General features: G+C 66.7%; 52 protein-coding genes and 2 tRNA genes (1 of these 54 only partly in view). 42 read left to right on the forward strand and 12 right to left on the reverse strand.

Going from position 1 to position 56,502, the window contains the following annotated elements; translation table 11 throughout:
- Positions 1-268: 268 nt before the first annotated feature.
- A complete protein-coding gene (gene tsaD, locus D4Q52_RS07200; protein WP_119855880.1) occupies positions 269-1,342 on the reverse strand; it encodes a tRNA (adenosine(37)-N6)-threonylcarbamoyltransferase complex transferase subunit TsaD in 1,074 nt (357 codons plus the stop codon).
- 206 nt (positions 1,343-1,548) lie between these two features.
- Between tsaD and D4Q52_RS07205 the strand changes: the two genes are divergently transcribed.
- The 6 genes from D4Q52_RS07205 (at position 1,549) to D4Q52_RS07230 (ending at position 8,373) form a co-directional block, all read left to right on the forward strand.
- A complete protein-coding gene (locus tag D4Q52_RS07205) occupies positions 1,549-2,292 on the forward strand; it encodes a uroporphyrinogen-III synthase (RefSeq protein WP_119855881.1) in 744 nt (247 codons plus the stop codon).
- Positions 2,293-2,344: 52 nt separating this feature from the next.
- Positions 2,345-3,745: a COG4223 family protein gene (locus D4Q52_RS07210; RefSeq protein ID WP_119855882.1), complete on the forward strand. Its 1,401-nt coding sequence runs from the start codon at positions 2,345-2,347 to the stop codon at positions 3,743-3,745.
- 7 nt (positions 3,746-3,752) lie between these two features.
- Positions 3,753-5,486, forward strand: coding sequence for a heme biosynthesis HemY N-terminal domain-containing protein (locus tag D4Q52_RS07215; RefSeq protein WP_119855883.1), 1,734 nt, complete (start codon positions 3,753-3,755; stop codon positions 5,484-5,486).
- Between the two features lie 116 nt (positions 5,487-5,602).
- A tRNA-Thr gene (locus D4Q52_RS07220) sits at positions 5,603-5,678 on the forward strand.
- 92 nt (positions 5,679-5,770) lie between these two features.
- Positions 5,771-7,243 (forward strand): MBOAT family O-acyltransferase, encoded by a 1,473-nt coding sequence (locus tag D4Q52_RS07225; RefSeq protein ID WP_119855884.1) that lies wholly within the window; start codon positions 5,771-5,773, stop codon positions 7,241-7,243.
- Between the two features lie 2 nt (positions 7,244-7,245).
- Positions 7,246-8,373: an alginate O-acetyltransferase AlgX-related protein gene (locus D4Q52_RS07230; protein WP_119855885.1), complete on the forward strand. Its 1,128-nt coding sequence runs from the start codon at positions 7,246-7,248 to the stop codon at positions 8,371-8,373.
- Positions 8,374-8,553: 180 nt separating this feature from the next.
- Here D4Q52_RS07230 and D4Q52_RS07235 read toward each other — a convergent pair whose 3' ends face one another.
- From D4Q52_RS07235 to D4Q52_RS07245, 3 genes are all read right to left on the reverse strand, one after another.
- Positions 8,554-9,435, reverse strand: a complete 882-nt coding sequence (locus tag D4Q52_RS07235) for a sulfurtransferase (RefSeq protein WP_119855886.1) — start codon at positions 9,433-9,435, stop codon at positions 8,554-8,556.
- 110 nt (positions 9,436-9,545) lie between these two features.
- Complete coding sequence (locus D4Q52_RS07240; protein ID WP_119855887.1) at positions 9,546-10,676, reverse strand: acyl-CoA dehydrogenase family protein; 1,131 nt, start codon at positions 10,674-10,676, stop codon at positions 9,546-9,548.
- Between the two features lie 30 nt (positions 10,677-10,706).
- Positions 10,707-11,279 carry an OsmC family protein gene (locus tag D4Q52_RS07245; protein ID WP_182915258.1) on the reverse strand — a complete coding sequence of 191 codons (573 nt, stop codon included), beginning with the start codon at positions 11,277-11,279 and terminating at the stop codon, positions 10,707-10,709.
- A gap of 321 nt (positions 11,280-11,600) precedes the next feature.
- Here D4Q52_RS07245 and D4Q52_RS07250 point away from each other — a divergent pair, with 321 nt between their 5' ends.
- A complete protein-coding gene (locus D4Q52_RS07250) occupies positions 11,601-12,128 on the forward strand; it encodes a TetR/AcrR family transcriptional regulator (RefSeq protein ID WP_234831115.1) in 528 nt (175 codons plus the stop codon).
- Between the two features lie 3 nt (positions 12,129-12,131).
- Here D4Q52_RS07250 and D4Q52_RS07255 read toward each other — a convergent pair whose 3' ends face one another.
- On the reverse strand, positions 12,132-14,111 hold the full coding sequence (locus D4Q52_RS07255) for an acyltransferase family protein (RefSeq protein ID WP_119855889.1): 1,980 nt from the start codon (positions 14,109-14,111) through the stop codon (positions 12,132-12,134).
- Positions 14,112-14,322: 211 nt separating this feature from the next.
- On the opposite strand from D4Q52_RS07255, the gene D4Q52_RS07260 reads away from it, so the two are divergent.
- The gene (locus D4Q52_RS07260) at positions 14,323-14,784 is read left to right on the forward strand and encodes a secondary thiamine-phosphate synthase enzyme YjbQ (protein ID WP_119856043.1); all 462 of its coding nucleotides are present in this window, start codon (positions 14,323-14,325) and stop codon (positions 14,782-14,784) included.
- Complete coding sequence (locus D4Q52_RS07265; protein ID WP_119855890.1) at positions 14,781-16,079, forward strand: RuBisCO large subunit C-terminal-like domain-containing protein; 1,299 nt, start codon at positions 14,781-14,783, stop codon at positions 16,077-16,079. Before D4Q52_RS07260 ends, D4Q52_RS07265 begins: the two co-directional genes overlap by 4 nt.
- A 21-nt stretch (positions 16,080-16,100) precedes the next feature.
- Here the strand turns inward: D4Q52_RS07265 and D4Q52_RS07270 are convergent, their stop codons facing one another.
- Together D4Q52_RS07270 and D4Q52_RS07275 are read right to left on the reverse strand one after the other, a co-directional pair.
- Positions 16,101-17,186 (reverse strand): hypothetical protein, encoded by a 1,086-nt coding sequence (locus tag D4Q52_RS07270; protein WP_119855891.1) that lies wholly within the window; start codon positions 17,184-17,186, stop codon positions 16,101-16,103.
- Positions 17,187-17,375: 189 nt separating this feature from the next.
- A complete protein-coding gene (locus D4Q52_RS07275) occupies positions 17,376-18,161 on the reverse strand; it encodes a cobalamin B12-binding domain-containing protein (RefSeq protein WP_119856044.1) in 786 nt (261 codons plus the stop codon).
- Positions 18,162-19,016: 855 nt separating this feature from the next.
- On the opposite strand from D4Q52_RS07275, the gene D4Q52_RS07280 reads away from it, so the two are divergent.
- A complete protein-coding gene (locus D4Q52_RS07280; protein WP_119855892.1) occupies positions 19,017-19,799 on the forward strand; it encodes a HAMP domain-containing protein in 783 nt (260 codons plus the stop codon).
- A gap of 259 nt (positions 19,800-20,058) precedes the next feature.
- Here D4Q52_RS07280 and D4Q52_RS07285 read toward each other — a convergent pair.
- Positions 20,059-20,133, reverse strand: a tRNA-Gly gene (locus D4Q52_RS07285).
- A 357-nt stretch (positions 20,134-20,490) separates the two neighbouring features.
- Here D4Q52_RS07285 and trxA point away from each other — a divergent pair.
- The 4 genes from trxA to D4Q52_RS07305 all read left to right on the forward strand — a co-directional run bounded on the left by trxA (position 20,491) and on the right by D4Q52_RS07305 (position 23,235).
- A complete protein-coding gene (gene trxA, locus D4Q52_RS07290) occupies positions 20,491-21,408 on the forward strand; it encodes a thioredoxin (protein ID WP_119855893.1) in 918 nt (305 codons plus the stop codon).
- A gap of 25 nt (positions 21,409-21,433) precedes the next feature.
- Complete coding sequence (locus D4Q52_RS07295) at positions 21,434-22,108, forward strand: LON peptidase substrate-binding domain-containing protein (RefSeq protein ID WP_119855894.1); 675 nt, start codon at positions 21,434-21,436, stop codon at positions 22,106-22,108.
- A gap of 104 nt (positions 22,109-22,212) precedes the next feature.
- Positions 22,213-22,410: a Trm112 family protein gene (locus D4Q52_RS07300; protein WP_119855895.1), complete on the forward strand. Its 198-nt coding sequence runs from the start codon at positions 22,213-22,215 to the stop codon at positions 22,408-22,410.
- Positions 22,411-22,482: 72 nt separating this feature from the next.
- Positions 22,483-23,235 (forward strand): DUF3800 domain-containing protein, encoded by a 753-nt coding sequence (locus D4Q52_RS07305; protein WP_182915259.1) that lies wholly within the window; start codon positions 22,483-22,485, stop codon positions 23,233-23,235.
- A gap of 150 nt (positions 23,236-23,385) precedes the next feature.
- On the opposite strand, the gene D4Q52_RS07310 is transcribed toward D4Q52_RS07305, so the two are convergent.
- On the reverse strand, positions 23,386-24,606 hold the full coding sequence (locus D4Q52_RS07310) for a ubiquinone biosynthesis hydroxylase (protein ID WP_119855897.1): 1,221 nt from the start codon (positions 24,604-24,606) through the stop codon (positions 23,386-23,388).
- Positions 24,607-24,737: 131 nt separating this feature from the next.
- Here D4Q52_RS07310 and tesB point away from each other — a divergent pair, with 131 nt between their 5' ends.
- The 10 genes from tesB (at position 24,738) to D4Q52_RS07360 (ending at position 35,252) form a co-directional block, all read left to right on the forward strand.
- The gene (tesB, locus tag D4Q52_RS07315; RefSeq protein ID WP_182915260.1) at positions 24,738-25,613 is read left to right on the forward strand and encodes an acyl-CoA thioesterase II; all 876 of its coding nucleotides are present in this window, start codon (positions 24,738-24,740) and stop codon (positions 25,611-25,613) included.
- Between the two features lie 307 nt (positions 25,614-25,920).
- Positions 25,921-26,259 (forward strand): P-II family nitrogen regulator, encoded by a 339-nt coding sequence (locus D4Q52_RS07320; protein WP_119855899.1) that lies wholly within the window; start codon positions 25,921-25,923, stop codon positions 26,257-26,259.
- Between the two features lie 431 nt (positions 26,260-26,690).
- Positions 26,691-27,029, forward strand: a complete 339-nt coding sequence (locus tag D4Q52_RS07325) for a P-II family nitrogen regulator (RefSeq protein ID WP_031337443.1) — start codon at positions 26,691-26,693, stop codon at positions 27,027-27,029.
- Positions 27,030-27,069: 40 nt separating this feature from the next.
- Positions 27,070-28,512 (forward strand): ammonium transporter, encoded by a 1,443-nt coding sequence (locus D4Q52_RS07330; protein ID WP_182915261.1) that lies wholly within the window; start codon positions 27,070-27,072, stop codon positions 28,510-28,512.
- A gap of 175 nt (positions 28,513-28,687) precedes the next feature.
- Positions 28,688-28,984, forward strand: coding sequence for a nucleotidyltransferase family protein (locus D4Q52_RS07335; RefSeq protein ID WP_119855901.1), 297 nt, complete (start codon positions 28,688-28,690; stop codon positions 28,982-28,984).
- Entirely contained in the window at positions 28,974-29,330 is a 357-nt protein-coding gene (locus D4Q52_RS07340; protein ID WP_119855902.1) for a HepT-like ribonuclease domain-containing protein, read from the forward strand. The genes D4Q52_RS07335 and D4Q52_RS07340 overlap by 11 nt, the downstream gene beginning before the upstream one ends.
- Positions 29,331-29,454: 124 nt before the next feature.
- Positions 29,455-30,681, forward strand: a complete 1,227-nt coding sequence (locus tag D4Q52_RS07345; RefSeq protein WP_119855903.1) for an aminotransferase class I/II-fold pyridoxal phosphate-dependent enzyme — start codon at positions 29,455-29,457, stop codon at positions 30,679-30,681.
- A gap of 16 nt (positions 30,682-30,697) precedes the next feature.
- Complete coding sequence (locus D4Q52_RS07350) at positions 30,698-33,181, forward strand: DNA translocase FtsK (protein WP_119855904.1); 2,484 nt, start codon at positions 30,698-30,700, stop codon at positions 33,179-33,181.
- Positions 33,182-33,405: 224 nt separating this feature from the next.
- Complete coding sequence (locus tag D4Q52_RS07355) at positions 33,406-34,140, forward strand: outer membrane lipoprotein carrier protein LolA (RefSeq protein WP_425328459.1); 735 nt, start codon at positions 33,406-33,408, stop codon at positions 34,138-34,140.
- 299 nt (positions 34,141-34,439) lie between these two features.
- Positions 34,440-35,252: an exodeoxyribonuclease III gene (locus D4Q52_RS07360; protein ID WP_119855906.1), complete on the forward strand. Its 813-nt coding sequence runs from the start codon at positions 34,440-34,442 to the stop codon at positions 35,250-35,252.
- A 75-nt stretch (positions 35,253-35,327) separates the two neighbouring features.
- Here D4Q52_RS07360 and D4Q52_RS07365 read toward each other — a convergent pair whose 3' ends face one another.
- Together D4Q52_RS07365 and D4Q52_RS07370 are read right to left on the reverse strand one after the other, a co-directional pair.
- Positions 35,328-35,777: a cyclic nucleotide-binding domain-containing protein gene (locus D4Q52_RS07365; protein ID WP_119855907.1), complete on the reverse strand. Its 450-nt coding sequence runs from the start codon at positions 35,775-35,777 to the stop codon at positions 35,328-35,330.
- 75 nt (positions 35,778-35,852) lie between these two features.
- Positions 35,853-36,539 carry a response regulator transcription factor gene (locus D4Q52_RS07370; protein ID WP_054162166.1) on the reverse strand — a complete coding sequence of 229 codons (687 nt, stop codon included), beginning with the start codon at positions 36,537-36,539 and terminating at the stop codon, positions 35,853-35,855.
- A 183-nt stretch (positions 36,540-36,722) separates the two neighbouring features.
- On the opposite strand from D4Q52_RS07370, the gene D4Q52_RS07375 reads away from it, so the two are divergent.
- Complete coding sequence (locus D4Q52_RS07375; protein ID WP_119856045.1) at positions 36,723-37,271, forward strand: L,D-transpeptidase family protein; 549 nt, start codon at positions 36,723-36,725, stop codon at positions 37,269-37,271.
- A gap of 161 nt (positions 37,272-37,432) precedes the next feature.
- Here D4Q52_RS07375 and D4Q52_RS07380 read toward each other — a convergent pair whose 3' ends face one another.
- Entirely contained in the window at positions 37,433-38,101 is a 669-nt protein-coding gene (locus D4Q52_RS07380) for a YggS family pyridoxal phosphate-dependent enzyme (protein WP_119855908.1), read from the reverse strand.
- A gap of 172 nt (positions 38,102-38,273) precedes the next feature.
- Between D4Q52_RS07380 and D4Q52_RS07385 the strand changes: the two genes are divergently transcribed.
- The 17 genes from D4Q52_RS07385 to lnt form a co-directional block, all read left to right on the forward strand.
- Complete coding sequence (locus D4Q52_RS07385) at positions 38,274-39,950, forward strand: diguanylate cyclase domain-containing protein (RefSeq protein WP_119855909.1); 1,677 nt, start codon at positions 38,274-38,276, stop codon at positions 39,948-39,950.
- 201 nt (positions 39,951-40,151) lie between these two features.
- Positions 40,152-42,776: a leucine--tRNA ligase gene (leuS, locus tag D4Q52_RS07390; RefSeq protein ID WP_119855910.1), complete on the forward strand. Its 2,625-nt coding sequence runs from the start codon at positions 40,152-40,154 to the stop codon at positions 42,774-42,776.
- The gene (gene lptE, locus D4Q52_RS07395) at positions 42,763-43,323 is read left to right on the forward strand and encodes an LPS assembly lipoprotein LptE (RefSeq protein ID WP_119855911.1); all 561 of its coding nucleotides are present in this window, start codon (positions 42,763-42,765) and stop codon (positions 43,321-43,323) included. The genes leuS and lptE overlap by 14 nt, the downstream gene beginning before the upstream one ends.
- Before the next feature lie 33 nt (positions 43,324-43,356).
- The gene (gene holA / locus D4Q52_RS07400; RefSeq protein WP_119855912.1) at positions 43,357-44,385 is read left to right on the forward strand and encodes a DNA polymerase III subunit delta; all 1,029 of its coding nucleotides are present in this window, start codon (positions 43,357-43,359) and stop codon (positions 44,383-44,385) included.
- A gap of 229 nt (positions 44,386-44,614) precedes the next feature.
- Positions 44,615-46,171 carry a murein biosynthesis integral membrane protein MurJ gene (murJ, locus tag D4Q52_RS07405; RefSeq protein ID WP_119855913.1) on the forward strand — a complete coding sequence of 519 codons (1,557 nt, stop codon included), beginning with the start codon at positions 44,615-44,617 and terminating at the stop codon, positions 46,169-46,171.
- Positions 46,172-46,248: 77 nt separating this feature from the next.
- The gene (trpS, locus tag D4Q52_RS07410; RefSeq protein WP_119855914.1) at positions 46,249-47,298 is read left to right on the forward strand and encodes a tryptophan--tRNA ligase; all 1,050 of its coding nucleotides are present in this window, start codon (positions 46,249-46,251) and stop codon (positions 47,296-47,298) included.
- Positions 47,299-47,533: 235 nt separating this feature from the next.
- Positions 47,534-48,028, forward strand: coding sequence for a universal stress protein (locus tag D4Q52_RS07415; RefSeq protein ID WP_119855915.1), 495 nt, complete (start codon positions 47,534-47,536; stop codon positions 48,026-48,028).
- Positions 48,029-48,201: 173 nt separating this feature from the next.
- Positions 48,202-48,765 carry a NifU family protein gene (locus tag D4Q52_RS07420; RefSeq protein ID WP_119855916.1) on the forward strand — a complete coding sequence of 188 codons (564 nt, stop codon included), beginning with the start codon at positions 48,202-48,204 and terminating at the stop codon, positions 48,763-48,765.
- A 280-nt stretch (positions 48,766-49,045) separates the two neighbouring features.
- Positions 49,046-49,741, forward strand: coding sequence for a tRNA (adenosine(37)-N6)-threonylcarbamoyltransferase complex dimerization subunit type 1 TsaB (gene tsaB / locus D4Q52_RS07425; protein ID WP_119855917.1), 696 nt, complete (start codon positions 49,046-49,048; stop codon positions 49,739-49,741).
- Between the two features lie 88 nt (positions 49,742-49,829).
- Positions 49,830-50,315, forward strand: coding sequence for a ribosomal protein S18-alanine N-acetyltransferase (gene rimI / locus D4Q52_RS07430; RefSeq protein WP_119856046.1), 486 nt, complete (start codon positions 49,830-49,832; stop codon positions 50,313-50,315).
- Positions 50,316-50,374: 59 nt separating this feature from the next.
- Positions 50,375-50,806, forward strand: coding sequence for a Fur family transcriptional regulator (locus tag D4Q52_RS07435; protein ID WP_119855918.1), 432 nt, complete (start codon positions 50,375-50,377; stop codon positions 50,804-50,806).
- 258 nt (positions 50,807-51,064) lie between these two features.
- Positions 51,065-51,715, forward strand: coding sequence for an HAD family hydrolase (locus D4Q52_RS07440; RefSeq protein ID WP_119855919.1), 651 nt, complete (start codon positions 51,065-51,067; stop codon positions 51,713-51,715).
- 100 nt (positions 51,716-51,815) lie between these two features.
- Positions 51,816-53,222 (forward strand): tRNA (N6-isopentenyl adenosine(37)-C2)-methylthiotransferase MiaB, encoded by a 1,407-nt coding sequence (gene miaB / locus D4Q52_RS07445; RefSeq protein WP_119855920.1) that lies wholly within the window; start codon positions 51,816-51,818, stop codon positions 53,220-53,222.
- A 5-nt stretch (positions 53,223-53,227) separates the two neighbouring features.
- Positions 53,228-54,280 (forward strand): PhoH family protein, encoded by a 1,053-nt coding sequence (locus D4Q52_RS07450; protein ID WP_119855921.1) that lies wholly within the window; start codon positions 53,228-53,230, stop codon positions 54,278-54,280.
- Between the two features lie 65 nt (positions 54,281-54,345).
- Positions 54,346-54,852, forward strand: a complete 507-nt coding sequence (gene ybeY, locus D4Q52_RS07455; protein WP_182915263.1) for an rRNA maturation RNase YbeY — start codon at positions 54,346-54,348, stop codon at positions 54,850-54,852.
- A gap of 1 nt (position 54,853) precedes the next feature.
- Positions 54,854-55,984 (forward strand): hemolysin family protein, encoded by a 1,131-nt coding sequence (locus D4Q52_RS07460; RefSeq protein ID WP_119855923.1) that lies wholly within the window; start codon positions 54,854-54,856, stop codon positions 55,982-55,984.
- 16 nt (positions 55,985-56,000) lie between these two features.
- Positions 56,001-56,502, forward strand: partial view of an apolipoprotein N-acyltransferase gene (lnt, locus tag D4Q52_RS07465; RefSeq protein ID WP_119855924.1) — the 5' portion only. Its footprint extends 1,103 nt past the window's final position; 502 of the gene's 1,605 nt are visible here — the first part of the coding sequence; the start codon lies at positions 56,001-56,003; its stop codon lies off the right edge, out of view.

Consider the following 56,502-nt stretch of genomic DNA (forward strand, 5'->3'; position numbering starts at 1 on the left):
CCCCCCCCCCCCCCCCCGGGGGGGGGGGCGGGGCGCGCGCGCCGGGGGGGGGGGGGGGCGGCGAAGAGTTTATCCGCTGTGCCCGCGGCCCACCCCACCCCGTCACGCATCCCGCTCCGCGGGCTGCGAGCCGACCCTCCCCCTCCAGGGGAGGGTGAAGAGGGCTCCGGAATTGTGGGCTGCAGGACTCCATGGGCGATGCCCCTGCGGCACGCGGGGAGAGGTGAGGAAGCGCTGCGGCCCGTGAAGCAGCCAAGTCGGTGCTCCCTCAGTATCCCGCTCGCGTCTTGGCGAATTTGCCGGGCGCCGTCGCATTGGCGTCGAGCAGCCAGCGGGCGCGGGGGGCGGCGTCGAGGGTGTTGGTGAGGCCGAGCGCGAGGCGTTCGGCGCCGGCCCAGGCGATCATCGCGCCGTTGTCGGTGCACAGCGCCGGCGGCGGCACCATCAGGGTGGTCTGCGCCTTGGCGGCAACGTCGCGCAGCGCGCGGCGGATCGCCTGGTTGGCGGCGACGCCGCCGGCCGCGACCAGCGCCTTGGGCGGGCCGAACCGTTCCTTGAACAGCCGCAGCCCGGCGCCGAGCCGGTCGGCGACGGAGTCCAGCACGGCGGCCTGAAAGCCGGCGCACAGATCGTTGATGTCCTGCGGCTCCAGCGGAGTCAGCCGGCTGGCCTCGTTGCGCACCGCGGTTTTCAACCCCGACAGCGAGAAATTGGCGTCGGGCCGCCCCAGCATCGGCCGCGGAAATGCAAACCGGGCAGGATCGCCGACGGCTGCGGCGCGCTCGACCTGCGGGCCGCCCGGATAGGGCAGGCCGAGCAGCTTGGCGATCTTGTCGAACGCCTCGCCGATCGCATCGTCGACCGTGGTGCCGAGCCGGACGTAGTCGCCGACGCCGAGCACCGCGACGATCTGGGTGTGGCCGCCCGAGGCCAGAAACAGGCAGTAGGGAAATTCGGTCGCATCCGTCAGCCGCGGCGTCAGCGCGTGCGCTTCGAGATGGTTGACGGCGATCAGCGGCGTGTTGTGCACCAGCGCGATCGCCTTGGCGGTCGTCAGCCCGACGATGACGCCGCCGATCAGCCCGGGGCCGGCCGCGGCCGCGACACCGGACAGGCTCGCGAAGCTGGTTCCGGCCTCGCGCATCGCGCTTGCGATCAGGCCATCGAGCAGGTCGACATGCGCGCGTGCCGCAATCTCTGGTACTACGCCACCAAATGGCGCGTGCTCTTCGGTTTGCGAGCGCACCACGTTGGAGAGGATCCGGCCGCTGCCGTCGGCACGGCGCTCGACCACCGCCGCCGCGGTTTCGTCGCAGGTGGTCTCGATTCCAAGCACCAGCAAGGTTTGGTCACTAGTCAAATTGAGCCCTTGCGTTTGCGGCCGAACCGGCGTTCTCCTTGCCTCGCGTAGCATTGCGGGGTCGCGGAATGCAATCATCCGGTCGGCGCCCCGCAGCTCCGGTCAAGTCCGACGGTCCGCCGCTCTCGGTGATGATGGTGACGGCCGCAATGACACCTGTTTGCCTCTCGCATGCGAGGACGTCAGGCGTGGCACTGCTCGTCACCCGCCCACAACCCGATAACGACGCGACCGCCGCGGCCCTCCGTGCCAGGGGCTACGACGTGCTGCTGGCGCCGATGCTGCGGTTCGAGCCGCTGCCGTTTCCGGACGATCCGGACGCTGGCTATCGCGGCGTGCTGGTCACCAGCGCCAACGCGCTGCGCGCGATCGCCGATCAGCCCGGCTTTACCCGCTTGCTGAAGCTGCCGCTGTTGGCGGTCGGCAAGCACACCGCGCGCGCCGCCCGCGAGGCCGGCTTCACCGAGGTGATCGTCGCCGATGGCGATGCCGCCAAGCTGCGGCTGAAAGTCGCCGACAGCCTGCGCGGGAAAAAGAAGGCCGCCGGCGCGTTGCTGTATCTGGCCGGGGCCGACCTGTCGCGTGATCTCGCCGGCGAACTCCGCGAGGATGGTTTCGACGTGGTGATGCAGACAACCTACCGGATGGTGCCGGTGCCGAGCTTGCCGACCAGCGTCTGCGACGACTTCGCGGCCAACCGGATCGAGGCCGTGCTGCATTATTCGCGGCGCAGCGCGCGCGCCTTCGTTGATGCGACGCGTGCCTCCGGTATTGAAATTTCGGCGCTGGCAATCCCGCAATGCTGCCTGTCGGTGCAGGTCTCCGACGTGGTGCGCGAAGCCGGCGCCACTCAGGTCATGGTGGCGCGAACCCCCGACGAGCCGGCGCTGTTCGAGGCGCTGGGGCGCGCGTTCGCAGCGCCGGCGCGCTAACAACAGAGCCGGGCCGCGACGACGGATCCGGCGGACAGGTAACGAGGAACGGATGGTCGAGAACAGACCCGGACACGACGCGCAGCCGAAGGAGGACGAACGGGACCAGCCCGTGTCCGACGCAACGCCCGACACGGATCGTCTGCAGAGCGATGCCGCCGCCCATGAGGCGCAAGCCGCGGCGCCGTCCGAGCCGGAGCTTCACACCGCCGACAGCCGGGAGCCAACGGCCGAGCCCGAGCCGCTGCCCGAAGCTTCTGCCGCGCGTTCCGAAACCCGGTTCGCCGACGAGCCGGGCCCGCGCGTCTCGTCCGCCGAACCGCACCGTCCCGGTATCGCCGCCATGATGCTGCCGCCGATCCTGGCGGTGGCGATCGCCGCCGCGGTGGTGGTCGGCGCCGCCAAGACCGGGCTGCTGCCGCAGTTCCTGTCCTCCAGCAGCGTCAGTGCACCGGCCGAGAACGACGCCGCGATCGACGCCCTCAAGGCGCGGATCGCGGAACTGGAAGCGCGCCCCGCGGCCAACCGGCCGGTTGTGGACGCCACCGCCCTCGATGCGCTGGCGGCGCGGATCGCCAGCCTGGAAGCGCGGCCCGCTCCCGAAGGATCGGCCACACCGGCTGCCGCCGATCCGGCGCTGGCCGGCAAGGTCGACGCGCTGGAGCAGAGCGTCGCGACGCTGCGCGACGACCTCGCGGCGCTGCGCGGCCGGGCCGACCAGCTCGCCGGCACCGTCAAGGAGCTGAAAGCCGGCGGATCCGAGCCCGCGAGCGCCTCCGGCGAGCCGCCGGCCGACAAGCCCGCGGCCGCAGAAGCCGCCTCCACGTCGGAGGCCGCCGCGCTTGCCGCCATCAACGCGCGGCTCGCCGAGCTCGAACAGGCCGCCAGGGCGCCGGCCGCTGCCCCGACGCCACCTGCCGCCGCCGCAGCCGACGACGCGCCGCTGCGCCGGCTGGTCGCCGCCACCATGCTCGACCTCACCGTCAAGCAGGGCGCGCCCTATGCGGCGGTTCTGAAGGCGGCGCAGCCGCTCGCAGCCGATCCGGCCGCCCTGAAGCCGCTGCAGCCGTTCGCGGACACCGGCGTGCCAAGTGCCGCGGCGCTCGGGCGCGAGCTGACCGCGCTGCTGCCGAAGCTGCTCAGCAGCGACGAGGCCGGCGCCAATCCGAACTTCATCGACCGCTTCCAGGCCAATGCCGAGCGGCTGGTGCGGATCCAGCGCTCCGACGCGACGCCGGGACCGGATCGCACCGCGATCATCGGCCGCCTCACCGCCGCCGCACAGCGCGGCGACCTTGCCGAGGCGCGGCGTGAACTGAAAGCGCTTGCGCCGGCCGACCGCGCTCCTGTTCAATCCTGGATCGACAAGTCCGAGGCCCGTGATCAGGCGCTCGCCGCTTCGCAATCCTTCGCCACCGCGGCGCTCGCCGCGCTGGCAAAACCGTCGCCATAGGATTCCCATGCTGCGCATCATCCTGTTTCTCGTGATCATCGCGCTCGCGGCGGCGGGCGCCGCCTGGGTGGCCGAACAGCCCGGCGACGTGGTGCTGTCGTGGAACGCCTGGCGCGCCGAGATGCGGCTGCCGGTGTTCATCCTCGGGCTCGGGGGCGCGCTGGTGGCGCTCGGCCTGGTGTGGTGGATTCTCAGCGCGGTGTTGCGCGCGCCGGGACGCATGAAGCGCGGTCGGGTCGAGCGCCGCAGCGGACGCGCCCGCAACGCCATCACCCAGGGTCTGCTCGCGGTCGGCCACGGCGATGCCGCCGCGGCCCGGCAGCACGCCACCGCGGCACGGCGCCATGCGCCGCACGATCCGCTGGCGCTGCTGCTGCAGGCGCAGTCCGCCCAGCTCGAAGGCGATCGCGACGGCGCCCGCCGGGCGTTTCTGGCGATGGCCGGGCGCGACGACACCAAGTCGCTCGGCATGCGCGGCCTCTACATCGAGGCGCAGCGCTCGGACGACCCCTATGCGGCGCTGGCGATCGCCGAAGAGGCGCTGCGGCTGCAGCCGAATTCGGCCTGGGCGTCGCATGCGGTGCTCGGCTTCCGCTGCGCCCGCGGGGATTGGACGGGTGCCCTGGAGATTCTCGAGACCAATCTGTCGGCCGGGCTGATCGACAAGAAGACATTCCGGCGCCAGCGCGCGGTGCTGCTGACGGCGCGGGCGCTCGACCTCGAGGACAGCGACGAGAGCCTGTCGCGCGACAGTGCGCTCGAGGCCAACAAGCTGGCGCCGAACCTGGTGCCGGCCGCAGTGCTGGCGGCCAAGCATCTCGCCCAGACCCATCAGGTCCGCCGCGCCATGAAGGTGATCGAAGCCGCCTGGCAGGCCGGCCCGCATCCCGACCTGGCCGAGGCCTATGCGCACATCAAGCCGGGCGATGCGCCGAACCTGCGTCTGGCGCGGGTCGAGAATCTGATCGCCAAGAACGCCGAGGATTTCGAAAGCGCGCTGGCGGTCGCCCGCGCCGGCATCGACGCCGGCGCCTATGCGCGGGCGCGGCGGGCGCTGGAGCCGTTCATCGATAATCCGACCCAGCGGGTCGCGATGCTGATGGCCGAGATCGAGCACGGCGAGCGCGGCGACACCGCCAAGGCGCGGGCCTGGACGCTGCGCGCGGTCCGCGCGTTGCCGGACGCGGTGTGGACCGCCGACGGCTATATCTCGGACCACTGGCGGCCGGTGTCGCCGGTCACCGGCCGGCTCGACGCCTTCCAGTGGCAGGTGCCGCTCGCCGCGCTGCCGAGCAAGAAAACCGTCGTGATCGAGGACAACCCGTTCCACGATGCCCTGATCGCCTCCTCGGTGCCGGAAGCCCTGCCGCCGGCCGACAGCGACGAACCGGTCACGGTCACGATCGAGTCCGCCGCTGAGGCCGCGGTGGTGACGCCGACCGAGCCGGAACCGGTGGCGAGCGTTGAACCGGAGCCCGCCGACAAGCCGAAGGACGCCAAAGACGGCAAAGAGGCGACCAAGACCGCCGAGGCCCCGGCCGAAACCGTGATTGCGATGCCGCCGCCGTCGCCGCCGCTGTTCCATCGCCGCGCGCAGCCGGCCCAGCCGGTGATTCCGATCGTCCGCGCCCCGGATGATCCGGGCGTCGACGATGAAACGCCGCCGGAGGAATTCTCCGAGCGCCCGCCGGCGCCGGCCGGGCAGGGCGGCAGCTGGCGCGGCTACCGCCCGCCGCGCTAGGATTTCGGGCGCTGGGCCGGCCGCGGTTCTTGCCAATCCGGCCGCCGGCCGATATCAGGAGCCGGAGTTTCGACAGGTCAGCGTTCTCGGGCGGAGCATCACCCCTCCCGACGGTCGCCGCAATAGCTCAGCTGGTAGAGCACGTCATTCGTAATGACGGGGTCGGGGGTTCGAATCCCTCTTGCGGCACCACTCTTTGGTTTTCTCACATCACAGGACCATCTCTGCACGTGCAGCCCGTGCGAGGTTGACGCCGCTCGTTCTGCCGGGTGAATGACGGCGCCATGCTGTTCAGTTCGCCGGTCTTCCTGTTCCTATTCCTTCCGCTCTTGTTGCTGCTGTATTGGAGCGTGCCGCGGCCGGCGCGCAACGCCGTGCTGCTGGTCGCCAGCATCGTGTTCTACGTCTGGGGCGAGCGCTTCTTCTTCGTGGTGATGCTGGCCTCGATCGCCGCCAACTGGCTGATCGGGCTGGCGCTGGACGCGCTTGAAGGACCCACTCAGCGCAAGGCGATGGTGGCGTTCGCGGTGGTGCTGAACATCGGCCTGCTGGCCGTGTTCAAATACACCGAGTTCCTGGTCGGCAATCTCAACGACTTGCTGGCGCTGGTCGGCGCGGCGCCGGTCCACGTGGTGTCGCCGCATCTGCCGCTCGGCATTTCGTTCTTCACCTTTCACGCGTTGTCCTACGTCATCGACGTCTATCGCGGCGTCGCCACCGCGCAGCGCAAGCCGATCGACTTCGCGCTGTACATCGCGTTCTTTCCGCAGCTGATCGCCGGGCCGATCATCCGTTATCACGACATCTACAAGCAGCTGACCCGCCGCACCGTCACGCTCGAATTGCTCGCCTCCGGCACCGAGCGGTTTCTCGCCGGCTTCGGCAAGAAGATGCTGCTGGCCAATCCGCTCGGCGAGGTCGCCGACCAGATTTTTGCGCTGCCGGCCGCCGAGCTCAGCCCCGGCGCCGCCTGGCTCGGGGTGATCTGCTACACGCTGCAGATCTATCTCGACTTCTCGGCCTATTCGGACATGGCGATCGGACTGGCGCGGATCTTCGGCTTCCATTTCCTGGAGAACTTCAACTACCCGTATTTGTCGCGGTCGCTGCAGGAATTCTGGCGGCGATGGCACATCTCGCTGTCCAACTGGCTGCGCGACTATCTGTACATCCCGCTCGGCGGCAGCCGCGTCGTCAATTGGCGGATCTATCTCAATCTGTTCATCGTGTTCTTCGTCTGCGGGCTGTGGCACGGCGCCAACTGGACCTTCGTGGTGTGGGGCATGATCCATGGAGGCTTCCTGATCGTCGAGCGGCTCGGCCTGGCGCACTGGCTAGCGCAGCGCCATGAAGCGGTGCGGCACGCCTATACGCTGCTCGTCGTATCGCTCGCCTGGGTGTTTTTCCGCGCGGCCGATGTCACGCAGGCGACGCACTATCTGCAGGCGATGTTCGGTCTGGGCGGCAACGCGCCGTCGCTGGATTTCCTACGCTACGTCGATCCGACCGTCGTCATCAGCCTGACGGTCGGCGCGTTCGCCGCCGCCGGCGTGTTCACGCGGCTGACCTCGGATTGGCGCTGCCGCGCCGGCCAGCGCGACGGCGTGCTGCATCCGCCGCTCGAGACCGTCCCGCTCGACTCCGACGGGCGGTGGGTGCTCGGCGCGCGTCTGGTGATCCTGCTCGCGATCGGCGTGCTGGGCTGCAGCCAAGTCGCGGCCGGCACCTATAATCCGTTCATCTATTTCAGGTTCTGACGATGTCGCAGATGTCCTTGTCGGCTCGAATTTACGCCGGCGCGCTAATCGGGGTGGCGCTGTTGTTCTCGGCGGCCGGGCTGATCACCACGGTGGTCCGGCAGACCGCAATTAGCAGCGGCGAGAACCGAACGTTCGCGCAGTTGCCGGCCTGGCCGCGCTCGTGCGCCGAGTGGGAGAGCTTCCCGCAACGCTTCGACGATTACTTCAGCGATCAGTTCGGGCTGCGCACGCTGCTGCTGCGGCTCAACACCAATGTCGGCGCGCTGCTGCTCGGCCGCCTGCCGTCGAACCGCGTCATTCTCGGCAAGGACGAATGGCTGTTTTACGCCGCCGAAGACTCGCTCGATCTCTACGCCAACAAGCGCCCGCTCAGCGATGGCCAGCTCGAAAACGCGCGGGAGTCGCTGGCCGCGCGTGTGCGCCGCGCCAAGCAGCTCGGCGCCGCCTACATGTTCGTCGTCGCGCCCGACAAGCACACCATCTATCCCGAACACATGCCGCGGTTTCTGGCGCGGCGCGATCGGCCGTCGCAATTCGATCAGTTGCTCGCCGTCACCAATCCGGCCGGTCTGCCGGTGGTCGATCTGCGGCCGGCGCTGATGCGCGGCAAAGCGGACGGCCTGGTCTACTACAAGGACGACACGCATTGGACCGATTGGGGCGCTTATCTCGGTTATCGGACGTTGATGGCGGCGCAGCCGCTGCAAGGCGTGCCGGCGCTGCAGCTCGATGCCGGTCAGTTCTCGGTGGCCCGCGACTTCAAGGGCGGATTGGCCGAGATGGCCAACCTGCCATGGACCGAGCGCGCCGTCGGGGTCGATCCGGCGGCCGCGCGCTGCGCCGTCACCACAGTCCCGTTTGAGCGGCTGTCGCCGAACCTGTCGATCGCCCGAACGCGCTGCGCCGAAGCCAAGCACAAGGTCGTGTATATCGGCGACTCCTTTACCGACTGGATCATGACGTATCTGTCGCAAAGCTTCGGCGAGGTCGTCTACATCGCCCGCTCCGGCTTCACGCCGTGGCGCGAGATGCAGCCCTATGTCGACCGCGAAGCCCCCGATCTGATCATCGAACAACTGGTCGAGCGCCACGTCTCGTCGATCGCCGACGCCCGCGCGCGAGAGTAACGGTGTCGGCGCGGCTGGTAGCCCGCCACATCGAGAAGCCGTCATCCTGAGGCGCGAGCGTAGCGAGCCTCGAAGGATGACCAACGACATGCACTGTGGCTCATCCTTCGAGGTCCGACACGCCGCGCAAGAGCGCGACGCGTCGGACGCCTCAGGATGACGCTCAGCAAGAGGCGCTGCTTACTCCGCCGCCATCAGCATCGTGGCCGCATAGGGCGGGCCTTGCTCGATCGGCAGCGACGGGTCGCGCGACCATTCGTTCCAGGAGCCGAAATACAGGCTGACATCCTTGATGCCGGCTTCCTTGAGCGCCACCAGCGTGTTCGAGGCGCGGGCGCCCTTGAAGCAATACAGCACGACCGGCGTCTCGGGCGTGATGCCGACGCTGGCGCATTCGGCGAGAATTTCCGCCGACGATTTGAACATCGGTCCGGCCGGCGACGGCTTCATCATGCGGTACCACTCGATCCAGACCGCGCCGGGAATGCGGCCCTTGCGCGGGCAGAAATCCTTGCCGTAGGGCGACGAGCTTTCGCCGATCCATTCGTCGACGTCGCGGGTGTCGAGCTTGACCTTGCCGGCATCGCCGACCGCCGCCTTCATGGCTTCGAGATCGACCAGGATCGACGCTGCAGCCGGATCGATGCTGAAGCTCTTCGCTTCGGGCGTCGGCACCTCGGTGGTGGTCGGCAGCCCGGCCGCGGTCCAGGCCGCGTAGCCGCCGTGCAGGATCTTGACCTTCGGATAGCCGAGATAGGTGAGCAGCACATAGCCGCGGCACGACTGGCCGAAACCGGTGTTCATCGACTGCTCGTAGATCACCGCGGTTTCTTCACCCGACAGGCCGGCAGCGCCGAACGCGACGGCAAACTTCTCGCTCATCTCCTTGACGCCCTCGGGCGTCGAGGTTGCGAGATACGTGAAGATCTCGTGGATGTTGACGGCACCCGGAATATGGCCGGCCGCATAGCTGCCGGGATCGCGGGTGTCGATCACCACCGTCATCGGCGACGACAGCATCTCGGACAGCTCGTCGGGCGTAACAAGAACCTTATCGGTCATCAATTCGCTCCTGTGTTCGTCGTTGCACGTTGGATCGCAGCGGGAGAATTCCGGCACAGGGCGTCGCCCTGTGGTGACAGCTGCCGGGCGGCCCGCGCCCGGATCGTCGTTTAGTTCGCCATGTCGGCCAGCATCTTGCGCAGCTGCTTGGTGGCGGGCGTGACGATCGCCACGAAATACGCCTCGCGCAGCCGGCGCTGCGCGGTGGCGCCGGCCACATAGCCGCGCGCGCCACAATGCAGCATTGCGGCGTGGGCAGCCGCGACCGAAGCCTCGCCGGCGGCGAGCCGCGCTTCGATCACCGCCCGCCAATAGTCGCGATCGGTTTCGAACGGCGTGGCGGCGAGCCGCGCGACCTCTGTCTGCATCGCCGCAAGCTGCTCGGCGATCGGCTCGCCCTGAACGTCGAGATGCTTGTTGACGTGGCCGAGCGGGCCTTTGCATTGTTCGATCAGCCGCAGGCAGTCGCGGATCAGGCCGAACGCCATGCCGGCCTGCAGCAGGATGAAGCCGGCACGTATACGCTTGATGTAGTCGTCGACCGGATCGGCGACGATCCAGGCATCGGGCACGCTGACGTCGCGCAGTTGCAGCGCGAAGGTGCGGGTGCCGTCGAGCGCGGTAAACTTGGCGTTGTCGGCGAGGCTGACGCCTTCCGCAGCGCAGGGGATCACCGCCATCACGTTGCGCTTGCTGCCACCGTCTTCGACTTCAAAGATGCCGCCGAAATAGTGATCGGCGCCGAGGTTGGAGACGTAAGGCAGCAGGCCCTTGACGACGTAGCCACCGGCGATACGCCGGCCCTTCAGCCGCATCGGCTCGATGCCGAACAGCGACTTCATCGGGTTGGACAGCGCGGTGCCGCCGAGTACGGCGCCGCTGGCGATCTGCGGGCCGATGCCGGTCCGCAGATGCTCGTTATCGGAGGCGTAGATGTACCAGGCCAGCGCGTCCTGGCACCACATGCAGAAGGCGGTGGACAGGCAGTGTTCGCCCGCCGCCGCCATCGCGTTGATCGAGGTCATCAGATCGAGGCGCGGGCTGTGGCCTGGAAGATGATGCGCGTAGGCGCCGAGGCGCCCGAACGCGCGCATCAGATCTTCCGGGTAGTAACCCTCGGTATCGATCCGGTTGACCAGCGACGGCAATTCGCGCGCCGACAGCGCACGCACCGCTTCGACGACGTCGGCGCCCGGCAGCACCGAAGCGTCGCTTGGCATCAGGGACTGGACATCCAGCATGGCACCGCTCCGCGGTTGGCGTGGATCGGGTCAGGTCAGGGTGACGTCGAGATTGACCGGGCGCGAAAACGTGTTGGCGACCGGCGACCAGAGCCGCGCATGCGCCACCAGCGCGTCGAGCTCCTCACGCGGACGATCGGCCTCGAACTTCACCTTGGCGCGGACGTCGGTGAAGCCGACCGGCTTGTCGGAAAGATCGCCGGTGCCCCACACGCCGGTGATGTTGAGGTCGCCCTCGAGTTCGATCTCGAGCGTGTAGACGGTGATGCCGCGCGCCACCGCGTTGGCGTGGATCCCGACCGCGAGGCAGGAGCCGAGCGCGGCAAGCGACGCCTCGGACGGATTCGGCGCGGTGTCGTCGCCGAGCAGGCCCGGCGGCTCGTCGACGATGTAGGGCGGCAGGCTGCGCACGAAATTGAGATGGCGGAAACGCCCCTCGGCGACCGTCTTGCACTTCAGCGTCTTGATCACCGTCGGATCGGCCTTGCCCTTGGCGATCAGCTCGTCGAGGCCGGCCTTGTCGATCGGCGTCAGGCAGCCGGTCATGGCAGTCGGGGTGTCGGGGGTCAGGCAGGCGGTCATCGCGGTTGCGGCTTTGGTCATGAGGTCTCCACTGGCTTGGGATGCTAGAATACAGACCGTTCTGTATTAGCAGGAAGCGTGCCAGAGCACCGCTTTCAGAAAAACGAATAATTTCAATGCCGCGTCGCGGCCGATGGCCTGCTCCCAACTTGAGCACGCCGCAATTTGCGCCACAGCTGCCTCGCATTTGCGCCGGAAGGCCGGCTCCCTTGCGAACAGACCATTCGGTTTCGTCGATTGCGATTTCCCGGTCTGCGGCGTATGTGCGTTGAAATGGACCAGGCCGCCCTGCCACCGACGAACGAATCAGCGATATCGCGAACGTCACCGCGCGAGCGGCTGATGGAGAGTGCGCGGTCGCTGTTCTGCCGTTACGGCATCAATTCGGTCGGCGTCGACGCCATCATCGCCCAGGCCGGCACCGCCAAGACCACGCTGTACAAGCTGTTCGGCTCCAAGGACGGGCTGGTCGAGGCCGTGCTGGAGCGCGAAGGCCAGGCTTGGCGCAGCTGGTTCATCGAGGAGATCGACGGCCCAGGAGGCACGGCGCGCGAGCGGCTCGCACGGATCGGCCCGGCCCTGAAGGCGTGGTTCACGCGGCCGGACTTCTACGGCTGCCCGTTCATCAACGCGGTCGGCGAATCCGACAAGGCCGACGACCGCATGCGCAATCTGGCGATCGCGCACAAGACCATCGTGCACGACCGGCTGACCGCGCTCTGCGCCGAAGCCGGCATCGACGATCCCGGCGAGGTGGCGCATACGCTCGGGCTGGTGATCGACGGCGCGATCGTGATGGCGCTGGTGACGCGCAAGCCGAGCGCCGCCGATGTCGCGGGCCGAGCCTGCGCGGCGATCCTGCCGCACTGACGATTACTTCCCGAGAATATTCCGCGCCTGTTCGCGCGCGAAGAACACCGATGCCGCCGGCGTCAGGTGGCTGCCGTCATGCGTCACCGGCGTGCCGCTGCCGTCCGGCGCCGCGAGCAGGCAGCCCTCCGAATTGCAGAAGGTCGGCGTCGGCGAGATGAATTCGGCGCCTTCGGCTTCGAACAGCCGCCGCAGCCGGTCGTTGTCCTCGGCGTGAGTCGAATCGAGATGGCGGCTGTCGCGGAGCGGAATCTGAGCCGGGGTGATCAGACCGGCGGCGAGCTCGCGATAGGCCTGCGCCAACACGCGCTTCGGCGGGGTCCGCCACGTCGGTACGCGCCCCACAACAACGATGCGTCGCACCCCGAGCGCCCGCAATTCACGCAGCGTCGCGCGGATCAGCGCCTCGACCGCCGCCGGGTCGCGATCCGGCCCATCGTAATTGTGCCACTGCCGCGCGGCGAGCACGACGGTGTCGGGCTTCAGCGCGCGCAGCCGTTTGTGCACGCGGTCATTGGTGGCGCGGCAGAACCTGGATTCAATCGCCTCGAAGCTGAAGATCGGCGGGCAGCCGCCGGCGGTGTATTGCGAAAGGCGGAAGCTCCGATCGGCCCGCTGCAGCGCACGCAGCCCCGGATAAAGATGCGCCGCATGCGAATCGCCCCACAGCACGAGGCGCGGCGCATCCGCCGACCCCGCGTCATCGCACTCCGGCGCGAACGCCTGGTCGCGGCTGAGGAAGCAGCTGTCGAGCCGATACGCGAGGGTCGATTCCAGCTGCAGGTCGGCGGTGATCGCCTTCAGTTCCGGTCCGAACCGCGACGGAAACCCGTCGGCCCCATAGATGCAGGCCCCGATCAGACCGATCGCCGCGAGCCACGCGAAGGCGGCGGCGGTCTTGCGGCGCGTCGGACGATAGCGGAACGGCAGCTCGATAATCCGATAGGTGAAATACGCAAGTCCGAATGCCACCAGGATGGCGATCAGCTTCATCAGCGGCGGCGGCTCTTCGCCGAACCGCACGATCCGGATCGCCGCCAGCAGCGGCCAGTGCCACAGATACAGCGGATAGCTGATCAGCCCGATCGACACCATCACGCGATTGCCGAGCAGCACTCGGCTCACCCAGGGCGACGGCCCCGCAGCGATCAGCAGCGCCGCGCCGAACACCGGCAGCACTGCCCACCAGCCCGGAAAGCCGCGCTCGCTTCTGATCAGCATCGCCCCGACACCGATCAGCAGCAGCCCGAGCCAGGCGGAGGATGCACGCAGCGCGGACAGATAAGGAGCAAGCCGTGCCCGCAAGGTTGCGAGCCCCGGCACCGCCGCGAGATCGCGATCCGGCCCGGCGCCAGTCGCAATTGCCAGCAGGCAGCCGACCATCAGCTCCCAGAATCGCGTCACCGGTAGATAGAACGTCGCGAGCGCGTGCATTGGCGTCAGCAGGATGTTAGCGACGAACGACGCGAGCAGCACCGCGAGCGCGGCGAGCAGCGGGCCGTGCTTCCACCGCCACGCCAGCAGCAGCACCGGCGGCCACAACAGATAGAACTGTTCCTCGACGCCGAGCGACCACAGATGCAGCAGCGGGTTGAGCTCGGCCGCGGCCTCGAAGTAACCGGCGTCGTACAGCAGCGACAAATTGGAGAGGAACGCGGCGCCGAAGCCGATCGATCGTCCGGCGTCGCGATAGTCGACCGGGAACAGCACGAACCAGCCGACCACGGCGCAGCTGATCAGCACCAGCGTCAGCGCCGGAAAGATCCGGTTGATGCGTCGCGCGTAGAACACCCGGTAGCTGAAATCGTCGGCGCGTCGTGCCTGGCAGATGATCGAGGTGATCAGAAAGCCGGAGATCACGAAAAACACGTCGACGCCGATGAAGCCGCCGCGGATCGACGCCGGGAAGGCGTGGAACGCCACCACCAGCAGCACCGCAATGGCGCGCAGTCCGTCGATATCGCTGCGGTAGGCTGGCCTCATCGACTCTCGCGCTGGTGGAGGGGCTCGCGGACGTTCGGGTCCCGTGCATCGCGAAGCGAGGCTGCGGTGTCAAGCCGGGCCCGCCGTGGCGCCGCCGCGCCGACGTCCGCTCATCACAAGGTCGAAAAATGCGGCGCCGGATTTGCGTGCTCTGGGGCCGCGCGATAACACTGCGGCGAAACTCGGCCGCATCGGCCAGCGAGGCGCCGCGATGAAAACTCACAGACACCGGATCGAACTGGCGACATCGACGCCGATCCAGATCGTCGACATCACGGACCAGCTGCGCGACGTCGTTGCCGGCTGCGGCGTCGCCGACGGGCTGCTCACCGTCAGCTGTCTGCACACCACGGCGCGGATCAACGTCAACGAGCGCGAGAAGAAACTCGAGCGCGACATGCTGACGTTCCTGAAGCGGTTCGCGCCACGCGATGGCGACTATCTGCACAACCTCGCGCCGATCGACGGCCGCGACAACGCGCACGCGCATCTGATCGGGCTGTTCATGAATTCGTCCGAGACGATCCCGATCGCCGGCGGCGCGCTGGTGCTCGGCGAGTGGCAGTCGGTGTTCTTCATCGAACTCGATGGTCCGCGTCCGAAGCGCGGCATCGAGTTGCAGATCATCGGGCAGGCTGAGCCACCGTTTCGGGCAGCGGATCATCGGATATGACACCTGACGACATCGCCGGCTTCTACGCCAAACGCGCCGACCTCGATCCCGACGATTACATCGAACTCGATTTCGAGTTCGAATGCGCCGGCGATCCGCGCGAGGCGGCGGCGCATCTGTGCAGCGAGCAGTCGACTGCGCAATGGCGCCGCGTCGGAGTCGACGAAGACTTCCGGCCGCGCTTCGCCGCCAAGGTGCTCGAACTCTCCGCCGAGCCGCGGCCGGACGGCTTCAGCACACCGGTCACCTGTGCGGCTCGCGGCGCGGTGCATGCCTGCCGCGTCACGATCGCACATCCGCATCGCAACTTCGGTCCCAAAATTCCGAACCTGCTGTCGGCGGTGTGCGGCGAGGGGGTGTTCTTTTCGCCGGGGATTCCGCTGATCCGGTTGCAGGACATCCGCTTCCCGGAGGCTTACCTCGCAGCCTTCGAGGGACCGCGCTTCGGCATCGCGGGCTTGCGCGAGCGGCTGCAGGCGTATGACCGGCCGATCTTCTTCGGCGTGATCAAACCAAATATTGGTCTGCCACCGCAGCCGTTCGCCGAACTCGGCTATCAGAGCTGGCTCGGCGGTCTCGACATCGCCAAGGACGACGAGATGCTGGCGGATGTCGAATGGTGCCCGCTCGCCGAGCGCGCGGCCCTCCTCGGCGATGCCTGCCGCCGCGCGGCGACGGAAACCGGCGTGCCGAAGATCTATCTCGCCAACATCACCGACGAGGTCGAGCGGCTGAACGAATTGCACGACGTCGCGGTCGACGCCGGCGCCGGCGCGCTGCTGATCAACGCCATGCCGGTCGGGCTGTCGGCGGTGCGGATGCTGCGCAGGCATGCGCGTGTGCCGCTGATCGCGCACTTCCCGTTCATCGCAGCGTTCAGCCGGCTCGCCAACTACGGCATCCATTCGCGGGTGATGACGCGGTTGCAACGGCTCGCCGGCTTCGACGTGGTGATCATGCCGGGGTTCGGGCCGCGGATGATGACGCCGGAGCAAGAAGTAATCGACTGCGTTCGCGCCTGCCTCGAGCCGATGGGATCGATCAAGCCGTGCCTGCCGGTGCCGGGCGGCAGCGACTCGGCGGCGACGCTGGAGAGCGTTTACCGTAAGGTCGGCAGCGCCGATTTCGGCTTTGTGCCGGGCCGCGGCGTGTTCGGCCATCCGATGGGACCGGCGGCGGGCGCCGCCAGCATCCGGCAGGCCTGGGATGCGATCGCTGGCGGTATCCCAGTCGCCGATCACGCCAGGACTCATCCCGAACTCGCCGCCGCGTTGGCGGCATTCGGCGGCCGCTAGACGGAGCGCAGCCGCGCCGGATCAGCGCGGCAGTTCGGTGAAGGTGATCACCACCGCGGCGCGGCGGCCCTGGCTCACCGCGCCGTCGCGGTGGATGCCGGTAGGATCGTAGAGCACCGCGTTGCTCTGCGGCGTGGTGATGGCGACCTGCTCGTTCTGAATGACGGTGGTGAAGTTGCCGTCGGCCACCAGGTCGACACCGAAGGTCGCCTTGCGCTGCAGCCCGGCGGGCAGCGCATAGAACGTCTCGCGCCAGACCTGGAGGGTCGAGGACAGGCCGGCGAGATCGTTGGCACGGCGGATCAGCCCGTCGCCCAGGCGTTTCGCCGCGCGGTTGCTGCCGGCCACATAGGTCAGCGGACCACTCGCCGGTCCGACCTCGCTCAGATAGATCACCAGCTTCACGACGTTGCTGCCGGGCTCGACCTTGAAGCCGTCGCACGGCGACGCGTCGACGCTGACATCGGCAAACGGGCTCGGTGGCGCGACGCTCGGCGCTTCTGCCAGCTCCGCCACGATCCGGCCGACGCCGACCGGACGCTTGAGATAGGCGCTGGCGGCTTCGGTGAGTCCGAGATCGGCGGCGGTCTGGTTGAACCAGCGATACAGATCCGGCGCCGCGGCGGCGTCGACCTCGATCCGTCCGCGCTCGGGATCGCCGGCGAGACCGCCGCGCTGCTCCAGCGCGGCCAGTTGCGGCGCCAGCCGGGTGCGGATCTGCGCGATCGCGTCGGTGTCGAGCGTCGTCGGCACGAAGCCGTCGGTCTGCAGCGGGGTGAACACCGCCGTACCGCGCTCGGTCTTCGGCGCATAGGCACGGCCGGCGGTGAAGCGCGACAGCCGCTGCAGCAGGATCAGCCGCAGGTAGGTTGGCAGATGGCGCAGCAGCGTCGCTATCGGCTTACCGCCGGCGGCGGGCCGCGGCAGGTGCTCGATGTCGATGGCACGTTGCGCGGTGGCGAGCAGGAAGCCATAGCCGAAGTAACCGAGCGCCTTCAGGCGCGCGCCGAGCATCGGCATCGACATGACGCGGCCATAGGCCGGATGGGCGTCGTAGTCGATCGTCGGCAGGTGATCGAACGGATAGGACTTAGCTTCGGATTGCATGACCCGCCCCTCCACAGACAAAGCGAATGCGATAGACATTAAATGCGGACTATGGGCGGCAGCCCCGAGCCGTGCGAGATAGCAATACGGCGATGATGGATGTTGCGATGTCGCGGCGCGGCGCTGTGTGGCCGCGTGGCGCCGCAGTGCGCGTGCCGGGCGGCATCTGCCCGACCTGGCAAGCGGCGATTAGATCCAGGCGAAGTTGGCGGCGGGTCGTGCGGTGCGGTTGAGCAGCGAGCGCATCAGGCAACGTTCGATCTGCACCGACGACACCGTGGCGGCATCCGCGCCGACGCTCGCGCAGGCATCGGCGCGCTCGGCGAAGACGCGACCGCTCGTGACGATGGCCAGCGCGGGATTGCGCGAAGCGCGGCGGAGCTTGCGGATCGTCTCGGCGACACGGGGCAGCCAGTGGCCGCGACGCAGCGCGGGACTCAGCGACAGATTGACCGCATCGAACCAGCCGCTCGCGACCAGATCGGCTAGCGCCGCATCGGTGTCCGGGAAGTCACTGACGGTGTTCCAGCCCGCCTGACGCAGCAGCTCGGAATGCAGCGCCGCGCAAAACGAATGCGGTTCGCCCGGCTGCGAGATGACCAGCACGGTGCGTGGCTGCGATCGCGTCAGCGGCGCCGACAGCAGGTCGAAGCTGATCCGGCGCATCGCGGTCTGCAGATGGCACAGCCCGATCGTGACCTCGAATTCGCTGCAGGCGTCGTCGCTCCACAGATCGCCGAGCTTGCGCGCGGTCGGCTCGAACAGGCCGGTGAACAGCGCAGTCGGCGACGCCGCGCGCGTCAGCGCCTGATCGATCAGGTCGAACGCGTCTGCCAGATTGGGAGCGATCAGTAGCCGCGCCAAGTGCTCGGCGCGGGTTTCGGCCGCATCCTTCGCGGTACGAGCGCGGGGCGGGGCAGCGACGTGTTTGACGAGAAGATGTGGGATGACCGTCGAGACGATGCTTTCTGGCACGGCGCTTTCTGGATGCACGGCACGCACTCGATCTGGTTGCCCTCGGCCACACTGAACAGGCGAACTGTCTGAACCGGCGAACCTGCCGAGGGGAGCAGATCGGGTTTGCACGCATGGCCCCGGCTCGTAGCAAAACCGACAGCGCCGTTGCCGCTTCGGGGAGGGAGCCCCGGAATCGGCAAAGCGTCTTTGCTCTGGATCAAAACGCGCCGCTGGCCGCTGCGGCCCGCGCTCAATCCGACCGCACGTGCCTGACCCATCCGTGGCGCTGGTAACAAGGTAGTCGCGGCGGCGCGGCGGAGTATGATACCATCGGGACGCGACCTTGCAGACCTCGTGATCGCGCTGACTAGGCGAATCGGGATTCTGAATATTAACTCCCACGATCGGAGTCGGCTCTCCCGGTCGCCCCAACGCTGGCGACTGAACGTCGCAGATGGCCTTGGTCACTACTCGATTAGTTCTTGAAAAGGTAAGTCGCTGCAGTTGGTTCGTTAAGGACTGAAGCGGCGTTACTGGTTTGTCTTGAATCAATCGATCTTGTTAGCAGCGACGTGTATTTACAGCCGTGCGAATCAGCGCAAAACTGAATCGCCGAGTCGATCAACGTTGAGCAACTACCTAGTTTAAACAAAAGGTTAGACTGGTTTTTGACTCACTGGTGATTCGCGATTCTCGCGAACGAGTGTCTGATTACCAGCGCTCGTTCATCGTTCCGGCGTGATGCGTATTGGCGAGACCGGACAAAACCGACCCCGCCGCAATTAGAGGTTTCGTAACCCTAATCAGTAATGCGTGGATCACGCTGTCACCTTAGGGGGCAAGCCGCCCCTAATTGAAGCTGGAGATAAAACAATGCAGTTCGACCTCGCAAACCGGAACCTCGCACAGAAAATCTCGATCCTCGTCCTGGGCATCACCTTCTTCGTGGCGCTCGCGATCGGCGGCATCGGCGAGATGATCCTGCATAAAGTCGGCACCGAGCAGGCCAAGCAGTCGGCAAGTGTCGCGTCGCTGGACCGGCTGATCGGCCAAAAGGGAGCCATGCTGTCGCCAGTCCGGGCGGCGGATGGCAGCATCGTCGGCATGCTGGTGATGCAGCAGGACGCCGGCCCCGTGGTGATGCCGGCCTCGTATGAGGGTCAGGGCCTGGTGGTGCAGGCTGCCGAGACGGTCGCGGCTCCGGCCGCGGATTATGCGCTGAGCGCCGCCCACACCATGCTGTTGCTCGCCGGGATCGTGGTGTTCGCGGTGGTCGGCCTGGTCGGCACCCGGATCTCGCGCGGTCTGCTCGCTCCACTGGGCGAACTCGAGAAGGACGTCGCCAAGCTCGCCAGCGGCGACACCAACATCCGCATCCACGCCCTGAGCCGCTCGGATGAAATCGGCCGCATCGCCCGCTCGATCGCCAAGATCCAGGAATCGCTGATCGAACTCGCCAAGCTGAAGACCCAGAAGGTGGTCGGCGGCGCCAATTCGATGCTGGAGAATCTGAAGGAGATGTGGGGCGACCTGAAGTCCGCGGCACGCAACGCCCGCGAGATGCTGTTCACGGACGGCAAGACGGTCGGCGAGGTGCTGTCGCGGTCCTGGAACGAGTGGCTGCATAACGGTCTCGGCGTTCCGAAACGCGCCTGATCGTTCGATCGAGCTTGAGCCTCGCCGGACGCGGTGAGGCGCAGGCTTCCGAGAGGACGAAACGAGACGACGACAACCCAAGCCCGCGGCATCGCCGCGGGCTTTGCATTTGGGATGTCGCCGATGGCAATAGCAGCGGAAACGTCAGCGTATGCGAGCGAACGACCGGCCGCACGATCATGCGACAAGCCGGGGAAGGTCAGAACTGATGGATTGGGCCGGCAACGCTGAATTCCGCGAACCGCCGGCGACGGGTTTCTGGAGCGGGCGAAGGGATTCGAACCCTCGACCCCAACCTTGGCAAGGTTGTGCTCTACCCCTGAGCTACACCCGCATCCGAGAAACAGCGAAGGCTTGCGCCGCGCGCCGTGCGCAGTCCTATGCCAAATGCTTGCGGCGAATGCAACAGCCGATGGAGACTTCGGACTGCCCCTTTTGAAGGAAAGATGAAATCCCGGGCCCGCTGCCCGCGCCGGCCTTTCACGTCCCGGCGAGCCGCGCCCGCCCCCAGATCGACAGCTCGGTTCCGGTTGAAATCGAAACCCCGCGCGCCATTTACAGGGGCGTGCTACAGCGTCCGAGGTGCGGAACCGGCGGCCCGGGCCGAGCACGTCGAGAATGACGCGATCCCGTGCGTTGCGGCGCTCGGATCGGTTTCAACGGCATTACGCAGATATCAGGCGAGGATCACGTGACAATCATCGAGCAGGGCAGCGGCGATGCCCCCCAGACGCCCGATCTGATCAAGGACACCACGACGCAGAGCTTCGTCCGCGACGTGATCGAAGAGTCCAAGCGCCAGCCGGTGCTGATCGATTTCTGGGCGCAGTGGTGCGGCCCGTGCCGGCAGCTCACCCCGATCCTCGAAAAGGCGGTCCGCGCCGCCGGCGGCAAGGTCAAGCTGGTCAAGATGAACATCGACGAGCATCCGGCGATCCCGGGGCAGATGGGCATCCAGTCGATTCCCGCCGTGATCGCCTTCGTCGACGGCCGCCCGGCCGACGGCTTCATGGGTGCGGTGCCGGAGAGCCAGGTCAACGCCTTCATCGAGAAGCTGACCGCCAACATGCCGGGCGCCGGCCCGACCGCGGCCGAACTGCTGCAGGAAGCCGAGGCGGTGCTGGCCGAGGGCGACTTTTCGACCGCGGCGGCGATCTACGGCGAGGTCCTGCAGGCAGATCCGGCCAATGTCGAGGCGATCGCCGGCATTGCGCGCTGCTACATGCAGGCCGGCGATATCGACAAGGCCAAGGAGACGCTGGCGCGGGTGCCCGAGAATCGCCGTGAGGACGTTGCGGTGAAGGCCGTGCAGGCGATCATCGATCTGGCCGAACAGGCCGAGCAGGTCGGCCCGATCGCCGAACTCGAACAGAAGGTCGCGGCGGATCCGCTCGACCATCAGGCCCGATTCGATCTGGCCACTGCGCTCAACGCCGCCGGCAAGCGCGACGAGGCAACCACGCATCTGCTCGAGATCGTCCGCCGCGACCGCAAATGGAACGATGACGGCGCGCGCAAGCAGCTGGTGCAGTTGTTCGAAGCCTGGGGCGCCACCGACGACGCCACCGTCGAGGGCCGCAAGCGGCTGTCCACCATCCTGTTCTCGTAGTCGCACTCAGCAGCGGGCGCTTTCGATGCCGATCAATGCCGACTACCGCGGTCCCGCCGACCTTGTCGAAGTCATCCCGGTGTTTCCGCTACCCGGTGCACTGCTGTTGCCGCGCGGCCAGATGCCGCTCAACATTTTCGAGCCGCGCTATCTGGCGATGGTCGACGACGCCTTCCGCGACGGGCACCGGCTGATCGGCATGATCCAGCCCGACGCGACGCATTCGACCAACGAGGACAAACCGGCGCTGTTTCAGATCGGCTGCGTCGGCCGCATCACCCAGCTGGCCGAATCCGGCGACGGCCGCTACGTCCTCGAACTCACCGGCGTATCCCGCTTCAAGGTGGTCGAGGAGCTCGAGGTCAAGACGCCGTACCGGCAGTGCCGGGTCGACTACTTCCCGTTTGTCGACGATTTCACCGCCCGCAAAGGCGAGGACGAGGTCGATCGCGACGCGCTGCTGGCGGTGCTGACCGACTTCCTCAAGGCCAACAACCTCAAGGTCGATTGGGCCGGCGTCGAGAGCGCGCCGAACGAGGCGCTGGTCAACGCGCTGGCGATGATGTCGCCCTATGGGGCGCCGGAGAAGCAGGCGATGCTCGAAGCGCCGGATCTAAAAACGCGCGCCGAGATCCTGATCGCCGTCACCGAAATGGACCTCGCCAAGAAGCGCACCAGCGGCGATCCGCCGTTGCAGTGAGCGGCAGCGAAGCTGCCGGACTTGCGCGGCACCGTTGACGGCGACGCGTCAGGGCGGTTCAGTCCGTCCGGTTTTCCCGACACCTCTGATCAGGCCCGCCCATCATGACGACACCCGCCGACCGCCCCGAGACCTCCGTCGACAGCAAGCTGCTCGAAATTCTGGTGTGCCCGATCACCAAGGGCCGCTTGGAGTTCGACCCCGTCCGCCAGGAACTGATCTCCCGCGGCGCCAAACTCGCCTACCCGATCCGCGACGGCATCCCGATCATGCTGCCGGAAGAGGCGCGGAAGATTGGGTGAGCTTCCAACTTAACCCCACAAAGTATGATTGTGGTGCATTTAGCAGGCTGACATCTTTCAACGATGTACTTGATGTACGTCGACGAAAGCGGAGACGTTGGTCTCGTCAATTCACCCACAAGCCACTTTGCGCTCTCGGGGCTCATCGTTCATGAAAGCCGTTGGCGGCATTTCGTCGCCAGCCTAATTAGCTTTAGAAGAACTCTCCGTGACGTCTATGGATTGCCGTTGCGAACGGAATTGCACGCCTCGCAGCTGATCAAAAGTCCGCCGATGCCGGGCATGAATCGTCACATCAGACTAGCAATTCTGAGAAATTTTTTGGATGAGCTAGCCAAGATGGATTTTGTATCCATAACGAACGTGATTGTTTGCAAGGCTGGCAAACCTCTCGATTACGATGTCTTCTCACATGCGTGGCAAGCGCTGTTTCAGAGGTTCGAGAATACGCTCAAAAGCGGCAACTTTCCCGGCAGTCACCGAAATGACTATGGAATTGTTCTGACCGACGCCACTGACGGCAGGAAGCTGCAGCGAATGGTGAGAAGGATGTCAGTTTATAATCCTGTGCCTAACATGGCGAGGATGGGATCGGGACATCGCAACCTTCCGCTGCTTCGGATTATCGAAGATCCCTATCCAAAAGACTCGAAAGATAGCTTCTTCATTCAAGCATGCGATACTTGCGCTTATTTTCTTCTGCAGAAATTTTCGCCAAACAGTTTTGTAAGAAGGGCGGGCGCCCATCACTATCTTAATCGACTTCAACCTGTCCTAAACAGGAAGGCTAGCTATTCAAATGAGCTAGGGATTGTCGTCTTATAAAAGGAAGGGGGAGGCTTTTACACCTCCCCGGTGCAATCCTACTCCTGAGTTGAGCTCAGTTTCAGATCACGTCCTAATAATAACAGGAATCCTATTAAACTCAACGGGATGTAAGCGACTCAAATCGCTCAGCAATCTTGAGTTATACCGCTACAGCGCCTCGCCCTTCAGCAGCCGCGGCGTTTCGCCGGTCAGGCCGGCGGCTTGGCGGATGAAGGCGCCTTTCAGCGGCGGCAAGCGGTCGACCAAGCCGAGCCCGATGTCGCGGACGCTGCGCAGCAGCGGCGATTTGTTCGAAAACAGCAGATTGAGGCTGTTGGTGGCGACGCCCATTGCCATGGTGTCGAACCGCCGCCAGCGCTGGTAGGTCTCCAGCACGTCGGCCTGGCCGGGATCGATCCCGAGCCGCGCCGCGTCGACCACGACTTCGGCCAGCGCCGCAACGTCGCGCAGGCCCATATTGAGGCCCTGGCCGGCGATCGGGTGGATGACGTGGGCGGCGTCGCCGATCAGCGCCAGCCGCGGGCCGATGAACGACTGCGCCACGAAATAGCCGAGCGGAAACGCCTTCGGGGCATCGAGCGGCTTGACCTCGCCGAGCCGCAGCCCGAACCGCTTTTCCAACTCGATCTGAAATTGCGCCGGCGGCAGCGCGACGATATCCGCGGCGACACGGCGCGTTTCTGTCCACACCAGCGACGAACGCCTGCCGGTGAGCGGCAGGATCGCGAACGGGCCGGCCGGCAAAAAGTGCTCCTCGGCGCAGCCGTTGTGGTCGCGCTCGTGCTCGACCGTGACGACGATGCCGGACTGATCGTAGTCCCAGCCATAGGTGGCGATGCCGGCGCGCTCGCGCAGCTTCGACTTGGCGCCGTCAGCGGCGACCAGCAGACTTGCGTCGATGACGCTGCCGTCGCCGAGCGTCACCGTGGTGCGGCCGTCGTTCGACGTATACGCCGTCACCGGCGTGGCACGGAGCTCGACGCCCTCGGCCTCGGCGCGTTTGGCCAGCGCCTCGTTGAGATATTTGTTCTCGACCATGTGGGCGAACGGCTCGCCGGGCTGCACTTCACCGGCGAAGGTGAGAAACACCGGCCGCGTCGCGTCTTCGAGCTCGCTGTCGGTAACGATCATGTCGACGATCGGCTGCGCGGTCGGCGCCACCTCGTCCCAGACGCCGAGCGCCTCGAACAGGCGGCGGCAGGCTGCCACGATCGCGGTGGCGCGCGGATCGCGCGACGGCCGCAGCGCCAGCGCCGGATCCGCGACGATTACCGGCACGTCGGGGCCGAGCCCCTGACGCAGCGCGACCGCCAGCGCCAGCCCGGCGAACGCGCCGCCTCCGATGACAATGCTTCGCGATGACGTCATTTTTTGAACTCTTGCACCATGGTCGGAGCTGGGCGAAACAGGCGGCGGACCGGCCGCAACCCTGCTGGCCGGTTTACCAGACCTCGACGGCGGTGGGAAATCACCCGATGCCGCGCCCGGAGCCCACGACAGTGTCCAAGAGCCTGATCGACCTGATCTCGATCCTCGATCTCGAGCCGCTCGAGGTGAACCTGTTCCGCGGCACCAGCCCGCAGACCAGCTGGCAGCGGGTATTCGGCGGACAGGTGATCGGCCAGGCAATGGTCGCGGGTTGCCGCACCGTCGAGAACCGGCTGCCGCATTCGCTGCATTGCTATTTCATCCTGCCGGGCGATCCGGCGGTGCCGATCATCTATCAGGTCGAGCGGCTGCGCGACGGCAAGAGCTACACCACCCGCCGCGTCACCGCGATCCAGCACGGCAACGCGATCTTTTCGCTGATGATGTCGTTCCACGACGACGAGGAAACCGAGTTCGACCATCAGGACAAGATGCCGGACGTGCCGCCGCCCGAAGCGCTGTCGGCCGAAGAGATCTCCAAGCAGCCGTTCTTCAAGGAGATGCCGGACTTCATCAAGCGCTACTACGAGAGCGACCGGCCGATCGAGCTGCGCCCGGTCGAGCTGTCGCGCTATTTCGGCAAGAAGATCGAGGACGGTCGCATCCATGTCTGGATCCGCACCGCCGCCAAGCTGCCGGACGATCCGGCGCTGCATATGTGCGCGCTGGCCTATGCGTCGGATTTCTCGCTGCTCGACGCGGTGATGGCGCGCTACGGCCGCACGCTGTTCGACAAGCGCATGATGCCGGCCAGCCTCGACCACGCGATGTGGTTTCACCGCCCGTTCCGCGCCGACGAATGGCTGCTCTACGCGCAGGATTCGCCCTCGGCCCAGGGCGGTCGCGGCCTGACCCGTGGCCAGATCTTCAAGCCCGACGGCACGCTGGTGGCGTCCGTGGTCCAGGAGGGCTCGGTCCGGCAGCGGCGGGAGAAGCCGAACGGGTAGCTCACAAACTTCGTCATGGCCGGGCTTGTCCCGGCCATCCACGCCTTTTCGGCATTTCCGGCAGCAAGGCGTGGATGCCCGGCACAAGGCCGGGCATGACGTGTGGAAGCGAATGTGTCCCAGTTCACCGGCCGCATTCTCGGCCCAGCCTCAGGTGGCGCCGTACGTCTACGCCGCCGCGCAGCCAACCTTTTGGGCACTCCGTTCGCTTATTTTCTGCGCGCGCTGCCGCTAAAGCCGGCATATAGAGAGGCGAAGGGACCGCGCGGCGCGGTGCCACAATCTGACGCCAGCCGGGGGCCTCCGCATGAAACTCGTCGTCGCCATCATCAAACCGTTCAAGCTCGACGAGGTGCGCCAGGCGCTGACCGAGATCGGGGTGCACGGCATGACCGTGACCGAGGTCAAGGGCTACGGCCGGCAGCGCGGCCACACCGAGATCTATCGGGGCGCTGAGTACATCGTGAATTTCCTGCCGAAGCTGCGGATCGAAGTCGCGGTCGACGGTGCGCTGGCCGACAAGGCTGTCGAGGTCATCACCCGCGGCGCCCGCACCGGGCAGATCGGCGACGGCAAGATTTTCGTCACACCGATCGATCACGCGATGCGGATCCGCACCGGGGAAACCGACGCCGACGCGCTATAGCTGAGCGCCGAATTCGCTCGGTGCTTGCGACTTCGTCAATCGTCGCCGGAGCGCTGTGCCTTGCGCGAGCACGATCGATGACCTCGTTACTTCGCAGTAGGGCGAGGCGCCTCAATAGCCAATTGCCGCATTATGCTACCGGAAAAACTGCCCGCGCCCTGAGCACGATTGTGTCGAGAGCCTGTCATGCTTATCCTTTGGTCATATTTGCCTATAAAACAGGCGCGACTGAATGGCGCAGCCGGTGTCGCAGTGCGGCAGACGGCAAAAGTTTTGTTTTCCTGAACGATTTCAGCAGGTGAGCCGTCTGGCACGGCATTTGATTCCTAGGCGCGTGGCTGTGCCCGCGTAGTGATGTTCTCCGCGTGGGGATTTTCAGTCGAGATCAAGCCCAAGGCCACGTTGGCCGGGCCCTAGCGGGGATAAGACCCATGAAAATTGTTATGGCGATCATTAAGCCATTCAAACTCGAAGAAGTCCGTGACGCCCTGACCGCCATCGGCGTTCACGGCCTGACGGTGACCGAAGTCAAAGGTTATGGCCGGCAGAAGGGCCACACAGAAATCTACCGCGGCGCCGAATATGCGGTGAGCTTCCTGCCCAAGATCAAGATCGAGGTCGCGATCGCCACCGAGCAGGTCGAGAAGACCATCGAGGCGATCACCAGCGCCGCCAAGACCGGCCAGATCGGCGACGGCAAGATCTTCGTCATCGGCCTCGACCATGCCGTGCGCATCCGCACCGGCGAAGCCGATGCAGCGGCCCTCTGATTTTGCGATCACCCAACTTCCTTCATTCAGGAGACTACAAATGACGTTCAAGCGTCCCTATGGCGCGGGATTGGCAGTCCTCGCCGCCGGCATGTTCGCCGCGACTGCCGCCTACGCCGAGCCGACGGTCAACAAGGGCGACAACGCCTGGATGATGACCTCGACGGTCCTCGTGCTGCTGATGACCATCCCGGGCCTGGCGCTGTTCTACGGCGGCTTGGTCCGCTCCAAGAACATGCTCTCGGTGCTGGCCCAGGTGTTCTACACCGTCTGCATCGTCTGCCTGATCTGGGTGGTCTACGGCTACAGTCTCGCTTTCACCGGCGGCTCCGACTTCATCGGCGGTTTCTCCAAGGCGTTCCTCGCCGGCGTCACCACCGACTCCAAGGCCGCGACCTTCTCGGTCGACGCCAACATCTCGGAGCTGGTCTATATCTGCTTCCAGATGACCTTCGCGGCCATCACCCCGGCCCTGATCGTCGGCGCTTTCGCGGAGCGGATGCGGTTTGCCGCGGTGGCGCTGTTCGTGCCGCTGTGGGTGACGCTGATCTACTTCCCGATCGCCCACATGGTCTGGTACTGGCCGGGCCCGGACGCGATCACCGACGCCGTCAAGGCGCTCGCCGCCGCGACTGACGATGCCGCCAAGGCGGCCGCGCAGGCCAAGCTCGACGAAATCAACGCCGACGCCGGCTTCATCTTCAAGAAGGGCGCGCTGGACTTCGCGGGCGGCACCGTGGTGCACATCAACGCCGGCATCGCCGGCCTGATCGGCGCCCTGCTGGTCGGTCGTCGCACCGGCTACGGCAAGGAGCTGATGGCTCCGCACTCGCTGACCATGACGATGATCGGCGCCTCGCTGCTGTGGGTCGGCTGGTTCGGCTTCAACGCCGGCTCCAACCTCGAAGCTTCGGGCGGCGCTGCGCTCGCCATGATCAACACCTTCGTGGCAACTGCCGCGGCGGCGCTGGCCTGGATGTTCGCCGAATGGATCTTCAAGGGTCACCCCTCGCTGCTCGGCGCGCTGTCCGGCGCGGTGGCGGGTCTGGTCGCGGTTACTCCCGCGGCGGGCTTCGCGGGTCCGATGGGCGCGATCGTGCTCGGCCTCGTGGTCGGCGTGGTCTGCCTGTTCTTCTGCACCGTGGTGAAGAATGCGCTCGGCTATGACGACTCGCTGGACGTGTTCGGCGTTCACGGCGTCGGCGGCATCGTCGGCGCGCTCGGAACCGGCATCCTGGTGAACCCGGCGCTCGGCGGCACCGGCGTCTACGACTACGTCGCCGGCAAGGTCGGCGACTACGACTTCGCCACCCAGATGGTCTCGCAGTGCTGGGGCGTCGGCACCACCGTGCTGCTGTCCGGCATCGGCTCGGCGATCCTCTACAAGGTCGTCGACGTGATCGTCGGCCTGCGTGCCCCGGTCGAAGTCGAGCGCGAAGGCCTCGACCTCGTCGAGCACACCGAGCGCGCCTACAACATGTAAGTCAACCGGCGCGGCCTTCTCCGGAGGCCGCGCCGCCGAGCTACGGGTCAGGCAGATACCCGGCAATGCCTGAGCCGTTGAGGGGCTCCAGCTTCAGGCTGGGGCCCCTGTCTTTTTGGCCGCATACGCGGTTAGGCACCGTCACGAACCGTCGCCGCCGTGCTATATTGCGTCGATGGATCGGACCCTCGCGCTCGACATCCTCCGCAGATCGCAACCGGCGCTGCGCCAGCGCGGCGTGCGCCGCGCCGCATTGTTCGGCTCGGTGGCGCGGGGGACTCATGGTCCGGACAGCGACATCGACATCATGATCGAGATCGACCCGGATGCGCATGTGACTGTGTTCGACTACGCCGACCTCAAGGACTACATCGCCGGCCTGTTCGACCGTCCGGTCGATGTCGTGAACCGCGCGCAACTCAAGCCCCGGGTTGCGCCGACTGCCGTGGCCGACGCGATCTATGCGTTCTGAGCAGTCCGATCTCGCGCTTCGCGACATGCTGCATCACATCGATCTCGCGGTCGCCTTCCTGGCCGAGACGGATCTCGCCACGTTCAAAACCGAGCTGCGAACGCTGTATGCGGTCACCCGCTGCCTCGAGATCATCTCCGAAGCGTCCCGGCGCGTGGCGGACGACGTCAAACATCGCCATCCCGCGATCGGCTGGAGACAAATCGCTGCCGCGGGCAACGTCTATCGCCACGACTATGAAGACGTCGCCGCTAAGATGGTCTGGGACACGGTTCACCGCGCTTTGCCCGAGCTGCGTGCGGCGGTCAGCAGCGAACTCGCCCGCAAGGCGTCGCGCAGCAGCTAGCCGGTGGCTTTGGGAGCCCGCCCGTCGATGGTTAATCGCGTCTTAACCTCGCCGTATCTATGGTGGCTGATCTGTTGGCGCTCGGTCCATCGTGGCGGGGTGTTTCTGAAAGCTGGCGTTTGCGATGGTTGTGTCCGCCTCTCCCTCCTCGGCGCGTGCGGCCGGCAGTCTTGAGGCTGCCGGACAGAGCGAGCGCTCGCCGTTCGCGCGGCTGACCGAACTGCTGGCGCCCTATCAGCCGGGCGAGAAGCTGATCAATCTGTCGGTGGGCGAGCCGCAGCATGCACTCCCGGGCTTCGTCGGCGAGGTGCTGGCGCGGCATATCGCTGACTTCGGCCGCTACCCGATGGCCAAGGGCATCGCGCCGTTCCGCGAAGCAGCCGCGGCCTGGCTGATGCGCCGCTTCGCGCTGCCGCGCACGCCCGATCCCGACTCCGAAATTCTGGTGCTGAACGGCAGCCGCGAAGGCCTGTTCCTCGCCGCGGTCGCGGCCGCCCGCTATGTCGGGCCGCGCAGCGGCACACCGGCGATCCTGCTGCCGAATCCGTTCTATCCCGCCTACGCGGCCGGCACCCGGGCGGCCGGCTGCGAGGCGGTGTTCCTGCCGACCACGCGCGCCAACGGCTTCCTGCCCGATCTGGATTCGCTCGACGCCGCGACGCTGGCCCGCACCGTCGCGATCTTCGTCGCGTCTCCGGCCAATCCGCAGGGCTCGGTCGCGACCACGGCTTACTATGTGAAACTGAAGCAGCTCGCCGATCGCTACGGCTTCCTGATCCTCAGCGACGAATGCTATTCGGAAATCTATACACGCGAGGCGCCGCGCAGTGCGCTGCAAGCCGCCGGCGATGACTTCCGCAATGTCGCGGTGTTCCAGTCGCTGTCGAAGCGGTCGAATTTGCCGGGCCTGCGCGTCGGCTTCGTCGCCGGTGATGCCAACTTCCTCCAGGCGTATCACGAGCTGCGCAACGTCGCGGCGCCGCAGGTGCCGGTGCCGCTGCAGCACGTCGCAGTCGCGGCCTATGCGGACGAGACGCATGTCGAGGAGAATCGTCGCCTGTACCGCTTGAAGTTCGACCTCGCCGATCAGATCCTCGGCTCGCGCTACGGTTATCAGCGCCCCGCCGGCGGCTTCTGCCTGTGGCTCGACGTCGCGGCTTTTGGCGGCGACGAGGCCGCGACCGTCAAGCTGTTCCGCGACGGCGGCGTCCGCGTCATTCCGGGCAGTTATTTGGCGCGGTCGCAGCCGGACGGCAGCAATCCGGGCGCCGGTTACATTCGGGTGGCGATGGTGCAGGACAGCGAAACCACCGCCGAAGCGTTGCACCGTCTGGTGCGGGTTCTAGCGTGAGTCGCGGGGCAGAGCAGTGAGTATGCCGGCGATCGAACGTGTCATTCCGCTGGTCGGGCATTTGCCGACGTCGCTGCGCGACGCGCTGGCCCGCCGCCTGCGCGAACTCGCCGGCTTCGGCCTGATCGGAGTCGCCGCGGTCGCGGCCGCGGCGCTCGCGACCTGGTCGGTACAGGACCCCAGCCTGAGCCACGCGACCTCGCGCAAGATCCACAATCTGATGGGCTATCCGGGCGCAATCGGCGCCGATCTGTCGATGCAGATCCTCGGCCTCGGCGCGATCGGGCTGCTGATGCCGATCGCCACTTGGGGCTGGCGGATGCTCAATCACCGCCCGTTCGATCGCCGTGCCCTGCGATTCGCAGCGTGGATCCTGTGCACGGTGTTCACCGCGGGGCTCGCCAGTTCGTTCCCGCACGACACCGCCTGGCCGCTGCCGACCGGGCTCGGCGGTGTGGTCGGCGATGCGCTAGTCCGCGCGCCATCGCTGGTGTTCGGCCCTGGTATTATCTTCCGAGTCATCCTGACGGTGCTGCTCTCGGCTGCGACCGCCGTGACGTTTCTGATTGCGAGCGGCTACGGCTCGCGCGAGCCGGAGGTCGACGACAGCATCGCCGACGACGTGCCGCTCGACGAAGAGGACGACCGCGACGAGGGCTCGGTGTCGCTGGGCTTTATGGCGCACGCCCTGCTGTCCGCCAAGGCGCGGCTGTGGCGGCTGATCAAGCTGGGCTATCGCAGTCTCGTCAGCAGCGCCGCCACCGGCCGCTCCGCTGCCGCGTTCGAGCGGCAGGAGCCGAAGCTCGGCAGCGGCCGCACCGCGCCGTCGATCGTGCCGCGCGACGAACGCGACTTCGACGACGAGCCGGAGCCCGACGAACCGCCGGCTGACGACGAAATCGAGGACGACGAAGAGGAAGAAGTGCCGGCGCCGCGCGCCCGCAAGAAGCCCGCGCCGAAGCCCGCAGCAAAGAAGCCGAGTCGGTTCGATCTGCCCTCGGTCAACGTGCTGTCGGCGCCCAAGGCATCCGACCGTCAGCCGCTCAACAAGGCCGAGCTCGAAGCCAATTCGCGGGCGCTGGAAGGCGTGCTGCAGGATTTCGGCGTGCGCGGCGAGATCATCAAGGCCAGCCCCGGCCCGGTGGTGACGCTGTACGAACTCGAACCGGCGCCTGGTATCAAATCGTCGCGCGTGATCGGCCTGTCGGACGACATCGCCCGCTCGATGAGCGCACTGTCGGCCCGCGTCGCCGTGGTGCCCGGCCGCAACGCGATCGGCATCGAACTGCCCAACGCGCATCGCGAGAAGGTGTACTTGCGCGAACTGCTCAGCGTGAAGGACGGCAACGAGACGATGCACAAGCTGCCGCTGTGCCTCGGCAAGAACATCGGCGGCGATTCGATCATCATCGATCTCGCCCGCACGCCGCACATGCTGATCGCCGGTACTACCGGTTCGGGTAAATCGGTGGCGATCAACACCATGATTCTCAGCCTGGTGTATCGGCTGCGGCCGGATCAGTGCCGGCTGATCATGGTCGATCCGAAGATGCTCGAACTCTCCGTCTACGATGGCATCCCGCATCTGTTGACGCCGGTGGTCACCGATCCGAAGAAGGCCGTCGTCGCGCTGAAATGGGCGGTGCGCGAGATGGAAGAGCGCTACAAGAAGATGGCCAAGCTCGGTGTCCGCAACATCGACGGCTACAACACGCGCCTCTCGGAAGCCAAGGCCCGCGGCGAAGAACTCACCCGCACGGTGCATACCGGCTTCGACAAGGAGACCGGCAAGGCGATCTACGAGGAAGAGAAGCTCGAGCTGGAGCCGCTGCCCTATATCGTCATCATTGTCGACGAGATGGCCGACCTGATGATGGTGGCCGGCAAGGACATCGAAGGCGCGGTGCAGCGCCTCGCCCAGATGGCGCGCGCCGCCGGCCTGCACGTCATCCTGGCGACGCAGCGCCCATCGGTCGACGTCATCACCGGCACCATCAAGGCCAACTTCCCGACCCGCATCTCCTTCCAGGTGACGTCGAAGATCGACAGCCGCACCATCCTGGGCGAGATGGGCGCCGAGCAGCTGCTCGGCCAGGGCGACATGCTGTACATGGCGGGCGGCGGCCGCATCTCCCGCGTCCACGGCCCGTTCGTGTCCGACGAAGAAGTCGAGAAGGTCGTCAAGCACCTCAAGGCGCAGGGCGCTCCCGAATATCTGGAGGCGGTCACCGCCGAAGAGCCGGCCGAAGGCGAGGACGGCGCGGTGTTCGACGCCACCGGCATGGGCGCCGATGGCGGCGGCGATCTGTTCCAGCAGGCGGTCGCGATCGTCAAGCGCGACCGAAAGGCCTCGACCAGCTATATCCAGCGCCGGCTGCAGATCGGCTATAACCGCGCCGCCTCGCTGATGGAGCGGATGGAACAGGAAGGGATCGTCGGTCAGCCCAACCACGCCGGCAAACGCGAGATTCTCGTCGCCGAAGAAGAGTCCGACTTTTGAGCGGCGGGATCAGCGGCATGGAAATCTCCGCCCCGGAGTCGCGAAATCGCCACAGCACCACGGTAGCGCCAGAGCCACGGCGCGCCGGATCAGCGGCCCCCGCGCAGGATATTGCATTGACGAACGATTCCAAGGCTTTGGCGCCGCGACCGGCGATCCTCTCCGGGCTGGGCCGTGCTGCTGCGGCCGGCGTCGGGCTGTGGCTGGCAACCGCGCCGCTGGCAATGGCGGAGCCGACATCGCCGAAAGCGACCGGAAAGGCGACCGAGCGACAATTCAGCGCCGCCGATCCGGCGCGGCAGGCCAAGCCGCCGCAGCCGGCGCCGCCGCTCACCAAGCTGACGACGCCGCCCGAGCCGGTCATTCCGGATCCGCGCCGCAACGTCCCGGCCTCGATCTTCACCACCTTCGACGCCAAGCAGAAGTCCGACGCCGCCCGGGTCAGCGCCTATCTGTCGTCGCTGTCGACCCTGGTCGGCAATTTCGTTCAGGTCGGGCCGGACGGCAGCAAGCTGAAGGGCGATTTCTACATCATGAAGCCCGGCAAGGTCCGGTTCGAATATGACGACCCGAGCCCGATCTCGATGATCGCCGACGGCCAGTCGCTGGTGGTGCGCGACCGCAGGTTGGCGACGCAGGACGTCTACCCGCTGTCGCAGACGCCGCTGCGCTATCTGCTCAGCGACAAGATCGATTTGCTGCGCGACACCAACGTGGTCGCCATCACGTCGGACGATCTCTACATTTCGATCATCATCGAAGAAAAGAACGCGGTGATCGGCACCAGCCGGCTGATGCTGATGGTCGGCGCCAAGGACGGCCAGCTCAAGCAATGGACCGTCACCGACCCGCAGGGCTACGACACCACGGTGGCGATCTACAATCTCGACACCACGCGTCGCCCCGACCCGACGATGTTCAAGATCGACTACACCGACTACTCGACGCCGCCGGGCTGAGCTTTTCCCATCCCGCCTTTGTGATGGTCCGCTACGCGGACGATGGATGCGCGGGTCAAGCCCGCGCATGACGCTGTGCTTGGGGTCGTTGCTTTCGCAGTGACGAAAATTCCTGAAAGACCGTCATTGCCGGGCTTGACCCGGCAATCCATCGTCTTCGTAAAGGCGCGCCGCTTCGCAAAACGCTGCGGTGCCTGGGCGGTTGTTCACACCCGCAGCTTGCGCCCACCCCTGTGCCGCGCAACAAGGATGCATCGTACGGCTTTCGGTGCCGTCCCGTCTCCTGCGACCGGTCCCTCATGCGCTTCACACTGACGACCTGGAACATCAATTCGGTGCGGCTGCGCATTGATCTGGTGGCGAAGTTCTTGAAAGCGCAGCGACCCGACGTGCTGTGCCTGCAAGAGACCAAATGCCCCGACGACGCGTTTCCGCTGAAGCGCTTCAAGCGGCTCGGCTACGAGCACGTCGCGCTCAACGGCCAGAAAGGATACCACGGCGTCGCGATCGTCTCGAAGATCCCGTTCGTCGCCCGCGACGTGCGCACCTTCTGCGACATCGTCGACTCGCGGCACATCTCGGTGTCGCTCAATACGGCCGATAACGACCCGCCGCTGGTGGTACACAATTTCTACGTGCCGGCCGGCGGCGACATTCCGGATCCGGCGGTGAATCCGAAGTTCAAGCACAAGCTGTCGTTTCTCGACGAGATGCGGGCGTGCGAGGGGCTGCATCCGTCGGGCGACCAGCGCCACATCCTGGTCGGCGATCTCAACGTCGCGCCGCACGAGCACGACGTCTGGTCGCACAAGCAGTTACTCAAGGTCGTGTCGCACACGCCGATCGAATGCGACAAGCTGCTCGCGGTGCTGCGCGCCGGCAACTGGGTCGACGTCGCGCGCGATCGGATTCCGTTGTCCGAGAAGGTCTACACCTGGTGGAGCTATCGCGCCGCCGACTGGACCGTCGGCGATCGGGGCCGCCGGCTCGACCACATCTGGGTGTCCGAAGCGCTGAAGGATCGCGTCACCGACTTCAAGATCCTGCGCGACGCCCGCAGCTGGGAACGCCCGAGCGACCACGTCCCGGTTACGATGTCGATGGAGTTGTGAGGTCCTGTGAGTTCCGTCGCGAACTAACGCCAAGCACCGCGCGCGCCCTCTCCCGCGTGCAGGAGAGCGGGAAGACTATGAACTCAGCTTGGCGCCGGCGATCACGATGTCGCTGGCGATCTGGCTGGTGCGGGAGGCGAATTCGTCGCGCAGCCGGCGCGCGGCCGGCGGGTCGCTTTCGAGCACCCGCTGGAACAGGCTGCGGGCGATCCGTAGTACCGACGAATACTCCAGCGCCACCACATTCGACGGCCGCGGCATCGGCAGCACCAAGGCCAGTTCGCCGATCAAATCGCCCGGCCGTGCGATCAGCTCGTACGGTCCGCCGTCGGACGAGGTGACCTTGAACGATCCGGTCTGAACCACATAACCGGCGTCGGACGGATCGCCGGCCCTGAACAGCGCATCGCCGCGCGCGTAGTCGCGTTGCTCCGACCCGATCGCCAGCATGCGCAGCGAGGTCTCGCCCAACAGCCGCAGCGTCGGGACGCGCTCGAGCAATGCAACATCATCTTCGATCGACATCAGGGACCGGTCAGAACGGAACGCGTCAAACCCTCGATTCGAGAGGTTTTGACGCCGATTCGGTCCCTATTGGTATCACGGCACGAGTTTGTAGCCACCGGCCTCGGTCACGAGAATCTCCGGATTCGCCGCGTCTTTCTCGATCTTTTGGCGAAGGCGGTAAATGTGGGTCTCAAGCGTGTGGGTGGTCACGCCGGAATTATAGCCCCACACTTCCTGCAGCAGCGTCTCGCGCGACACCGCGGATTGTCCGGCACGGTACAGGAAGCGCAGGATGGCGGTTTCCTTCTCGGTGAGACGAACCTTCTTGGCGTTGGCGCCGGTCAGCATCTTCGAGCCGGGGCGGAAGCTGTAGGGGCCTACGGTGAACACCGCATCCTCGCTGGCTTCATGCTGGCGGAGCTGGGCGCGGATCCGGGCCAGCAGCACGGCGAAGCGGAACGGCTTGGCGACGTAGTCGTTGGCACCGCTCTCGAGCCCGAGGATGGTGTCGGAGTCGGTGTCGTGGCCGGTCAGCATGATGATCGGCGCCTTGAAGCCGCCCTTGCGTAGGCTGCGCACCACTTCGCGGCCGTCGGTGTCGGGCAGGCCGACATCCATCAGCACCAGATCCGGCGCATTGGCCTTGGCCGATTGCACGCCCTTGGCGCCGGTGTCGACCGCCGAGGCCTCGAACTCCTCGTGCAGCGACAATTGTTCGACCAGCGCGTCGCGCAGATCGGTGTCGTCATCCACGATCAGGATCTTGCGAGCGTTCGGCATGGTCGATGTCCTTCGGTCTTGCAGGCGTTCGGCCGCTGCGGGCCGTTGCTTCCAAATCACACGCGATTGTATCGCAAACCAGCAAATAGGGATCGTTCCCTCGGAATTGAACAGCGGTATGCTAATTTTGCCGCTTGGGCCATTCTAAACCGTCGTGCAGGATTGAAAAATAGCAGTAGATCAATTGGTTACCTAAACCCGGCGGCGTCGTCGCAGCTTGCGGTCATCCGCGTGCGGGTTGCGGCCGGGCAGCGCAGCCGCGGCTGGCTGACCGCGGCCGGCCTCACCATCCCGGTGGCGCTCGGCCGCGGCGGCATCCTGGCCAACAAGCGCGAGGGCGACGGCGGCACGCCGCGCGGCAGCTTCCGGCCGCTGCGGCTGTGGTGGCGCGCCGACCGCCTGCCGCGCCCGCGCACCTTGCTGCCGGTCCGGCCGATCACCGCCGAGGACGCCTGGTGCGAGGACCCGGCGAGCCGGCACTACAACCGCCCGCTCCGCCGCGGCGCGAGCGAGTCGGGCGACCGGCTGCGGCGCGACGACCACCTCTACGACCTGATCATCGAGATCGACCACAACACCCGGCCGCGGGTCAAAGGCCGCGGCAGCGCGGTTTTCCTGCATCTCGCCCGCGACAATTTCGGTCCCACCGCCGGCTGCATCGCCATGGCGCGCAGCAATCTGCTGAGGCTGCTGGCGCGGATCGGACCGCGGACGAAGATTGTGATCGGGTAGGGGCCACACTCCCGACCGTCATCGCCCGGCTTGTCCGGGCGACCCAGTATCCCAGAGCTTTCGTTGCTGGAGATTGACGCTCTACGATACTGGGCCACCGGCTTTCGCGGGTGGTGACGGCTGAGAGCGAGGCGACGCCGCGGCCGAACTCGGCCGTCCGCCTACCGATGCCCGAAAATCGCCGAGCCGACCCGGACGTGGGTGGCGCCGAATTCGATGGCGGTGGCGAAATCGGCGCTCATGCCCATCGACAGCTGGGTGAGATTGTTGCGCTTGGCGATCTTGGCCGTCACGGCGAAATGCGGGGCCGGCGCTTCGTCGACCGGCGGGATGCACATCAGGCCGCTGATCGTCAGCCCCCAGCGCTCGCGGCAGGCGGCGATGAAGCCGTCGGCCTCCTGCGGCGCCACCCCGGCCTTCTGCGGCTCCTCGCCGGTATTGACCTGGACGAACAGCTCGACCGCGCGCCCGCTCGCCGGCAGCGCCTTGCCGAGCGCCTCGGCAAGGCTCGGCCGGTCAACCGAATGGATTGCGTCGAACAGCGCGACCGCTTCCTTGACCTTGTTGGACTGCAGCGGCCCGATCAAATGCAGCTGGGTGCCGGGATGCTCGGCGAGCAGCGGCGGCCATTTGGCCTTGGCCTCCTGCACGCGATTCTCGCCGAACACGCGCTGGCCCGCCGCCAGCACCGGCGCGATGGCATCCGCCTCAAAAGTCTTCGACACCGCGATCAGCGTCACCGACGACCGCTCACGCCGCGCCTCGCGGCAGGCCCGGGCGATCTCCTGCTCGACCGCCGCCAGCCCTTCCGCCTGCATTGCACTCGTCATGTCGCAGAGCCCGGTATCAACTTGGAGACAAAGCCGAAAAGGTAATAGGGGACGGCGAACCGGGGCGTCGATACCAACAAACGCGTGTGCCTTCGCTCAAATTGTACCGAGTTGAAGAAAGGGTTCTTGAACCCTTGCTCCTAGGTTGCTTACGGGGTTTCAGGGGGCAACGATGTCACGCATCGCCATCATTCGCAAGAAAGCGAAGCTGAGAGGGCTGCTCGGGATTCGCGCCAGGCTGGTGATCCTGGGGTTGATCCTGGTATGCCCGCTGATGGTCGATCGGGTTCGCCTGCTCGAGCACACCCGCGCCAGTCAGCTCGCCGCCGTCACCAACAATGTCGCGACGCTGGCGCAACGCGCCGCGGACGCGCAGCGCGAAGTCATTTCCTCGGTCGAAGCGGTGCTGAAGTCCGCCGCCTACATCCACGCCAGCGCGTCGCAGATCGGGCGCAGCTGCAGCATCCTGCGCGCCAGCCTGCGGGTCGATCTGCCGTCGGTGCGGATGCTGTCGGTCGCGGACAAGAACGGCCTGGTGTATTGCTCGACCGCGTCGGCTTTCGTCGGCGCCCAGGTCAGCGACCGCGCATATTTTCGACGGGCGCTGGAGATACACGATTTCGTCGTGAGCGATTTCCTGGTCGGCACGCAGAGCGGCAAGGGCACGATCCTTGCGGCGTATCCGGTGTCGGCAATCGACTTCAGCGAAGAGGCGGTGCTGATCGCCGGCATCAACCTCGACTGGCTGTCGGACATCATGAGCAACCTGGCCGGCCATGCCGGGCTCAGCGTCGTCATGATCGACGGCGAGGGCACCGTGCTGGCCGCCTCGCCGAATCAGCGCCAGCAGATCGGCTTCAAGCTCGATCAGGCGCCGCTGGCGTTTGCGCTCGGAGCCAATCCGCCGGACCGCGAACTGGCCACCACGCATGATGACGACGACCGCCTGCTGACGGTGTCCCGGATTCCAGGCACCAACGCACGGCTGGTGGCGACGCTGGATGAAAGCGTCGTCTCCGCCGCGATCGATCAGGAAATCTTCACCGCCTATCTGCAATTGGGGCTGGTCTGTCTGATGGTCCTGCTCGGCGCGTTGATTGCGGCCGAACGGCTGATCGTGAAGCCGATCTCGATGCTGACCTCGGCGGCGCAGCGGTTTGCCCATGGCGATTGGGCGGCGCGAGCCAATCGCACCAGGCTGCCATCCGAATTCCAGCCGCTGGCGCGCGCCTTCAATGCGATGGCGGCCCAGCTTGGGCAGCGCGAGCGCGAATTGGTGGCGACCAACAACAACCTGTCGAGGATCGCCTCGATGGACCTGCTCAGCGGCCTCGCCAATCGCCGCGGCTTCCAGGCCCGGCTCGATGTCGAGTGGATGCGTGCCGCGCAGCACGGCCGCCCGCTCGCATTGCTGATGCTCGACGTCGACCATTTCAAGATGTTCAACGACAGCTATGGCCATCCGGAGGGCGACGCCTGCCTGTCGCGGGTCGGCGAAGCGCTCGCCGCCGTCGCCGACGACACCGGCGGCTTCGCGGCACGCTATGGCGGCGAGGAATTCTGCCTGCTGTTGCCGGAAGCCGACGCCGCCACCGCCATGGGGGTCGGCGAGATGGTCCGCGCCACCATCGAGCGCCTGGCGCTGCCCCATCGCAGCAGCGTGTTCCAGCGTGTCACCATCAGCGTCGGCGTCGCCGCGGCGGTGCCGGCAGCCGACGCTGCGCCGACCGATCTGGTCGAAGCCGCCGACGCGGCGCTGTACGCGGCCAAGCATCGCGGCCGCAACACCGTGGTCGAGCACGGCTTCGTGCGGACTGCCGATCCGGTCGCGATGGCGTTCGCGAGCTGACCCCGGCGGCGCCGCGCCGGCTGCCGCCCCCCCGGACTGGCGCGCCGTGCCATCCCATTGACCGGGCGCCGGGTTTCGTGGCCTAGTCCGCGCGCCTTGCGCGAATTGTCCCAGAGCCCCGCAGCGGTTTGCGACCTCGTCCGCGCTCCATCCGCAGCGCCCGAACCGGCATCCGATCGACTCCAGCCCGACTGATCTTTCATGAGCAACGAACGTTACAACGCCCGCGAATCCGAACCGAAATGGCAGGCGAAGTGGGACGAGGCGAAGATTTTCGCCACGCAGAACGACGACCCGCGTCCAAAGTATTATGTGCTGGAGATGTTTCCATATCCGTCCGGGCGGATCCATATGGGTCACGTCCGCAACTACACCATGGGCGACGTGGTGGCGCGAACGATGCGGGCGCGCGGTTACAACGTGCTGCATCCGATGGGCTGGGATGCGTTCGGCCTGCCGGCCGAGAACGCGGCGATCGAGCGCAAGGTCGCCCCCAAGGCGTGGACCTACGACAACATCGCGGCGATGAAGAAGCAGCTGCAGACCATGGGGCTGTCGCTCGACTGGGCGCGCGAATTCGCGACCTGCGACCCGCGCTACTACAAGCATCAGCAGAAGATGTTTCTGGATTTCCTGAAGGCGGGTCTCGCCGAACGGGAAACCCGCAAGCTCAATTGGGATCCGGTCGACATGACCGTGCTGGCCAACGAGCAGGTGATCGACGGCCGCGGCTGGCGCTCCGGCGCCGTCGTCGAGCTGCGCGAGATGAACCAGTGGGTGTTCAAAATCACCAAATACGCGCAGGAGCTGCTGGACGCGCTGGACACGCTCGACCGCTGGCCCGACAAGGTGCGGCTGATGCAGCGCAACTGGATCGGCCGCAGCGAGGGGCTTCTGGTCCGCTTCGCGCTTGATCCCAAGACCACGCCGGGCGGCGAGACCGAGCTGAAGATCTTCACGACGCGGCCCGACACGCTGTTCGGCGCCAAGTTCATGGCGATCGCGGCGGATCATCCGCTGGCACAGGCGGCGGCTGCGAAAGACCCGAAGATCGCGGCCTTCGTCGAGGACTGCAAGAAGCGCGGCACCGCGCAGGCCGAGATCGACACCGCCGAGAAGCAGGGCATCGACACCGGCATCCGCGCCGTGCATCCGTTCGATCCGAACTGGCAGATTCCGGTCTATGTGGCGAATTTCGTGCTGATGGAATACGGCACCGGCGCCATCTTCGGCTGCCCGGCGCACGACCAGCGCGACCTCGACTTCGTCAACAAATATCAGCTTGGTAACACCCCGGTGGTCTGCCCCGAGGGCCAGGACCCGGCCAGCTTTGTCATCACCGACGAGGCCTATGACGGCGACGGCCGGATGATCAATTCGCGCTTCCTCGACGGCATGAGCATCGCCGACGCCAAGGAGGAAGTCGCCAGGCGCCTGGAGACGGCGCAGCTCGGCGGTGCGCCGGTCGCCGAGCGTAAGGTCAACTTCCGGCTGCGCGACTGGGGCATCTCGCGCCAGCGCTATTGGGGTTGCCCGATCCCGGTGATCCATTGCGAGGTGTGCGGCGTCGTGCCGGTGCCCGACAAGGATCTGCCGGTCGAGCTGCCGGAGGACGTGTCGTTCGACAAGCCCGGCAACGCGCTCGATCACCATCCGACCTGGAAGCACGTCGCCTGCCCGCAATGCGGCGGCAAGGCGCAGCGCGAAACCGACACCATGGATACGTTCGTCGATTCGTCCTGGTACTTCGCGCGCTTCACCGATCCGTGGAACGAGACCGCGCCGACCACGCGGCCGGTGGTGGATCGCATGCTGCCGGTCGATCAGTATATCGGCGGCGTCGAGCACGCGATTCTGCATCTGCTGTACAGCCGGTTCTTCACCCGGGCCATGAAGGCGACCGGCCACGTCGGGCTCGACGAGCCGTTCCGGGGCATGTTCACGCAAGGCATGGTGGTGCACGAGACTTACCGGACCGCTGACGGCCACTTCGCCTCGCCGGCCGAGATCGCCATCACGGTCGAGGGTGATACGCGCAAGGCGACGCTGCTCGATGGCGGCACGCCGGTCGAGATCGGCCCGATCGAGAAGATGTCGAAGTCGAAGCGCAACACCGTCGATCCCGACGAGATCATCGGCAGCTACGGCGCCGATACCGCGCGCTGGTTCATGCTGTCGGATTCGCCGCCGGACCGCGACGTGATCTGGAGCGAGGAGGGCGTCAAGGGCGCCTCGCGCTTCGTGCAGCGGCTGTGGCGGATGGTCAACGACGCCGCGGAGATCGCCAAAGCGGCCCCGGCGACCAAGCCAGAAAGCTTCGGCGCCGAGGCACTGGCGGTGCGCAAGGCGGCGCATGGCGCTCTCGACAAGGTGTTGTCCGGCATCGAGCGGCTGGCCTTCAACGTCAGCCTCGCCCACATCCGCGAATTCTCCAACGGCCTCGGCGACGTGCTGGCCAAGGCCGGCACGCCGGCGCCGGATCTCGCTTGGGCGATTCGCGAAGCGTCGGTCATTCTGGTGCAGCTGTTCCACCCGATGATGCCGCATCTGGCCGAAGAGTGCTGGACCGTACTGGCCCAGCCGGGTCTGGTGTCCGAGGCCGCCTGGCCACAGATCGAGCGCGATCTGTTGGTCGAGGACAGCATCACGTTGCCGGTGCAGGTCAATGGCAAGAAGCGCGCCGAGGTCACGGTGCCCCGGGCTGCCGCAACCGCCGAAATTGAGGCTGCCGTTTTGGCCCTTGATGCGGTAAGACAGGCCCTGGACGGCAAGCCCGTTCGCAAGGTGATCGTGGTTCCGCAGAGGATCGTGAATGTCGTCGGCTAGGTCTGCTGGAGCGAGAATGGGGATCAGGCTGGCGCTGGTGGCGGTGCTGGCATTGCCGCTCGCGGCCTGTTTCCAGCCGATGTATGCGGACCGCGGCGATGGCTCGCCGACGCTGCGCGACAAGCTCGCCGCCGTGCAGGTGCCGCCGCTCGACGTCCCAAACAGTTCGCGCAACGCCCGAATCGGTGTCGAGATTCGCAACGCGCTGATGTTCAAGATGTACGGCGCCGCCACCGGCGCGCCGCCGCTGTATACGCTGGCGCTGAACATCAACTCGTCGCGGTCGTCACTGATCGTCGATCCCAACACCACGCTGCCGACCATCGAGAACTACGGCATCGACGCCAACTTCCGGCTGATCGAGATCGCCACCGGCAAGGTCGTGCTGACCGGCAACACCTTCTCGCGCGTCGAATACGACGTGCCGGGCCAGACCCAGCGCTTCGCCCGGACCCGCGCCGGCCGCGACGCCGAGGACCGCGCCGCGCAGGAAATCGCCGAAAACATCAACACCCGGCTGGCGTCGTTCTTCTACGCCGGCATGTGAGCCGGCAGCGCCGCTCGCCGATGTGAGACTGCCATGGTCGCGCTGCGCGGCAGAGACGCCACCGCTTTCCTGGCTCGTCCCGATCCGGCCCGGCCGCTGATCCTGCTGTACGGCCCGGATTCCGGGCTGGTGCGCGAACGCGCCGACGCGCTGATCGCCTCGGCGCTCGACGACCCCAAGGACCCGTTCGCCCTGGTGCGGCTGGACGGCGACGAGCTCGCCGCCGAGCCGTCGCGGCTGGTCGACGAGGCGCTGGCGATCCCGATGTTCGGCGGCCGCCGGGCGATTCGCGTCCGCGCCGGGTCGCGCAGTTTCGTCGCCGGCGTCGAAGCGCTGGCGGCCTCGCCGCCGAGGGAATGCCGCGTCGTCATCGAGGCCGGCGACATCAAGCCCGACAACGCGCTGCGCAAGGCTTGCGAGAAGGCGGCGAGCGCGGTGGCGATCGGCTGCTATCCAGATGCCGAGGCCGATCTCGCCAAGCTGATCGACGACGAGCTGCGGGCCGCCAATCTGCAGATCGGCCGCGACGCCCGCGCGGTGCTGATGACGCTGCTCGGCGGCGACCGCCAGGCGTCGCGCAACGAGGTCCGCAAGCTCACGCTCTATGCCCACGGCCGCGGCGAGATCACGCTCGACGACGTCATGGCCTGCGTCTCCGACGCCTCCGATCTCAAGCTCGACGTCATCGTCGACGCGGCATTTTCGGGCAAGCCGCAGCTGGTCGAAACCGAGTTCGCCAAGGCGATGGTGGCCGGCACCTATCCGGGCCAGATCATCCTGGCGGCGCAGCGCCATGCCGCCTTCCTGCACAAGACCAGCCTGACGGTCGAATCCGGCACGCCGGCCGCCACCGCGCTCGACAGCGGCTTCCCGCGGCTGCATTTCTCCCGCAAGGCCGCGTCCGAAGCCGCGCTGCGCAATCTGTCGCCGGCGCGTCTGGCGCAGATCATCGAGCAACTCGCGGTCGCATCGCTCGACACCCGCCGCCAAGCCGGCCTCGGCGCCGCCATCGCCCAGCGCACCCTGCTGTCGATCGCGGTGAGCGCGCGGCGGCGGAGTTAAACTAGATCGATGATTGATCGAAGCGACGACGCCTCCTCAACTGCGGAGCCGTCATCCTGAGGTGCGCGCGTAGCGCGCCTCGAAGGATGCGGCCAAGGTGTTCGCGGCTCATCCTTCGAGGCCGCCAGCGCCGCGCACAGCGCGGCACAGCGGGCACCTCAGGATGACGGCGGTGGGTCTATCAAATGCAGAACAGCTCCGACGCCTGCAAACAGGCTATAAGCGTCGCATGATCCGCCCGCTGCTCACGGTCTCGGCTGGTACGCTGTCGTCTCGCCTGCTCGGCTTCGTGCGCGACGCGCTGATCGCGGCGCTGCTCGGCGCCGGGGCGGTGGCGGATGCGTTTTTGCTGGCGTTCCAGCTCGTCAACGTGACACGGCGGCTGCTGACCGAAGGCGCGCTGAATGCCGCGCTGGTGCCGGCTTGGCTGCGGGTGCGCGAGCACAACGGGCCGGCGGCCGCGGCGGCGTTCGCCGGGCGGCTGCTCGGCACGATGGCGCTGGCGACGCTGGTGCTGGCGCTGCTGGTCGGGGTGTTCATGCCGCTGTTGATTGCGCTGCTGGCGCCCGGCTTCGTCGGGCATCCGATGCTCGGCATGGCGGTGCGCGATGCGCGGCTGATGCTGCCGTATCTGGCGTTCGCCGGCCCGGTCGCGGTGATGATGGGGCTGTTCAACGCGCAGGGCAAAGTCGGGCTGACAGCATTCTCGCCGCTGCTGTTCAACGCCGCGCTGATCGTCGTGACCGCGGTGCTGCTGTTCGCCAGCGACGACGACGTCGTGGCGGCGTGGCTGCTGTCCGCCACCGTCGGCATTGCCGGGCTGCTGCAACTGTCGATCCTGGCGTTCAACGGACTCGGCGAGAAGCTGGCGGTGCCGCTGCGGGTGTCGTTCGACACCGCGATGCGGGCGTTCTTCGCCAAGGCGATCCCCGGCATGATCGCGGGTTCGGGGCCGCAGCTGCTGATCGTGATTGGCCCCATCGTGGCGTCGTCGACCCCCTCCGCGGTGTCGTGGCTGTACTTCGCCAACCGGCTGATCGAGCTGCCGCTCGGCATCGTCGGGGTGGCGATGGGCGCGGTGCTAGTGCCGGAACTGGCCCGCGCGGTGCGCGGCGGTGACCACGCCGCGCAAACGGAAGCCACGTCGCGCGGGCTCGAACTGGCGCTCGGCGTGGCGCTGCCGGCGACGCTCGGGCTGATCGTGCTGCGCGAGCCGATCGTCCGGCTGCTGTTCCAGCACGGCGCGTTTGGCGCCGAGGACACCGCCGCGACCGCGCTGGCGCTCGGCCTGCTGGCGCTCGGCCTTCCCGCGCAGGTGCTGGCCAAGACCTGGTCGGCGGCGTTCTACGCCCGCGAGGACACGCGCACGCCACTGATCGCGACCTTGATCGCACTCGGCGTCGCGCTGGCCGCGGCACTGCTGCTGGGGCGGCTGTTCGGCGCCGCCGGCGTCGCGGCGGCGATCGTGCTCGGCGGCTGGAGCAACGCCGCGGTGCTGCTGCGGCAGGGGCTGCGCCGCTTCGGCGTCAGCATCGATGCCGCTGCGCGCCGCCGCGTCGTACTGATCATGGTGGCCGCAGGCGCGATGGGCGCGTTGCTGATGCTCAAAGCCAGCTTCGCGCTGCCATGGGCGACGCCCGCCGGCACGCTGGCTCAGGCGGCCGCACTCGGCGTGCTGATCGGCGGCGGCCTGATCGTCTATGGCGGCCTGCTGGTGCTGTTCGGGGTGGTGCGTCCGGCCGCGCTGGGAACGGCGCTGCGGTCGCCGCGCGGCTTGCGCGGCTAGCCGGCGCGTGCCAATGGACGGCGCGCCGCGCCGGTCCGACCTGGCGCGCGCCGACCGATCACGCGCAGGAACTGACCATGACCACACAACGGGTATTTTCCGGCATCCAGCCCACCGGAAATCTGCATCTCGGCAACTATCTTGGCGCGATCGTCAACTTCGTGAAGATGCAGGAGACGCATAATTGCGTGTACTGCGTGGTCGATCTGCACGCCATCACGGTGCCGGTGACGGTATGGGGCGGACCGGACGAGCTGCGCAAGAACATCCGCGAGGTCACGGCCGCCTTTATCGCGGCGGGCATCGATCCGAAGAAGCAGATCATCTTCAACCAGAGCCAGGTTGCGGAACATTCCGAACTGGCCTGGGTGCTGAACTGCATCGCGCGGCTCGGCTGGCTCAATCGCATGACCCAGTTCAAGGAGAAGGCCGGCAAGGATCGCGAGAACGTCTCGGTCGGGCTCTACGACTATCCGGTGCTGATGGCGGCCGACATTCTGGTGTATCGCGCCACCCACGTGCCGGTCGGCGAAGACCAGAAGCAGCACGTCGAGCTGACCCGCGACATCGCCCAGAAGTTCAATAACGACTTCTCGGCCTCGATCGCCGCGCAGGGTTTCGGCGACGCGTACTTCCCGCTGCCCGAGCCAGTGATCACCGGCCCGGCGACGCGGGTGATGAGCCTGCGCGACGGCACCAAGAAGATGTCGAAGTCCGATCCGTCGGACTACTCGCGCATCAACCTCACCGACGATGCCGAGGCCATCGCGCAGAAGATCCGCAAGGCCAAGACCGATCCGGAGCCGCTGCCTACCGAAGAGAAGGGCCTGGAGCCGCGGCCCGAAGCCGACAACCTGGTCGGCATCTACGCGGCGCTGTCGGGCAAGCCGAAGGCGGCGGTGCTCGGCGAATTCGGCGGCGCGCAGTTCTCGGCGTTCAAGTCGAACCTGGTCGATCTCGCAGTCGAGAAGCTGTCGCCGATCGCCGGCGAGATGAAGCGGCTGTCGGCCGACCACGCTTATGTCGACAGCGTCCTCGCCGACGGCAGCGACCGCGCCCGCGCGATCGCGGCCGAGACCATGGTGGCGGTGAAGGACATCATGGGCATGGTGCGCAAGAAGGGCTGAGGCGCCTCCCGCAAGGTCCGTCAGGGCCGGGCTCGACCCGGCCATCCATCCTCTTCGCAACGACTCTTCCAAGATGGATGCGCGGGCCTTCGCCGCGCCGGAGGCGTTCGGCCCCGCAGGCGGGTCAAGCCCGCGCATGACGACTGTGCTTGGGGCGACACCTTGTCCTTCCCGCTGCCGCCATGTCAGCATCGCCCGGTAGCGCGGGCGCGCGCTTGGAACTTCGGGAACACCAATGACCAGCCAGCGACGCAGCTACGAATCGGGCCACCAGCCGAAATCCTTGGTGATCGTCGACGACACCGCCGAGTGGGATCGCGCCGTGTACTACGCCAGCCGCTGGTCGGCGCGGGTCGGCGGCGGGGTGGTGATGCTGCGGGTGATCGAGATCCCCGACCAGAATCAGCAATGGCTGGGCGTCGCCGACGTCATGCGGGCCGAAGCGATCGAGATCGCCGAACAGGCGCTGGACCGCGCCTCCGGCCGCGCCAACGGCGTCTCCGGCATCACCCCGGAGCGGGTCATCCGCGAGGGCGATACCATCGCCCAAGCCCGCGCCGTGATCGAGGAGGACGCCGACATCACCAGGCTGATCCTGGCGGCCAGCGACGGCCCCGAGGGCCCGGGGCCGATCGTCACCGCGATGGTCCGGCATCTCGGCAGCTTTCCGGTTCCGGTGGTGATGGTCGCGTCCAGCCTCAGCGATGATGACATCGACGCGCTGGCCTGAAAACTTCAATCGTTTCAGTCGCCCATCCGACCTCCGGAGCAGCCCTCGGGTTGAACCGTGCGTTGCCGGTGGCTATCTGCTAGGGATAAGAGCGCCCTCGACGCAAGGTCGAGCCTTTGGCGCGGCCACCATTCCCACGCGCCGGCCTTGAACCGGCGACGACGGAGAGTTGCATGTTCATCCAGACCGAACCGACACCCAATCCCGCCACCCTCAAGTTCATTCCCGGCCGCACCGTGCTCGACAGCGGCACCATGGAATTCACCGATCGCAGCCAGGCAGCGCGCTCGCCGCTGGCGGAGCGGCTGTTCGGCGTCGAGGGCGTCAGCGGCGTGTTCTACGGCTCGGACTTCGTCACCGTCACCAAGGACGGCGGCGACTGGCAGCATCTCAAGCCGGCGATCCTCGGCGCCATCATGGAGCACTACATGTCGGGCGCGCCGATCCTGGCCGATGGCCAGTCGGATGGGGACGGCGAGGACGACGAGTTCTATGGCGAGGGCGACGCTGAGACGGTCGAGATCATCAAGGATCTGATCGAGACCCGCGTCCGCCCCGCGGTCGCCAATGATGGCGGCGACATCACCTTCCGCGGCTTCAAGGACGGCATCGTCTATCTGGCCATGAAGGGCGCCTGCTCGGGCTGCCCGTCCTCCACAGCCACGCTGCAGCACGGCATCCAAAATCTGTTGAAGCACTTCGTCCCCGAAGTGACCGAGGTCCGCCCGGTCAACTGAGAGTTCGACCCAGAACTCGGCCGAGTTCACAGCCACTTTCTAATGCTCGATCTGCTAACAAGCTTCGTCATGGCCGGGACAAGCCCGGCCATGACGCGTGGCGACGGAATTGCCCCCAATCCAAAGGGCGCATTCGGCCAGGCTCTGAGGAGCCGGTTTCCGCGGCGCGACTATGGTGCGTTGCGCCACGCTGGGCCTCCGCCGAACTGTCAGCAATTCTTTGTCGATCGTGTCCGGCAGGCACATGACGCGCCCGTCGCATTGCTGATATGTTCACCGCATGTTGATCCTCGCCATCGATACGGCGCTCGAAGCCTGCTCGGCCGCAGTGCTCGACACCGACGCCAACCGGCTGCTCGCCTCGGAGTCCGAGCCGATGCAGCGCGGCCATGCCGAAGCGCTGGTGCCGATGCTGGCGCGCGTGATGCAGGCGTCAGGTCTCGGCTTCGCCGAACTCGACCGCATCGCCGTCACCACCGGGCCTGGTAGTTTCACTGGGCTGCGCGTCGGCCTGTCGGCGGCGCGGGGCATTGCGCTGGCGGCCGACAAGCCTGTGGTCGGACTGACGACGCTGTCCGCCTATGCGGCGCCGCTGGTGAGCGAACGCGACGACACGCCGATTTTGTCGGCGATCGATGCACGGCATGATCACGTCTACTACCAACTCGTCAGCGGCAACGGCACGCGGCTGGTGCGGCCGCGTGTCGGGCCGATTGCAGAGGCGCTGGAAGCCGCGCGGCAGGGGCCGCCGCGCCTCGTCGGCAATGCGGCGGCGCTGCTCGCCGCACGCTGGCCGGCGCTGACGCCGCCGGCGCCGCTGATCGATCAGCAGCCCGCGCCGGACATCTTCTGGATCGCCTGGCTCGGTGCGGCAGCGAACCCGGAGGTCGCGCCGGCGCGGCCGTTCTATCTGCGCGCGCCCGATGCCAAGCCGCAAGCCGACGCGCTGGCCCGCGCCGCGCAGCCGGCGGCCTGATCCGAAATACACCCGACGCTGCCGGCGTCGAGTGATCGAGCTGCCCGCAACGATCTGCTGATGATGACTTGGTGATGATGACTTGCTGATGATGACTTGGCTCGCCGAAATCTGGGGCTATGCGGACGCGGTGGTCGAGCCTGCCTCGCTGCGGGACGCCGCCAAGTTGGCGCAGCTGCATGGCGCCTCGTTTCACAGCGGCTGGAGCGAGGAGGAATTCGCCGATCTTTTGAGCCAGCGCAACACCTTGATCCATCGCTTGCGTATGGGTCGGAAGATCATCGGTTTCATCGCGTCGCGATTCGGCGCCGACGAAGCCGAGATCCTGTCGGTCGCAGTGGCGTCGAGTTACCGCGGGCGAGGGTTGTCGCGAGAGTTGTTACTGACGCATCTGGGCCACCTTGCCGGCCGCGGTGTCGCCAAAGTCTTCCTCGAAGTCGAGGAGAACAATCAGCCGGCGCGCCGCTTGTACCAGCGTGCCGGGTTCACGATCGTCGGCCGCCGCGAGCGCTACTACCGACAGCCCGATGGCGACCAATTGAACGCATTGATGATGCGTCGCGACTTGTCCTAGTTTCCGCGCGATGGCACAAGGCTCATCGCTGAACCCATTCAAACACTGCGTTGACGCCGATGTCCGATGTGAAGGCCACTGAAATCGAAGCCCGCTGCGCTGCCACCGGTATGCGCATGACGGAACAGCGTCGCGTGATCGCGCGGGTGCTCGCCGAGTCGGTCGATCATCCCGACGTCGAGGAGCTGTACACCCGCTGCGTCGCGGTCGACGACAAGATCTCGATCTCGACGGTGTACCGCACCGTCAAGCTGTTCGAGGACGCCGGCATCATCGAGCGGCACGATTTCCGCGAAGGCCGCGCCCGCTACGAGCAGATGCGCGACAGCCATCACGATCACCTGATCAACCTGCGCGACGGCAAGGTGATCGAGTTCACCAACGAGGAGATCGAGAAGCTGCAGGCCGAGATCGCCCGCAAGCTCGGCTACAAGCTGGTCGACCACCGCCTCGAACTGTACTGCGTGCCGCTCGACGAAGATAAAGGCTGAGCGGGCAGCCTCGCTTAGCAGCTTCGTCGGCGCTTGATTTTGGCCGCGCACTCATCCACTTCGTCATGGCCGGGCTTGTCCCGGCCATCCACGCCTTTTCAGCGTCTCAGTCAGCAAGGCGTGGATGCCCGGGACGAGCCCGGGCATGACGTGGGGAGAGTTGGTGCCTGATGTTTTTCGTCCTCCCTGCAGCCCGGTTCTGATGAGGTTGACCTCTTTCGAACCGCGATCATCGCGAGCCGTCAGAGCTGCCTCCGCATGAGCTGCGATCTCGTGATCTTCGACTGCGACGGGGTGCTGGTCGACAGCGAGGTGATTTCCTGCCGGGTGCATGCCGAGACGCTGACGCGGCACGGCTATCCGATCACCACCGAACAGGTCGCCGAGCGTTTCCTCGGCCGCTCCGGCCGCGAGGCGCGGCGCGAAATCGAGGCCGAGCTTGGCCGCGCCTTCGACGATGCGCTTGAAGAACAACTGGTCGCCGACGTGCTGCGCAGCTTCGCCGAGGAGCTGACGCCGATCCCGTTTGTCGACCAGGCGCTGGACACGATCACGCAGCCGGTCTGCGTTGCCTCCAGCGGCACGCTGAAGCGCATCGCGTTCGCGCTCGCGCGCACCGGTCTCACGGCGCGGTTCGGGCCGCATACGTTCTCCGCCGAGCAGGTCAACAACGGCAAGCCGGCGCCCGATCTGTTTCTCTACGCGGCGAAGCAAATGGGGGTCGCGCCGCAGCGATGCGTCGTGATCGAGGACAGCGTGCCGGGCATCCTGGGGGCGCGGGCCGCCGGGATGCGGGCGCTCGGCTTCGTCGGCGGCAGCCATTTCGTGCCCGGCATGGCCGAGCGGCTATCCGCCGCCGGGGCTTCGGCGACCTTCGCCGACATGCGCCAACTGCCTGAGTTCATTTGAGGAAACCGCCACGGGATGAGCCGCTCAGCTGGGCCTGACTGGATTTCGCCCGGTTTGCCCTGTATGGCAGGGCTCCTTTCCCTCGGAAACCTCGGTTGTCATGGCCCCGCCGCGCAAGCTGCACATCAAGTCCTATGGCTGTCAGATGAACGTCTACGATGCCCAGCGCATGGTCGACGTGCTGACGCCGCAGGGCTTTGTCGAGACCGCCAGCGTGGACGACGCCGATCTGGTGATCCTCAACACCTGCCACATCCGCGAAAAAGCGTCCGAGAAGGTCTATTCCGAGCTCGGCCGGCTGCGGCTGGCGCGCGACGAGGCGGCGCAGAGTGGCCGCAGGATGCAGATCGCGGTGGCGGGCTGCGTCGCGCAGGCCGAGGGCGAGGAGATCGTCCGCCGTGCGCCGGTGGTCGACGTCGTGGTCGGGCCGCAGAGCTATCACCATTTGCCCGAACTTTTGGCCCGCGCCGACGCGCAGGGCCGGGCGCTGGAGACGGAGTTTCCAGTCGAGGACAAGTTCGGCTTCCTGCCGCAGCCGCGGCCTGAGACGATCCGCGCCCGCGGCATCTCCGCCTTCGTCACCGTGCAGGAAGGCTGCGACAAGTTCTGCGCCTTCTGCGTGGTGCCGTATACGCGTGGCGCCGAAGTGTCGCGGCCGGTCGCGGCGATCATCGCCGATGTCGAGCGGCTCGCCGACAACGGGGTGCGCGAAATCACCCTGATCGGCCAGAACGTCAACGCCTATCACGGCGACGGTCCGGACGGCCGCGCCTGGACGCTCGGTCGGCTGCTGCAGCGGCTCGCCGCGGTGCCGGGCATCGTCCGGCTGCGCTATTCCACCAGCCATCCCAACGACGTCGACGACGATCTGATCGCCGCGCACCGCGATCTGCCGGCGTTGATGCCGTTCGTGCATCTGCCGGTGCAGTCCGGCTCCGACCGCATCCTGGCGGCGATGAACCGCAAGCATTCAGCGGCGGATTATCGCCGGGTCATCGACAGGTTCCGGGCGGTGCAGCCGCAGATCGCGTTCTCGTCGGACTTCATCGTCGGGTTCCCGGGCGAGACAGATGTGGATTTCGCCGCCACTCTCGCGCTGGTCACACAAATCGGCTACGCTGGCGCCTACTCGTTCAAATACTCGCCGCGGCCCGGCACGCCCGCGGCGGAGATGCCGGAAATGGTGCCTGCAGCGGTGATGGACGAACGCTTGGAGCGGCTCCAGCAATTGATCGACGCTCAGCAATCGGCCTTCAACAAGGCGGCGATCGGCCGGACCGTGGACGTGCTGTTCGAGCGTGCCGGCCGCAAGCCGGGCCAGCTCGTCGGCCGCACCGCCTATCTGCAGCCGGCTCATGTCTTTCCCGGTCCCGGCATGTCCCCCGACGCGCTCGTCGGGCAGGTGCTGCCGGTCCGGATCGACAGTCTCGAGCGCTACAGCCTGCTCGGCGAACTGGCGGCCACGCCGCCGCAGCATGCGCGTCCTCTGGCCGCCACTGGAGCCTGAGCCCCTTGGCAAAAAGCGTATCGGATTCGTCCTCGCTGATTTCCCGCCGCAAGCTCGATCGCGAACCTTTGTCCCAGCCCGAGACCCAAGTGGTCGTCGCCTTTGACGACAATCGCGCCGCCTCCGCGCTGGTCGGCCCCTACGGCCAGAACCTCGCGCGGATCGAGCGCAGGCTCGCCGTCGAGGTGGATTCGCGCGGCAACCACATCACCATCTCGGGCTCGCGCGAAGGCTGCGACTCCGCCCGGCGGGTGCTGGAAGCGCTGTACGCCCAGGCGATGTCGGGCGGCGATCTCAGCCAGGGCGATGTCGACGGTGCGATCCGCGCGGTGATCGCACAGGGCTCGCTGTTCGAGTTCGACGCCAAGCCGGCGTCGGGCGCGTTCGAGGCCGTCAATCTGCGCAAGCGGCTGGTGCGGGCGCGGACCGCCGCGCAGGATTCCTACATCCGCGCGCTGAAGCGCCACGAGCTGGTGTTCGGCATCGGCCCGGCCGGCACCGGCAAGACCTGGCTGGCGGTGGCGCACGCCGCGCAGCTGTTCGAGCGCAAGGAGGTCGACAAGATCATCCTGACGCGCCCCGCGGTCGAAGCCGGCGAGCGGCTCGGCTTCCTGCCGGGTGATCTGCGCGAGAAGGTCGATCCTTACTTGAGGCCGATCTACGACGCGCTCTACGACCTGATGGATGCGCGGATCGTCGAGCGCGCGATGCAGTCGGGCGAGATCGAGATCGCGCCGCTGGCGTTCATGCGCGGCCGCACGCTGACCAACGCGGCGATCATTCTGGACGAGGCGCAGAACACTACCTCGATGCAGATGAAGATGTTTCTGACCCGTCTCGGCGAGAATTCGCGAATGATCGTCACCGGCGATCCGAGCCAGGTCGATCTGCCCAACGGCGCGACATCGGGTCTGTCGGAAGCGGTGCGGCTGTTGTCCGGCGTCGAAGGCATCGCCCAGGTCAATTTCACCGCCGAGGACGTCATCCGGCACGAATTGGTGGCGCGAATCGTCGCCGCCTATGAGGGGGCTCCGCCGAAGGCCGGCGGCGCGAAGTGATGCCACATCCCACCGCGGGCCGTGCCGATTGCATCGGGACGGCTCCGAGCGATATTTTGACGACGATGAGTAGTTCAAGCAACCCCGCGACCGAAGTGGTGATCGCCGCCGCGTGCTGGCAGACCGAACCTTCTGCCGAAGCGATCGTGCTGCGCGCGATCGAAGCTGCCGCCGAGGCCGTCGACAGCGACACCGGCGGCGCCGAGCTCGCCGTGATGCTGACCGACGACGACGGCATCCAGACGCTCAACGCCTCCTATCGCGGCTTCGACAAGCCCACCAATGTGCTGTCGTTTCCGGCGCCGGAGGCGGACTATCAGGATGACGACGGCGCGCCGCGGCTGCTCGGCGATATCGCGATCGCGTACCAGACCGTGCGGCGCGAAGCCGATCAGGACGGCAAGCCGTTCGAGCATCATCTCAGCCATCTGGCGGTGCACGGCTTCCTGCATCTGATCGGCTACGATCACGAGACCGACGCCGAGGCCGAGACGATGGAGGGCGCCGAGCGCAGCATCCTGGCCGGGCTCGGCATTCCGGATCCCTATGCCGATCAGGATCGGGTGAGCTGACATGCCGGACGGCGACAGTACGCGTAGTCTCGCGCAGGCATCGGAGCACGATCCCGGATCCGGGCAGCAGCTGCCCGCAGTGGTGCACCAGGGCGAAGTCCTGCGGCCGACCGGCGCTGCCTGGCTGGTTCGCGCCATCCGCTCGCTGTTCGGCTGGAAGCCGGGCTCGGTACGCGACGATCTGCAGGTCGTGCTCGATACCAGCCCGCCCGACGACACCGGCTTCTCGACGCTCGAGCGCACCATGTTGCGCAACATTCTCGGGCTGCACGAGCGCCGCATCGCCGACGTCATGGTCCACCGCGCCGACATCGTCGCCATCAAGCAGGACATCCCGCTCGGCGAACTGATGAGCCTGTTTCAGGGCGCCGCGCATTCGCGCCTGGTCGTCTACAACGAGACGCTCGACGATCCGGTCGGCCTCGTGCACATCCGCGACCTCGTCGCGTTCATGACGGCGAACGCCAAGGTCAAGCCGGAGGCGGTAGCCAAGCGCAAGAAGCCGCTGCCGGCCGGGCTCGATCTCAAGCTGATCGATTTGAAGATGCCGCTGACCGAAACCGGCATCATCCGCAAGCTGCTATATGTGCCGCCGTCGATGCGGGCGATCGATCTGTTGGCGCAGATGCAGGCGGCGCGCACCCATCTGGCCTTGGTGGTCGACGAATATGGCGGCACCGACGGGCTGGTGTCGATCGAGGATATCGTCGAACTGATCGTCGGCGAGATCGACGACGAGCACGACAGCGCGGTGCCGCCGTCGATCGTCAAACAGGCCGACGGCTCGTTCATCGCCGACGCCCGCACCAGCCTCGAAGACGCCCGCGCGATGATCGGCGACGGCTTCGTGCCCGGGGAGGCCGGCGAGGATGTCGAGACGCTCGGCGGCTATCTGGTCAATCACGTCGGCCGGCTGCCGGTGCGCGGCGAAGTGATCTCGGGGCCGGGACCTTACGAGATCGAAGTGCTCGATGCCGATCCGCGCCGCGTCAAGCGGCTGCGCATCGGAATCCGCAAGGAGCGTCCGGCGCCGCGCCCGCGCGAGACCCGGCGCCGCGAGCCGGCCGCCGACGCCGCTACCCAACCGCCTGCCGAGACGAACAATCCCAATCCTCCGCCGCCCAGCGAGTGAGCGAGCACATCCCGACATGCCAAAGCTGCTGAGCCGCGCTGCTTCCAGCGTCATTCTCGCGTGGGGCTGGAAGCGCGCCGCGATCGCGCTGCTGGCCGGCGCGCTGTCGTCGCTGGCAATGGCGCCGTTCAACGCCTGGCCGATCCTGTTCGTCACCTTCCCGGTGGCGGTGTGGCTGATCGACGGCGCTGCCGCCGGCAAACGGCGCGGCGTTCCGGCGGCGGCGGTCGCCGGCTGGTGGTTCGGCTTCGGTTACTTCGTCCCGGGGCTGTACTGGATCGGTTACGCGTTCCTGGTCGACGCCGACACCTTCGCCTGGCTGCTGCCTTTCGCGATCTGCGGCCTGCCGGCCTATCTGGCGCTGTTCACCGCGCTCGGCTTTGCGCTGGCGCGTCTGCTATGGGTGCGCGGCGCCTGGCGGGTGGTCGCGCTGGCTGGCTCGCTGACCATCGCCGAATGGCTGCGCGGCCACATCCTCACCGGCTTCCCATGGAACGCGTTCGGCTACGCGCTCACCG

Origin of the sequence: Rhodopseudomonas palustris, from assembly GCF_003591005.1 — a bacterium.
GTDB classification, from domain to species: Bacteria; Pseudomonadota; Alphaproteobacteria; order Rhizobiales; family Xanthobacteraceae; genus Rhodopseudomonas; species Rhodopseudomonas palustris_K.

What these genes read in the sequence shown, in the direction of transcription:
- D4Q52_RS07305 (WP_182915259.1), top strand. Translation starts at nt 22,483, where the DNA reads ATGTACGTCGACGAAAGCGGAGACGTTGGTCTCGTCAATTCACCCACA.
- D4Q52_RS07245 (WP_182915258.1), bottom strand. Translation starts at nt 11,279, where the DNA reads ATGACCAAAGCCGCAACCGCGATGACCGCCTGCCTGACCCCCGACACC.
- D4Q52_RS07325 (WP_031337443.1), top strand. Translation starts at nt 26,691, where the DNA reads ATGAAAATTGTTATGGCGATCATTAAGCCATTCAAACTCGAAGAAGTC.
- murJ (WP_119855913.1), top strand. Translation starts at nt 44,615, where the DNA reads ATGATCCGCCCGCTGCTCACGGTCTCGGCTGGTACGCTGTCGTCTCGC.
- trpS (WP_119855914.1), top strand. Translation starts at nt 46,249, where the DNA reads ATGACCACACAACGGGTATTTTCCGGCATCCAGCCCACCGGAAATCTG.
- D4Q52_RS07415 (WP_119855915.1), top strand. Translation starts at nt 47,534, where the DNA reads ATGACCAGCCAGCGACGCAGCTACGAATCGGGCCACCAGCCGAAATCC.
- leuS (WP_119855910.1), top strand. Translation starts at nt 40,152, where the DNA reads ATGAGCAACGAACGTTACAACGCCCGCGAATCCGAACCGAAATGGCAG.
- D4Q52_RS07280 (WP_119855892.1), top strand. Translation starts at nt 19,017, where the DNA reads ATGCAGTTCGACCTCGCAAACCGGAACCTCGCACAGAAAATCTCGATC.
- D4Q52_RS07295 (WP_119855894.1), top strand. Translation starts at nt 21,434, where the DNA reads ATGCCGATCAATGCCGACTACCGCGGTCCCGCCGACCTTGTCGAAGTC.
- D4Q52_RS07250 (WP_234831115.1), top strand. Translation starts at nt 11,601, where the DNA reads ATGGAGAGTGCGCGGTCGCTGTTCTGCCGTTACGGCATCAATTCGGTC.
- D4Q52_RS07240 (WP_119855887.1), bottom strand. Translation starts at nt 10,676, where the DNA reads ATGCTGGATGTCCAGTCCCTGATGCCAAGCGACGCTTCGGTGCTGCCG.
- ybeY (WP_182915263.1), top strand. Translation starts at nt 54,346, where the DNA reads ATGAGTAGTTCAAGCAACCCCGCGACCGAAGTGGTGATCGCCGCCGCG.
- D4Q52_RS07215 (WP_119855883.1), top strand. Translation starts at nt 3,753, where the DNA reads ATGCTGCGCATCATCCTGTTTCTCGTGATCATCGCGCTCGCGGCGGCG.
- miaB (WP_119855920.1), top strand. Translation starts at nt 51,816, where the DNA reads ATGGCCCCGCCGCGCAAGCTGCACATCAAGTCCTATGGCTGTCAGATG.
- D4Q52_RS07355 (WP_425328459.1), top strand. Translation starts at nt 33,406, where the DNA reads ATGGCGGAGCCGACATCGCCGAAAGCGACCGGAAAGGCGACCGAGCGA.
- D4Q52_RS07225 (WP_119855884.1), top strand. Translation starts at nt 5,771, where the DNA reads ATGCTGTTCAGTTCGCCGGTCTTCCTGTTCCTATTCCTTCCGCTCTTG.
- D4Q52_RS07260 (WP_119856043.1), top strand. Translation starts at nt 14,323, where the DNA reads ATGAAAACTCACAGACACCGGATCGAACTGGCGACATCGACGCCGATC.
- D4Q52_RS07365 (WP_119855907.1), bottom strand. Translation starts at nt 35,777, where the DNA reads ATGTCGATCGAAGATGATGTTGCATTGCTCGAGCGCGTCCCGACGCTG.
- D4Q52_RS07345 (WP_119855903.1), top strand. Translation starts at nt 29,455, where the DNA reads ATGGTTGTGTCCGCCTCTCCCTCCTCGGCGCGTGCGGCCGGCAGTCTT.
- D4Q52_RS07340 (WP_119855902.1), top strand. Translation starts at nt 28,974, where the DNA reads ATGCGTTCTGAGCAGTCCGATCTCGCGCTTCGCGACATGCTGCATCAC.
- rimI (WP_119856046.1), top strand. Translation starts at nt 49,830, where the DNA reads ATGATGACTTGGCTCGCCGAAATCTGGGGCTATGCGGACGCGGTGGTC.
- D4Q52_RS07300 (WP_119855895.1), top strand. Translation starts at nt 22,213, where the DNA reads ATGACGACACCCGCCGACCGCCCCGAGACCTCCGTCGACAGCAAGCTG.
- lptE (WP_119855911.1), top strand. Translation starts at nt 42,763, where the DNA reads ATGTCGTCGGCTAGGTCTGCTGGAGCGAGAATGGGGATCAGGCTGGCG.
- D4Q52_RS07255 (WP_119855889.1), bottom strand. Translation starts at nt 14,111, where the DNA reads ATGAGGCCAGCCTACCGCAGCGATATCGACGGACTGCGCGCCATTGCG.
- holA (WP_119855912.1), top strand. Translation starts at nt 43,357, where the DNA reads ATGGTCGCGCTGCGCGGCAGAGACGCCACCGCTTTCCTGGCTCGTCCC.
- D4Q52_RS07330 (WP_182915261.1), top strand. Translation starts at nt 27,070, where the DNA reads ATGACGTTCAAGCGTCCCTATGGCGCGGGATTGGCAGTCCTCGCCGCC.
- D4Q52_RS07380 (WP_119855908.1), bottom strand. Translation starts at nt 38,101, where the DNA reads ATGACGAGTGCAATGCAGGCGGAAGGGCTGGCGGCGGTCGAGCAGGAG.
- D4Q52_RS07320 (WP_119855899.1), top strand. Translation starts at nt 25,921, where the DNA reads ATGAAACTCGTCGTCGCCATCATCAAACCGTTCAAGCTCGACGAGGTG.
- D4Q52_RS07370 (WP_054162166.1), bottom strand. Translation starts at nt 36,539, where the DNA reads ATGCCGAACGCTCGCAAGATCCTGATCGTGGATGACGACACCGATCTG.
- D4Q52_RS07420 (WP_119855916.1), top strand. Translation starts at nt 48,202, where the DNA reads ATGTTCATCCAGACCGAACCGACACCCAATCCCGCCACCCTCAAGTTC.
- D4Q52_RS07360 (WP_119855906.1), top strand. Translation starts at nt 34,440, where the DNA reads ATGCGCTTCACACTGACGACCTGGAACATCAATTCGGTGCGGCTGCGC.
- tsaB (WP_119855917.1), top strand. Translation starts at nt 49,046, where the DNA reads ATGTTGATCCTCGCCATCGATACGGCGCTCGAAGCCTGCTCGGCCGCA.
- D4Q52_RS07235 (WP_119855886.1), bottom strand. Translation starts at nt 9,435, where the DNA reads ATGACCGATAAGGTTCTTGTTACGCCCGACGAGCTGTCCGAGATGCTG.
- D4Q52_RS07210 (WP_119855882.1), top strand. Translation starts at nt 2,345, where the DNA reads ATGGTCGAGAACAGACCCGGACACGACGCGCAGCCGAAGGAGGACGAA.
- D4Q52_RS07435 (WP_119855918.1), top strand. Translation starts at nt 50,375, where the DNA reads ATGTCCGATGTGAAGGCCACTGAAATCGAAGCCCGCTGCGCTGCCACC.
- D4Q52_RS07230 (WP_119855885.1), top strand. Translation starts at nt 7,246, where the DNA reads ATGTCGCAGATGTCCTTGTCGGCTCGAATTTACGCCGGCGCGCTAATC.
- D4Q52_RS07385 (WP_119855909.1), top strand. Translation starts at nt 38,274, where the DNA reads ATGTCACGCATCGCCATCATTCGCAAGAAAGCGAAGCTGAGAGGGCTG.
- D4Q52_RS07310 (WP_119855897.1), bottom strand. Translation starts at nt 24,606, where the DNA reads ATGACGTCATCGCGAAGCATTGTCATCGGAGGCGGCGCGTTCGCCGGG.
- D4Q52_RS07440 (WP_119855919.1), top strand. Translation starts at nt 51,065, where the DNA reads ATGAGCTGCGATCTCGTGATCTTCGACTGCGACGGGGTGCTGGTCGAC.
- D4Q52_RS07265 (WP_119855890.1), top strand. Translation starts at nt 14,781, where the DNA reads ATGACACCTGACGACATCGCCGGCTTCTACGCCAAACGCGCCGACCTC.
- D4Q52_RS07460 (WP_119855923.1), top strand. Translation starts at nt 54,854, where the DNA reads ATGCCGGACGGCGACAGTACGCGTAGTCTCGCGCAGGCATCGGAGCAC.
- D4Q52_RS07270 (WP_119855891.1), bottom strand. Translation starts at nt 17,186, where the DNA reads ATGCAATCCGAAGCTAAGTCCTATCCGTTCGATCACCTGCCGACGATC.
- D4Q52_RS07335 (WP_119855901.1), top strand. Translation starts at nt 28,688, where the DNA reads ATGGATCGGACCCTCGCGCTCGACATCCTCCGCAGATCGCAACCGGCG.